The sequence below is a fragment of the Caballeronia udeis genome (assembly GCF_044909315.1).
Lineage (GTDB): Bacteria > Pseudomonadota > Gammaproteobacteria > Burkholderiales > Burkholderiaceae > Caballeronia > Caballeronia udeis_A.
Map to the genome: position 1 here is coordinate 112,351 of NZ_JBIYEB010000020.1, position 56,827 is coordinate 169,177.

The 56,827-nt window shown below is 60.2% G+C and carries 54 protein-coding genes and 3 tRNA genes (2 of these 57 running past the window's edge); 39 read left to right on the plus strand and 18 right to left on the minus strand.

What is annotated here, in order from left to right; all coding sequences use genetic code 11:
- A protein-coding gene (locus ABH944_RS28375; RefSeq protein ID WP_404610554.1) for a nucleotidyl transferase AbiEii/AbiGii toxin family protein crosses the window boundary here: on the plus strand, window positions 1-92 show its 3' end. Its footprint begins 853 nt before the window's first position; the window shows 92 of its 945 coding nt (coding positions 854-945); the start codon falls outside the window, past its left edge; its stop codon occupies window positions 90-92.
- Between the two features lie 163 nt (window positions 93-255).
- On the opposite strand, the gene ABH944_RS28380 is transcribed toward ABH944_RS28375, so the two are convergent.
- The 4 genes from ABH944_RS28380 to ABH944_RS28395 form a co-directional block, all read right to left on the minus strand.
- Window positions 256-330, minus strand: a tRNA-Val gene (locus ABH944_RS28380).
- An 83-nt stretch (window positions 331-413) separates the two neighbouring features.
- A complete protein-coding gene (gene dnaQ, locus ABH944_RS28385; protein ID WP_404610553.1) occupies window positions 414-1,151 on the minus strand; it encodes a DNA polymerase III subunit epsilon in 738 nt (245 codons plus the stop codon).
- 11 nt (window positions 1,152-1,162) lie between these two features.
- Window positions 1,163-1,621, minus strand: a complete 459-nt coding sequence (rnhA, locus tag ABH944_RS28390; protein WP_404610552.1) for a ribonuclease HI — start codon at window positions 1,619-1,621, stop codon at window positions 1,163-1,165.
- A complete protein-coding gene (locus ABH944_RS28395) occupies window positions 1,621-2,466 on the minus strand; it encodes a class I SAM-dependent methyltransferase (RefSeq protein ID WP_062084659.1) in 846 nt (281 codons plus the stop codon). The genes rnhA and ABH944_RS28395 overlap by 1 nt, the downstream gene beginning before the upstream one ends.
- Window positions 2,467-2,484: 18 nt before the next feature.
- Between ABH944_RS28395 and gloB the strand changes: the two genes are divergently transcribed.
- The 7 genes from gloB (at window position 2,485) to ABH944_RS28430 (ending at window position 12,425) form a co-directional block, all read left to right on the plus strand.
- Complete coding sequence (gene gloB / locus ABH944_RS28400) at window positions 2,485-3,288, plus strand: hydroxyacylglutathione hydrolase (protein ID WP_404610551.1); 804 nt, start codon at window positions 2,485-2,487, stop codon at window positions 3,286-3,288.
- 157 nt (window positions 3,289-3,445) lie between these two features.
- Window positions 3,446-5,110: a transglycosylase SLT domain-containing protein gene (locus ABH944_RS28405; RefSeq protein ID WP_404610550.1), complete on the plus strand. Its 1,665-nt coding sequence runs from the start codon at window positions 3,446-3,448 to the stop codon at window positions 5,108-5,110.
- A 104-nt stretch (window positions 5,111-5,214) separates the two neighbouring features.
- Window positions 5,215-6,450, plus strand: coding sequence for an MFS transporter (locus ABH944_RS28410; protein WP_404610549.1), 1,236 nt, complete (start codon window positions 5,215-5,217; stop codon window positions 6,448-6,450).
- Between the two features lie 364 nt (window positions 6,451-6,814).
- Complete coding sequence (gene carA, locus ABH944_RS28415) at window positions 6,815-7,963, plus strand: glutamine-hydrolyzing carbamoyl-phosphate synthase small subunit (protein WP_404610548.1); 1,149 nt, start codon at window positions 6,815-6,817, stop codon at window positions 7,961-7,963.
- A gap of 56 nt (window positions 7,964-8,019) precedes the next feature.
- Complete coding sequence (gene carB / locus ABH944_RS28420; RefSeq protein ID WP_404610547.1) at window positions 8,020-11,274, plus strand: carbamoyl-phosphate synthase large subunit; 3,255 nt, start codon at window positions 8,020-8,022, stop codon at window positions 11,272-11,274.
- A 153-nt stretch (window positions 11,275-11,427) separates the two neighbouring features.
- The gene (gene greA, locus ABH944_RS28425; RefSeq protein ID WP_165092140.1) at window positions 11,428-11,904 is read left to right on the plus strand and encodes a transcription elongation factor GreA; all 477 of its coding nucleotides are present in this window, start codon (window positions 11,428-11,430) and stop codon (window positions 11,902-11,904) included.
- On the plus strand, window positions 11,904-12,425 hold the full coding sequence (locus ABH944_RS28430; protein ID WP_404610546.1) for a DUF4149 domain-containing protein: 522 nt from the start codon (window positions 11,904-11,906) through the stop codon (window positions 12,423-12,425). The genes greA and ABH944_RS28430 overlap by 1 nt, the downstream gene beginning before the upstream one ends.
- Before the next feature lie 68 nt (window positions 12,426-12,493).
- Here the strand turns inward: ABH944_RS28430 and ABH944_RS28435 are convergent, their stop codons facing one another.
- Entirely contained in the window at window positions 12,494-13,051 is a 558-nt protein-coding gene (locus tag ABH944_RS28435) for a YhbY family RNA-binding protein (RefSeq protein WP_404610545.1), read from the minus strand.
- A gap of 416 nt (window positions 13,052-13,467) precedes the next feature.
- Between ABH944_RS28435 and ABH944_RS28440 the strand changes: the two genes are divergently transcribed.
- The 11 genes from ABH944_RS28440 to phoR all read left to right on the plus strand — a co-directional run bounded on the left by ABH944_RS28440 (window position 13,468) and on the right by phoR (window position 25,944).
- Window positions 13,468-14,130 (plus strand): RlmE family RNA methyltransferase, encoded by a 663-nt coding sequence (locus ABH944_RS28440; protein WP_062084651.1) that lies wholly within the window; start codon window positions 13,468-13,470, stop codon window positions 14,128-14,130.
- Window positions 14,131-14,327: 197 nt separating this feature from the next.
- Complete coding sequence (gene ftsH / locus ABH944_RS28445) at window positions 14,328-16,223, plus strand: ATP-dependent zinc metalloprotease FtsH (protein WP_062084650.1); 1,896 nt, start codon at window positions 14,328-14,330, stop codon at window positions 16,221-16,223.
- Between the two features lie 197 nt (window positions 16,224-16,420).
- A complete protein-coding gene (folP, locus tag ABH944_RS28450; RefSeq protein ID WP_404610544.1) occupies window positions 16,421-17,323 on the plus strand; it encodes a dihydropteroate synthase in 903 nt (300 codons plus the stop codon).
- 74 nt (window positions 17,324-17,397) lie between these two features.
- Window positions 17,398-18,756 carry a phosphoglucosamine mutase gene (gene glmM, locus ABH944_RS28455; RefSeq protein WP_404610543.1) on the plus strand — a complete coding sequence of 453 codons (1,359 nt, stop codon included), beginning with the start codon at window positions 17,398-17,400 and terminating at the stop codon, window positions 18,754-18,756.
- A gap of 374 nt (window positions 18,757-19,130) precedes the next feature.
- Entirely contained in the window at window positions 19,131-20,162 is a 1,032-nt protein-coding gene (gene pstS / locus ABH944_RS28460) for a phosphate ABC transporter substrate-binding protein PstS (RefSeq protein WP_404610542.1), read from the plus strand.
- 92 nt (window positions 20,163-20,254) lie between these two features.
- Window positions 20,255-21,238: a phosphate ABC transporter permease PstC gene (gene pstC / locus ABH944_RS28465; RefSeq protein WP_404610541.1), complete on the plus strand. Its 984-nt coding sequence runs from the start codon at window positions 20,255-20,257 to the stop codon at window positions 21,236-21,238.
- Between the two features lie 8 nt (window positions 21,239-21,246).
- Window positions 21,247-22,131 carry a phosphate ABC transporter permease PstA gene (gene pstA, locus ABH944_RS28470; RefSeq protein ID WP_404610540.1) on the plus strand — a complete coding sequence of 295 codons (885 nt, stop codon included), beginning with the start codon at window positions 21,247-21,249 and terminating at the stop codon, window positions 22,129-22,131.
- Window positions 22,132-22,277: 146 nt separating this feature from the next.
- Window positions 22,278-23,033, plus strand: a complete 756-nt coding sequence (gene pstB, locus ABH944_RS28475; protein ID WP_179841341.1) for a phosphate ABC transporter ATP-binding protein PstB — start codon at window positions 22,278-22,280, stop codon at window positions 23,031-23,033.
- A 61-nt stretch (window positions 23,034-23,094) separates the two neighbouring features.
- Window positions 23,095-23,799, plus strand: coding sequence for a phosphate signaling complex protein PhoU (gene phoU / locus ABH944_RS28480; RefSeq protein WP_050382498.1), 705 nt, complete (start codon window positions 23,095-23,097; stop codon window positions 23,797-23,799).
- Window positions 23,800-23,859: 60 nt separating this feature from the next.
- Window positions 23,860-24,567 (plus strand): phosphate regulon transcriptional regulator PhoB, encoded by a 708-nt coding sequence (gene phoB / locus ABH944_RS28485; protein WP_097264268.1) that lies wholly within the window; start codon window positions 23,860-23,862, stop codon window positions 24,565-24,567.
- Between the two features lie 63 nt (window positions 24,568-24,630).
- Entirely contained in the window at window positions 24,631-25,944 is a 1,314-nt protein-coding gene (gene phoR / locus ABH944_RS28490; protein ID WP_404610539.1) for a phosphate regulon sensor histidine kinase PhoR, read from the plus strand.
- A 78-nt stretch (window positions 25,945-26,022) separates the two neighbouring features.
- Here the strand turns inward: phoR and ppk1 are convergent, their stop codons facing one another.
- On the minus strand, window positions 26,023-28,086 hold the full coding sequence (ppk1, locus tag ABH944_RS28495) for a polyphosphate kinase 1 (RefSeq protein ID WP_404610538.1): 2,064 nt from the start codon (window positions 28,084-28,086) through the stop codon (window positions 26,023-26,025).
- A 325-nt stretch (window positions 28,087-28,411) separates the two neighbouring features.
- Here ppk1 and ppx point away from each other — a divergent pair, with 325 nt between their 5' ends.
- Complete coding sequence (gene ppx / locus ABH944_RS28500; RefSeq protein WP_404610537.1) at window positions 28,412-29,929, plus strand: exopolyphosphatase; 1,518 nt, start codon at window positions 28,412-28,414, stop codon at window positions 29,927-29,929.
- A 230-nt stretch (window positions 29,930-30,159) separates the two neighbouring features.
- Here the strand turns inward: ppx and ABH944_RS28505 are convergent, their stop codons facing one another.
- Window positions 30,160-31,002, minus strand: a complete 843-nt coding sequence (locus tag ABH944_RS28505; RefSeq protein ID WP_404610536.1) for a GNAT family N-acetyltransferase — start codon at window positions 31,000-31,002, stop codon at window positions 30,160-30,162.
- 162 nt (window positions 31,003-31,164) lie between these two features.
- Entirely contained in the window at window positions 31,165-31,623 is a 459-nt protein-coding gene (gene sixA / locus ABH944_RS28510) for a phosphohistidine phosphatase SixA (protein ID WP_404610535.1), read from the minus strand.
- Window positions 31,624-31,785: 162 nt separating this feature from the next.
- On the opposite strand from sixA, the gene ABH944_RS28515 reads away from it, so the two are divergent.
- The 3 genes from ABH944_RS28515 (at window position 31,786) to ABH944_RS28525 (ending at window position 32,815) form a co-directional block, all read left to right on the plus strand.
- Window positions 31,786-31,862 (plus strand) — tRNA-Pro (locus ABH944_RS28515).
- A gap of 187 nt (window positions 31,863-32,049) precedes the next feature.
- Window positions 32,050-32,223, plus strand: a complete 174-nt coding sequence (locus ABH944_RS28520; RefSeq protein WP_404610534.1) for a hypothetical protein — start codon at window positions 32,050-32,052, stop codon at window positions 32,221-32,223.
- 58 nt (window positions 32,224-32,281) lie between these two features.
- Window positions 32,282-32,815: a Fur family transcriptional regulator gene (locus tag ABH944_RS28525; protein WP_404610533.1), complete on the plus strand. Its 534-nt coding sequence runs from the start codon at window positions 32,282-32,284 to the stop codon at window positions 32,813-32,815.
- Window positions 32,816-33,494: 679 nt separating this feature from the next.
- Here ABH944_RS28525 and ABH944_RS28530 read toward each other — a convergent pair.
- The 3 genes from ABH944_RS28530 to ABH944_RS28540 all read right to left on the minus strand — a co-directional run bounded on the left by ABH944_RS28530 (window position 33,495) and on the right by ABH944_RS28540 (window position 35,646).
- Entirely contained in the window at window positions 33,495-33,770 is a 276-nt protein-coding gene (locus tag ABH944_RS28530; protein ID WP_404610649.1) for a hypothetical protein, read from the minus strand.
- Window positions 33,771-33,879: 109 nt separating this feature from the next.
- Window positions 33,880-34,578: a peptidoglycan DD-metalloendopeptidase family protein gene (locus tag ABH944_RS28535; RefSeq protein ID WP_404610532.1), complete on the minus strand. Its 699-nt coding sequence runs from the start codon at window positions 34,576-34,578 to the stop codon at window positions 33,880-33,882.
- Between the two features lie 162 nt (window positions 34,579-34,740).
- Entirely contained in the window at window positions 34,741-35,646 is a 906-nt protein-coding gene (locus ABH944_RS28540; protein ID WP_404610531.1) for an aldose epimerase family protein, read from the minus strand.
- Between ABH944_RS28540 and ABH944_RS28545 the strand changes: the two genes are divergently transcribed.
- The 3 genes from ABH944_RS28545 (at window position 35,647) to ABH944_RS28555 (ending at window position 37,205) form a co-directional block, all read left to right on the plus strand.
- Window positions 35,647-35,994, plus strand: a complete 348-nt coding sequence (locus tag ABH944_RS28545) for a hypothetical protein (protein WP_404610530.1) — start codon at window positions 35,647-35,649, stop codon at window positions 35,992-35,994. It begins immediately after the preceding gene.
- A gap of 225 nt (window positions 35,995-36,219) precedes the next feature.
- The gene (locus ABH944_RS28550) at window positions 36,220-37,050 is read left to right on the plus strand and encodes an undecaprenyl-diphosphate phosphatase (RefSeq protein ID WP_062084686.1); all 831 of its coding nucleotides are present in this window, start codon (window positions 36,220-36,222) and stop codon (window positions 37,048-37,050) included.
- Window positions 37,051-37,128: 78 nt separating this feature from the next.
- Window positions 37,129-37,205 (plus strand) — tRNA-Arg (locus ABH944_RS28555).
- A gap of 72 nt (window positions 37,206-37,277) precedes the next feature.
- Here the strand turns inward: ABH944_RS28555 and ABH944_RS28560 are convergent.
- Together ABH944_RS28560 and ABH944_RS28565 are read right to left on the minus strand one after the other, a co-directional pair.
- Entirely contained in the window at window positions 37,278-38,264 is a 987-nt protein-coding gene (locus ABH944_RS28560) for a sulfonate ABC transporter substrate-binding protein (RefSeq protein ID WP_404610529.1), read from the minus strand.
- 174 nt (window positions 38,265-38,438) lie between these two features.
- Window positions 38,439-38,723, minus strand: a complete 285-nt coding sequence (locus ABH944_RS28565; RefSeq protein WP_404610528.1) for a hypothetical protein — start codon at window positions 38,721-38,723, stop codon at window positions 38,439-38,441.
- A gap of 314 nt (window positions 38,724-39,037) precedes the next feature.
- On the opposite strand from ABH944_RS28565, the gene ABH944_RS28570 reads away from it, so the two are divergent.
- Together ABH944_RS28570 and ABH944_RS28575 are read left to right on the plus strand one after the other, a co-directional pair.
- Window positions 39,038-39,433 carry an RT0821/Lpp0805 family surface protein gene (locus tag ABH944_RS28570; RefSeq protein ID WP_404610527.1) on the plus strand — a complete coding sequence of 132 codons (396 nt, stop codon included), beginning with the start codon at window positions 39,038-39,040 and terminating at the stop codon, window positions 39,431-39,433.
- Between the two features lie 62 nt (window positions 39,434-39,495).
- Complete coding sequence (locus tag ABH944_RS28575) at window positions 39,496-39,948, plus strand: NUDIX domain-containing protein (RefSeq protein WP_404610526.1); 453 nt, start codon at window positions 39,496-39,498, stop codon at window positions 39,946-39,948.
- A 24-nt stretch (window positions 39,949-39,972) separates the two neighbouring features.
- Here the strand turns inward: ABH944_RS28575 and ABH944_RS28580 are convergent, their stop codons facing one another.
- Both ABH944_RS28580 and ABH944_RS28585 read right to left on the minus strand, forming a co-directional pair.
- The gene (locus ABH944_RS28580) at window positions 39,973-40,881 is read right to left on the minus strand and encodes a transporter substrate-binding domain-containing protein (RefSeq protein ID WP_404610648.1); all 909 of its coding nucleotides are present in this window, start codon (window positions 40,879-40,881) and stop codon (window positions 39,973-39,975) included.
- Window positions 40,882-40,993: 112 nt separating this feature from the next.
- Window positions 40,994-42,703 (minus strand): glutamine--tRNA ligase/YqeY domain fusion protein, encoded by a 1,710-nt coding sequence (locus ABH944_RS28585; RefSeq protein WP_404610525.1) that lies wholly within the window; start codon window positions 42,701-42,703, stop codon window positions 40,994-40,996.
- Between the two features lie 337 nt (window positions 42,704-43,040).
- Between ABH944_RS28585 and ABH944_RS28590 the strand changes: the two genes are divergently transcribed.
- From ABH944_RS28590 to ABH944_RS28640, 11 genes are all read left to right on the plus strand, one after another.
- Window positions 43,041-43,259, plus strand: coding sequence for an ornithine acetyltransferase (locus ABH944_RS28590; protein ID WP_404610524.1), 219 nt, complete (start codon window positions 43,041-43,043; stop codon window positions 43,257-43,259).
- A 206-nt stretch (window positions 43,260-43,465) separates the two neighbouring features.
- Window positions 43,466-46,090, plus strand: coding sequence for an alanine--tRNA ligase (gene alaS, locus ABH944_RS28595; protein WP_404610523.1), 2,625 nt, complete (start codon window positions 43,466-43,468; stop codon window positions 46,088-46,090).
- Window positions 46,091-46,336: 246 nt separating this feature from the next.
- The gene (locus tag ABH944_RS28600) at window positions 46,337-46,573 is read left to right on the plus strand and encodes a hypothetical protein (RefSeq protein WP_404610522.1); all 237 of its coding nucleotides are present in this window, start codon (window positions 46,337-46,339) and stop codon (window positions 46,571-46,573) included.
- Window positions 46,574-46,691: 118 nt separating this feature from the next.
- Window positions 46,692-47,726 (plus strand): threonine aldolase family protein, encoded by a 1,035-nt coding sequence (locus ABH944_RS28605; protein ID WP_404610521.1) that lies wholly within the window; start codon window positions 46,692-46,694, stop codon window positions 47,724-47,726.
- A 28-nt stretch (window positions 47,727-47,754) separates the two neighbouring features.
- Entirely contained in the window at window positions 47,755-48,285 is a 531-nt protein-coding gene (locus ABH944_RS28610; protein ID WP_404610520.1) for an NUDIX domain-containing protein, read from the plus strand.
- 110 nt (window positions 48,286-48,395) lie between these two features.
- Window positions 48,396-49,550 carry an iron-containing alcohol dehydrogenase gene (locus tag ABH944_RS28615; RefSeq protein WP_404610519.1) on the plus strand — a complete coding sequence of 385 codons (1,155 nt, stop codon included), beginning with the start codon at window positions 48,396-48,398 and terminating at the stop codon, window positions 49,548-49,550.
- Window positions 49,551-49,553: 3 nt separating this feature from the next.
- Window positions 49,554-50,000 carry an acyl-CoA thioesterase gene (locus tag ABH944_RS28620; RefSeq protein WP_404610518.1) on the plus strand — a complete coding sequence of 149 codons (447 nt, stop codon included), beginning with the start codon at window positions 49,554-49,556 and terminating at the stop codon, window positions 49,998-50,000.
- 80 nt (window positions 50,001-50,080) lie between these two features.
- Complete coding sequence (locus ABH944_RS28625) at window positions 50,081-50,965, plus strand: branched-chain amino acid ABC transporter permease (protein WP_404610647.1); 885 nt, start codon at window positions 50,081-50,083, stop codon at window positions 50,963-50,965.
- Entirely contained in the window at window positions 50,958-52,145 is a 1,188-nt protein-coding gene (locus ABH944_RS28630) for a branched-chain amino acid ABC transporter permease (protein WP_404610517.1), read from the plus strand. The genes ABH944_RS28625 and ABH944_RS28630 overlap by 8 nt, the downstream gene beginning before the upstream one ends.
- Window positions 52,142-52,882 (plus strand): ABC transporter ATP-binding protein, encoded by a 741-nt coding sequence (locus ABH944_RS28635; protein WP_404610516.1) that lies wholly within the window; start codon window positions 52,142-52,144, stop codon window positions 52,880-52,882. The genes ABH944_RS28630 and ABH944_RS28635 overlap by 4 nt, the downstream gene beginning before the upstream one ends.
- Window positions 52,879-53,592, plus strand: coding sequence for an ABC transporter ATP-binding protein (locus tag ABH944_RS28640; protein WP_404610515.1), 714 nt, complete (start codon window positions 52,879-52,881; stop codon window positions 53,590-53,592). The genes ABH944_RS28635 and ABH944_RS28640 overlap by 4 nt, the downstream gene beginning before the upstream one ends.
- Before the next feature lies 1 nt (window position 53,593).
- Here ABH944_RS28640 and iolB read toward each other — a convergent pair whose 3' ends face one another.
- The 3 genes in view from iolB to iolD are tightly spaced (at most 3 nt apart) and all read right to left on the minus strand, a layout consistent with a single transcriptional unit that may run on beyond the window.
- Complete coding sequence (iolB, locus tag ABH944_RS28645; RefSeq protein ID WP_404610514.1) at window positions 53,594-54,403, minus strand: 5-deoxy-glucuronate isomerase; 810 nt, start codon at window positions 54,401-54,403, stop codon at window positions 53,594-53,596.
- Window positions 54,400-55,305, minus strand: a complete 906-nt coding sequence (gene iolE, locus ABH944_RS28650; protein ID WP_404610513.1) for a myo-inosose-2 dehydratase — start codon at window positions 55,303-55,305, stop codon at window positions 54,400-54,402. Before iolE ends, iolB begins: the two co-directional genes overlap by 4 nt.
- Before the next feature lie 3 nt (window positions 55,306-55,308).
- Window positions 55,309-56,827: the 3' portion of a 3D-(3,5/4)-trihydroxycyclohexane-1,2-dione acylhydrolase (decyclizing) gene (gene iolD, locus ABH944_RS28655; protein ID WP_404610512.1), read on the minus strand. Its footprint extends 344 nt past the window's final position; only the last 1,519 of its 1,863 coding nucleotides appear in the window; its start codon lies beyond the right edge, outside the window; the stop codon is at window positions 55,309-55,311.

Consider the following 56,827-nt stretch of genomic DNA (forward strand, 5'->3'; position numbering starts at 1 on the left):
AGTATCGCAAGACGCGAGCGCTATACCACCAGGGACAGCTGGAGTTCGATACTCTGATAGAGCGAATCCATCAGCATATTGACGTCATGTAAGGAGTGCGTCAGGTAAGTACCTAGGGTCCCTTATCTTGCACGATTTTTTCAATGCACTGCCTTGATGGGACAGTGCTCGAATTTTTGGGTGTAAAAACAACAAAGGGTTACGCGATTGTTCGCGTAACCCTTTGATTTTCTTCGGGAATAAACCCATGAATTCTGGTGGGTGGTACAGGGATTGAACCTGTGACCCCTGCCGTGTGAAGGCAGTGCTCTACCGCTGAGCTAACCACCCGAAGAGCTCTGAATTATGTCAGAGCTCTTCGATTTCGTAAAGCGAATCTTTGAGCACTTCAATAATCACGTTAGCTGGATAGATCAGGACCCCGCAGGCACTTCGACCGCGATCACCGTCTCGATCCGCCACACGCTGGTCCCCTTGACCGCCTTGTCGAGGTCGTCGAGAACCGCGAGATGTGCGCTCAGTTCTTCCTCCGATGCCACCAGCACCGGCAACTGCAAATCATCCAGCGCAATACGTGGCGCGTGGCCAACGCCCGTCGACTGCGCTTCACCGAGCATATCGATCACGAGGCTTTCCTGGCCGCGCGTCATCGCCAGATAAACTTCTGCCAGCAATTCCGAGTCGAGCAGGGCGCCATGCAACGTCCGATGCGCGTTGCTGATGCCAAACCGGTCGCACAACGCATCGAGTGAATTGCGCTTGCCGGGGAACATCTGCTTCGCCTGCACGAGCGTGTCGATCACACCGCCGCACACTTCCTTCACGCAAGGCATGCCGACCAGAGCGAACTCCACGTCCATGAAGCCGACGTCGAACGGCGCGTTATGGATGATCAGTTCCGCACCCGCCACGAAGTCACGCAGCTCGGCGGCGATATCGGCGAATTTGGGTTTGTCGCTGAGAAATTCCGTCGTCAGGCCGTGCACCGCGAGCGCGCCCGGATCGCTGTCGCGTCCCGGATTCACGTAGAAGTGCAGGTTATTGCCGGTGAGCCGTCGATTCACAAGCTCGACGCAGCCGATTTCGATAATACGATCGCCCGTGCGGGCGTTGAGGCCGGTGGTTTCGGTATCGAGTACGAGTTGGCGCATAGAAATAAAAATTAACCTTCGGCGAGTGAAGTGACGCCGCGATTCGCAAGCGCGTCAGCGCGTTCATTTTCCGGGTGGCCCGAATGGCCTTTCACCCAGCGCCATTCGATCTGGTGCTGACCCACCAGCGCATCGAGCCGTTTCCATAGATCCGCATTCTTGACGGGCGTTTTCGCCGCCGTCGTCCAGTTCTTCTTTTTCCAGCCGTGGATCCATTCGCTGATGCCCTTCTGGACATATTGCGAGTCGGTGTGAATGACTACGCGACACGGCCGCTTGAGCGCCTCGAGCGCCGAAATCACGCCCATGAGCTCCATGCGGTTGTTGGTCGTCGGCGTTTCGCCGCCGAACAGTTCCTTTTCCTGATCGCCGAAGCGCAGGAGTGCGCCCCAGCCGCCGGGGCCAGGATTGCCTTTGCAGGCGCCGTCAGTATAAATGTCGATTACTTTGTCGGTGGTGTCTAAGGTCATCAATGCTCGTTGCGTGTATGCGGCGTAGCGACCGGGGCGAGTCCCGGTGCGAGGGCAGGTTTTTTCAGCTTGCGCGGCCCGATCAGGCGCATGCCGCGCACGCGCTTGATGGCCGTAATCATGTAGGCGGCGCCGAAAATGGGCCACCAGCGGTCGCCGGCGGCTTCCATGAACTGATAGCGCGCCAGCCACTGTTCGGTCAGGAGAGGCGGACGATAGCAGCCGAAGCGCCCGCGTTCAAGGTCGAATCCGAGCAGCTTGATCCAGTCCTTGATCCGCGTGAACGCGATCATTTCGTGCGCCGACGGGACAAACGGCTTGCCCGCAACCTTGCCGAGCGATTGCCGCGCACCCCACAGGCTCAGGGAATTAAAGCCCAGGATGATCAACTGCCCTTCAGGCATCAGCACACGTTCAGCTTCTCTGAGCAGCCGATGCGGGTCGCTCGTGAACTCCAGCGTATGCGGCATGACCAGCAGGTCGACACTTTGCGCCTCGAACGGCAAATCGAGGAGATCGCACCACACGGTGCTGCGTCCTTCAGGCGCGTGCAGGCCGCGGCTTGCCGATGGCAGCGACGTCACGCCCGGCCGCGCGTCGGCCGAAACCGCCGGCGGTAGCGTGAACGGCGCACTGGCAGCGCTGGCGGTATCGAGCACGAGGCCGCGATACGGCATGCGATTCTCGCGCAACGCGTCAAGCCCGGGCAGGCCGAGTTGCAGCGCGTGATAGCCGAAAATATCCGACACCACGCGATCGAGCTGCGCCTGTTCCCACTCGAGCACATAGCGGCCAGGCGCGGAAAGTGTCCAGGCGGGCCAGTCTATAATTGTTCGCTCTGACATGTTCGGGTGAGTCGCCTTATGAAAACGCTTGAGTACGTGCCGGTTCCGGCGTTCGAAGACAACTACATCTGGCTGGTGTCGGACGGTCACAATGCCGTCGTGGTCGATCCTGGCGACGCCGCGCCCGTCGAAGCCTATCTGACGAAACGCGGTTGGCGGCTGACTGCTATTTTACTCACGCACCACCATCACGACCACGTCGGCGGCGTCGCAAAACTGCTTGTTAGCCAATCAGCCGATGGAGATATCCCGGTGATCGGCCCGGCTGGCGAGGCTATCGAGCATCTGACACGGCGCGTGAAACAGGGCGATCACGTCAGTATCGCGAGTCCGGCACTGGAATGCTCGGTTATCGACGTACCGGGGCATACCGCCGGACATATAGCGTACTTCCAGCCGGGCGATCCCCAAGGCACGCCGCATCTCTTTTGCGGCGACACCCTGTTCGCGAGCGGCTGCGGCCGTCTGTTCGAAGGTACGCCGCAACAAATGCTGAATTCGCTCGACGCGCTCGCCGCACTTCCCGACGCCACGCTCGTTCACTGCGCTCACGAATATACGCTGTCGAACATCCGTTTCGCTCGCGCAGCCGAGCCGGGCAATGCAGCGCTGGCCGACTGGCAGAAGGAAGCCGAGAGCCTGCGCGCGCGCAATCAGCCGACCATTCCAACCACGCTCCAGCACGAACGAAATGCAAACCCGTTCCTGCGCGTGGGTGAAAAGAGCGTGCAGGCCACGCTTGCCGCGCAGTTCGAGCGCCCGGTGCGCGACCGGCTCGACGCGTTCACGCTGCTGCGCGGCTGGAAGGACAAATTTCGCTAACCCGTAGAGGCCTGCGGTTATCTTCATCTGAAACGTTGAAAACCATTGCAGACCTCGGATTTTGCTGTGTTTTTTGCATTTATATTGACGTGATGAGTGCGCTTCCGTACTATCGGGTCCAAATTTCCAAGCACATTTTTTGGAATCCGAGACGTTCATGCGATTGATTTTAAGCGCGCTCCTCGTCCTGACATTGGCTGCTTGTGCCAGCCAGGGCCCGACAGCGACCAACTCCCTTTCTTCCCTCCCTTCAGCGCAAAATCAGCAAGCCGTAGCAGACGCAATCCGCAAGAACGCCACCGCCAAGGAAACGATCAACGTCGACAAGACGTCGCTCGATTCACTTAGCGGACCTGATGGTGATTTGTGGGGCCGTATCCGCCGGGGTTTCCAGATTCCCGACTTGCAAAGCGACCTGGTCGACATGCAGGTCAACTGGTACGCGCAACGCCCGGATTACGTCGAGCGTATGACGGGGCGGTCGCAAAAATACCTGTATCACATTGTCGAAGAGCTCGAGCAGCGGCACATGCCGACCGAACTCGCGTTGCTGCCCTTTATTGAATCGGCCTATAACCCGCAGGCGCTATCGGTCGCGAAGGCCGCGGGCATGTGGCAGTTCGTGCCGGGCACGGGCCGCGACTACAACCTGAAGCAGAACATGTTTCAGGATGAGCGCCGCGACGTGCTCGCCTCCACCAGCGCTGCGCTCGACTATCTTTCGCGCCTTCACGACATGTTCGGCGACTGGGATCTGGCACTAGCCGCCTACAACTGGGGCGAGGGCAATGTGCAGAAGGCGATCGCCAAGAATGAGGCAATGGGCCTGCCGACGGACTACCAAAGCCTGCGGATGCCGAACGAGACCCGCAACTACGTCCCGAAGCTGCAAGCAGTGAAGAACATCGTCGCCAATCCGCAAATGTACGGGCTGACGCTTCCGGACATTCCAAATCACCCGTATTTCGTGACGGTCACCACATCGCGCGACATGGACGTGACCATGGCCGCCAAGCTCGCGGGCATGACGGTCGAGGAGTTTCGCTCGCTGAATCCGTCGTTTGCGAAGCCGGTGATTCTCGGCGCAACGAACCCGCAAATCTTGCTCCCCTTCGATAACGCCAGCGCCTTCCAGAAGAATCTGAAGTCGTATTCGGGCCAGTTGTCGTCGTGGACCACTTATACGGTGAGCGAACGAGCAACACCTGCGGTCATCGCGCAGAAGATTGGCGTGGACGCGGATACGCTGATGTCGGTGAACCGTATTCCAGCCGGCATGCGGCTAAAAGCGGGCTCGACCATCGTGGTGCCGCGCAGTGACGACGACGACGAGGACATCAGCGCCGACGTTGCCGAAAGCGCGATGCTCGCTGTGGAGCCGGACGTTCCCGATACCCGCAAGATGCTGATTCGCGTTCGCCGTGCGCAAACCATGTCGACCTTCGCCGATCGCTATAACGTGTCGATCGCGCAGGTCAAGAGCTGGAACCGTACGCGCCGCGATTCGGTGTTGCCCGGCCAGTTGATCGTGCTGCACGTGCCGGTTGGGCGTGCTGTCCCAGCTGAACCCGGCCCGGTGCGCGTGGAAACGGTGTCTGCGTCGAGCCGCACCAAGGGCGGCGTGACGAAGATCGGCACGCACGTGCCGGAATCGAAGAGCACGGCGCGTGGCGGCAAGACCAGTGCTCCGGCCAAGGTGACGCGCGTAACCGAAAAATTCAGTGCACCGTCCAAAGCGGTCAAATCGGCTGCGGTCAAACCCGAGGCGGTTTCCAAAAGCACGAAATCAATCAAGTCGACAGATAAAAAGAAGAAGCAATAACCTGTCTGCGCGGTCAAGTATCCACGCCGTCACCAAGGTGACGGCGTTTTCATTTGCGCGTGCGCGTTAAACTGCCGCTTCATATAAAAACCACTGCGCCGCACATGACGTCCTCCGTTCGGCTTCGCGTCTTTTTCCTGTTTTCTGCCGGATATTTCGTCTCGTACGTGTTCCGCGGGGTCAATCTTGGCTTCGCGCCTTACATTACGCACGACCTGGGTTTGTCCGGCGCCGATCTCGGCCTGCTCACGTCGCTGTATTTCCTTGGCTTCGCGGCGGCGCAAATTCCCGTAGGCATGTTGCTCGACCGCTTTGGCCCGCGCCGGGTCACAGCAGGCATGCTGTTGTTCGCGGCGCTCGGAATTGGCGTATTCGGGGCGGCGCACGGCATCGGCGCAATGATGCTGGGGCGGCTGTTGATTGGCGTGGGCGTGTCTGTCTGCATGAGCGCAGCGTTCAAGGCGCTCGCGCAGATCCTTCCCGTCGCACAACTTCCGATGGTCAACGGCCTCGTCATGGCGGTAGGCGGCCTTGGCGGTGTGGTGGTCGGCTCGCCGCTCGCCATCCTGCTCGGCGTGACTGACTGGCGCAACGTCTGCTACGGTCTCGTCGCGATGACCCTCGCGGTCGCGGCGGCCATTTTCGTGTTTGCGCCGGAACATCGTGACGGCGTCCATCGAAATGCCGATATGCTCACCCAGTTCAAGGGCACATGGCGCATCCTCGGCAGCGGTGCGTTCTGGAAGATCGCGTCGTTTTCGGTCGTCACGCAAGGCGTTTTCTACGCGATGCAGTCGCTCTGGATAAGGCCCTATCTCCTCGATGTCATGGGTCTCAGCGCTCAATACGCGGCAGTGCTGGTGTCGGTGCTCGGTATCGCGATGATGATCGGTTGCGTCGGGTTTGGCGTGGCAGCGCGCGGCCTGCAGAAGCGCGGCGTCACGGTCTACGCGTTCTGTGGCTTCGGCATGGCGCTTTTCGTACTTGTTCAGGTGCTCATGCTCATGCGCGCGCCCATTGCGCCGGCGTTGCTGATTGCGTGTTACGGCGTTTTCGGAGGAACCGGCATCCTGAGTTACGCGGTGATGGCCGAGTATTTCCCGACGCACATGATCGGCCGGGCACACAGCACACTCACGCTCGTACTGTTCATCCTGATCTTTGGCTTGCAGGTGGGCATAGGCGCGATGCTATCGCGCTGGCCGGCCCAAGGTGGCCACTATCCCGCCGCGGCGCACTTAAGCGCGTGGGGCGTGCTGATCGCACTGCAAATTGCCAGCGCCATCTGGTATTTCCTGCCCAGCAGCGTTCTCGAAAAGCGCGGCGGCGTGGCTTCATGATCGCCACATGCCCACTGCATAAGGCCCGCAGCACCTGACCTGGAACGCGTCTTGCATGTTGCGCGTCTCAAATTTGGAAGGAGGGGCGTTTTCGGGCTATAATTCGAAGGTTTGAGCAAATCAACCTACACCCTAGCGCCTACCTCCCACTCACCGCTCATCCGCCGCGCCTTGCAGCACGCGCGCAACTCGCCTGACGCCTGATTCGCGCGCCCAGTCATTGGTGCTCTATCGGCGAAACCGGCGAGTCTTGCGCCCGACGCAATCGAACGCGATGCGGGTCTGTGCGCGCCAATTCACGGCCGCGCGCGACTCCACGGTCGGATGACAGGTCGGCAAACAGGGTGTTCCAAAGGAGCCTCCCGTGTTGCCGTCATTCTCTCCCGCAATCCTCGCACTCGCCGACGGCACGGTCTTTCGTGGTCACTCGATCGGCGCGTCCGGTCACACGATCGGCGAAGTGGTGTTCAACACCGCTATCACCGGTTATCAGGAAATCCTGACGGACCCGAGCTACGCCCAGCAAATCGTCACCCTGACGTATCCGCACATCGGCAATGTCGGTGTGAACGCTGAAGACGTCGAATCCACCAAAGTCCATGCCGCCGGCCTGATCATTCGAGATCTGCCGGTGCTCGCCTCGAATTTCCGCTCCGAACAATCCCTCGCCGACTATCTGAAAGCGGAAAACGTGGTCGCCATTTCGAACATCGATACACGCAAACTCACGCGAATCCTACGCGACAAGGGTGCGCAAAACGGCTGCATTCTCGCCGGAGAGGGTGCTGACGCTGAAGCAAAAGCGTTGGAACTCGCCCGCTCGTTTCCGGGTTTGTCGGGAATGGACCTCGCCAAGGTCATCTCCACCAAGGAAAAGTACGAGTGGAAACAGTCCGAATGGCGCCTGGAAAGCGGCTACGGCGAGCAGAAGGCGCCGCAGTATCGCGTGGTCGCGTTCGACTACGGCGTGAAGTACAACATCCTGCGCATGCTGACCGAGCGCGGTTGCCATGTCACCGTGTTGCCGGCTGAGTCGACCGCTGCCGACGCCCTCGCGCTGAACCCCGACGGTATTTTCCTCTCGAACGGTCCCGGCGATCCGGAGCCGTGCGACTACGCGATTGCAGCCACGCGCGAATTCATCAAACGCGGCATTCCGACTTTCGGCATTTGCCTTGGTCACCAGATCATGGGCCTGGCTGTGGGCGCGAAGACCATGAAGATGAAAACGGGCCATCACGGCGCGAATCATCCGGTGAAGGATCTCGAGAACGGCCGCGTGGTGATCACGTCGCAGAACCACGGTTTTGCTGTCGATGCCGCCACGCTGCCGGCCAACGCCCGGGTCACGCATACGTCGCTGTTCGATGGCACGCTGCAGGGCTTTGCGCTTACCGACAAACCCGCGTTCTGCTTCCAGGGTCACCCTGAAGCGTCGCCGGGACCGAACGATATTGCGTACTTGTTCGATCGATTCGTCGGCCTGATGGAAGCGCAAAAAGTCGCAGCTTAAATAGTCACGCAGACACGCAAAGACAGAACACAGCAACACAATCATTGAGAGCAGTTATGCCGAAGCGGACAGACATCAAGAGCATCCTCATCATCGGCGCGGGACCGATCATCATCGGCCAGGCGTGCGAGTTCGATTATTCGGGCGCGCAGGCTTGCAAGGCGCTGCGCGAGGAAGGCTACAAAGTCATTCTCGTCAACAGCAATCCCGCGACGATCATGACCGACCCGAACACGGCCGACGTCACGTATATCGAGCCGATCACATGGGAAGTCGTCGAGCGCATTATCGACAAAGAACGCCCCGACGCCATCCTGCCGACCATGGGCGGACAAACCGCGCTGAACTGCGCGCTGGATTTGTTCCATCACGGCGTGCTGGAAAAGTACAAGGTCGAGCTGATCGGCGCGTCGCCGGAAGCCATCGATAAAGCCGAAGACCGCCAGAAGTTCAAGGAAGCAATGACCAAGATTGGCCTGGGTTCGGCCAAGTCGGGCATCGCGCATTCCATGGAAGAGGCGCTGCTGGTGCAGGCGGATATCGCCGCGCAGACCGGCAGCGGCGGGTATCCGACCGTGATTCGTCCTTCGTTCACGCTGGGCGGATCGGGCGGCGGGATTGCGTACAACAAGGAAGAGTTCGAAGAGATTTGCAAGCGCGGACTGGATCTGTCGCCCACGCGCGAATTGCTGATCGAAGAGTCGCTGCTGGGCTGGAAGGAGTTCGAGATGGAAGTGGTCCGCGATACCAAGGACAACTGCATCATCGTGTGCTCGATCGAAAACCTGGACCCGATGGGCGTGCATACCGGCGACTCCATCACGGTCGCGCCCGCCCAGACGCTCACCGACAAGGAATACCAGATCCTGCGTAACGCATCGCTCGCCGTGCTGCGCGAGATTGGCGTGGACACGGGCGGCTCGAACGTGCAGTTCGCGATCAACCCGAAAGACGGCCGCATGGTCGTGATCGAGATGAATCCGCGTGTGTCGCGTTCGTCTGCGCTGGCTTCGAAGGCGACGGGTTTTCCGATCGCCAAGGTCGCGGCGAAGTTGGCCGTTGGCTATACGCTCGATGAGCTGAAGAACGAGATCACGGGCGGTCAGACGCCGGCATCGTTCGAACCGACCATCGACTATGTGGTCACGAAGATTCCACGTTTTGCGTTCGAAAAATTCCGCGAAGCCGATGCACGGCTGACGACGCAGATGAAGTCGGTCGGCGAAGTGATGGCCATTGGCCGCACGTTCCAGGAATCGTTCCAGAAGGCGTTGCGCGGGCTGGAAGTGGGTGTCGATGGACTCGATGAAAAGACCACCAGCCGCGACGAGGTGATTCGCGAAATTGGTGAGCCGGGTCCGGACCGGATCTGGTTCCTGGGCGACGCGTTCCGTCTTGGCCTGACCGCGGAAGAAATCTTTGAAGAGACGGCGATCGACCCATGGTTCCTCGCACAGATAGAACAGATCATCCAGAAGGAAAAGGCGCTCGGCGGCCGTACGATCGAGAGCCTGACCAAAGAGGAAATGCTATATCTGAAGCAGAGCGGGTTCTCGGATCGGCGCCTCGCCAAGTTGCTTGGCTCGGATCAAACGGCTGTGCGCAAGCATCGCCATGCGCTGAAGGTGCGTCCGGTCTACAAACGCGTGGACACGTGCGCGGCTGAGTTCGCGACGAAGACGGCCTACATGTACTCGACCTACGAGGAAGAGTGCGAAGCGAATCCGACCGATAAAAAGAAGATCATGGTGCTGGGCGGCGGCCCGAACCGGATCGGGCAGGGCATCGAGTTCGACTACTGTTGTGTGCATGCAGCGCTCGCGATGCGCGAAGACGGCTATGAAACGATCATGGTCAACTGCAATCCCGAGACCGTTTCCACCGACTATGACACCTCTGATCGTCTGTACTTCGAATCGCTGACGCTGGAAGATGTGCTCGAAATCGTCGAACTGGAAAAGCCGGTTGGCGTGATCGTGCAATACGGCGGTCAGACGCCGTTGAAGCTCGCGCTGGACCTCGAGGCGAATGGTGTGCCGATCATTGGCACGTCGCCGGACATGATCGATGCCGCCGAAGACCGCGAGCGCTTCCAGAAGCTGCTGCAGGACCTGAACCTGCGTCAACCGCCAAACCGCACGGCACGCGCCGAAGACGAAGCGTTGCGCCTGGCCGAAGAAATCGGCTATCCGCTGGTCGTGCGTCCGTCGTACGTGCTGGGTGGCCGCGCGATGGAAATCGTGCACGAGCCGCGCGACCTCGAACGCTACATGCGCGAAGCCGTGAAGGTGTCGCACGATTCACCGGTACTGCTGGACCGCTTCCTCAACGACGCAATCGAATGCGACGTGGACTGTATTTCTGATGGCGAAGCGGTGTTTATCGGCGGTGTGATGGAGCACATCGAGCAGGCGGGCGTGCATTCCGGCGACTCCGCTTGTTCGCTGCCGCCGTATTCGCTGTCGCAGGAAACCGTCGATGAACTCAAGCGCCAGACCGGCGCCATGGCGCGCGCGCTGAACGTGATCGGCCTGATGAACGTGCAGTTCGCGATCCAGCAGGTGCCGCGTGAAGACGGCACGAAGCAGGACGTGATCTACGTGCTCGAAGTGAATCCGCGTGCTTCGCGGACGGTGCCGTATGTATCGAAGGCGACGGGTTTGCCTTTGGCCAAGATCGCCGCTCGCGCAATGGTGGGCCAGAAGCTCGCTGACCAAGGCATTACGAAGGAAGTGATCCCGCCGTATTTCAGCGTCAAGGAAGCGGTGTTCCCGTTCGTGAAGTTCCCGGCGGTCGATCCAGTGCTCGGACCTGAAATGCGCTCGACGGGCGAAGTGATGGGCGTGGGCCGGACGTTCGGCGAAGCGCTGTTCAAGTCGCAACTCGCGGCAGGTTCGCGCCTTCCGGAAAGCGGCACGGTTCTCCTGACGGTGATGGATGCCGACAAGCAGAAGGCCGTGGAAGTCGCGACCATGCTGCATGAGCTTGGCTACCCGATCGTGGCAACCAAGGGCACCGCGTCGGCCATCCAGGCAGCGGGCGTGCCGGTAAAAGTGGTCAACAAGGTGAAGGACGGACGGCCACACATTGTGGACATGATCAAGAACGGCGAAATCGCGCTGGTTTTCACCACTGTCGACGAAACCCGTGCCGCCATTGCCGATTCCCGCTCGATCCGCATGAGCGCACAAGCCAACAAGGTCACGTACTATACGACCATGTCGGGCGCGCGCGCGGCGGTCGAAGGGCTGCGATATCTGAGGGACCTGGAAGTCTATGATTTACAAGGACTGCATGCTCGCCTAAACTAAGGCTTCTGATTCGAGTCTCAGCAGTATCAGCAGTCTCCAAACGAAGTCTAAGCATCAAGGGCCGCGGTTAAGCGGCGTCTTCCTTTTTTACCGGGAGATGCACTTAACCGCGGTAATTTTTTTACGTCTGCATTTTTGCGTAATGAGTTGTTTATGAGCACAGTTCCTTTGACTAAACGCGGCGCGGCATTGCTGCGCGACGAATTGCAACGCCTCAAATCCGTGGAGCGTCCGGCTGTCGTGAATTCGATCGCCGAAGCCCGCGCACAGGGCGATCTGTCGGAAAACGCCGAATACGACGCGGCCAAGGAGAAGCAGGGCTTTATCGAGGGCCGCATTGCCGAGATCGAGTCGAAGCTGGCCGGCGCGCAAGTGATCGACCCGACGGCTGTGGAAGCCGACGGCCGCGTGATCTTCGGCGCAACGGTCGAGCTGGAAGAGACGGCCACGGGCGACATGGTCACATACCAGATCGTCGGCGACGACGAAGCGGACATCGACCACGGACTGATCTCCATCAGCTCGCCCATCGCGCGTGCGCTGATCGGCAAGACCGAGGGTGACGTGGCGTCGGTGCAGGCGCCGAGCGGTGCGCGTGAGTACGAAATCATCGCGGTCAAGTACGTCTGATGGCTCATCGATTCTTTCGGATCATCGCCATGATCTGGGTCGGCAGCGTGCTGACGCTCGGCTACGTGGCGGCGCCGGTACTGTTCAGCATGCTGGATCGAACATCGGCGGGATCGGTTGCGGCGCAGCTGTTTCGCATCGAGGGATTCCTCGGCGTGATCTGCGCGCTGCTGCTGCTGGTATTGGCTAACCGCTTCGTTCGGACGGGTTTCGCCGAATACAAACGGACCCGCTGGGTCATAGCGGGCATGCTGCTGTGCGTGCTGATCGGTTATTTCGGCCTGCAACCGTTCATGAGCGCGCTGCGGGTGGCGGCTCAGGAAGGCGGAATGGAACTCGCGCAATCACCCTATGCAAGCCGCTTCGGCATGCTGCACGGGGTGTCCAGTGCGTTCTATCTGGTGGAGAGCGTGCTGGGACTGGTGTTGTTCTGGCGCCTGCCGCCTGGGCAGTTTCCGGCGCAATCGGTCATTCCGAAGGGAAAGACAGCCAGCGTCGCGGCACGTCGCGCGCGCGGTTAAAAAAGCCGGCCAGCCCGAGAGTATCGGGTATGGCCGGCTTTTTGCCTTCCGGACAAGCCTGGAAAGGCTTATTTCGACGATTGATGGTGACGCTTGGCGCTGGGCAGACGCTTCTTTGCGCGCTTGACGTTGCCGCCGGCCGTCACACGTTCGTTGCCGCGAACCAACAGTTTTTGCTTCTTCGGCTTGCGGACCACAGGCGCGTCACGCGTGATCTTGACGACCTTGACCACACGCGGCGCACGTCCCTTCGACGAGGTTTCGGCAGCGGCTTCGCCGGCGCTCGGAGGCGCTATGCGGTTGGCGCCGCGGACACCGGCAGCGCGTGAAGGCTTGGCCGCCGCTTCGTCGCTTTCCGGACGCCACACCACGAGCAACTTGCCGATCTGCTGGATCGGCGCCGCGCCCAGCCGGTCGCAGATTTCGACATAGGCTGCGGTGCGGGCTTCGCGGTCGTCGCCAAACACGCGGATCTTGATGAGCTGATGTGCAGCAAGGTGCACCTCGATCTCGGCCAGCACGGCCTCGGTCAGCCCTTCGCCGCCAACGAGTACGACGGGCTTGAGCGCGTGAGCCTGGGAGCGCAGGTCGGCGCGTTGGGCAGGAGAAAGTTTGAGAGCTGGCATGAGAAGTAACGGACTCGACTAAAATGAGAGGCGCCGTAGCGTAAAAACGGCTGAACGGTCGCGATTGCAAAACAAAGACGGGCAGGGCGGGACGCCTTGCTCAAGAAAATGACGGACGGCGCGAGGCGGTGCGGCGAGCAACGGACTTGATTTTAACGAATCTTTAATCGCCGGAGCTCGGATGCCACCCGTTGCCAGGCAAGCCCGAAGCACGTAATTCTCCTCGGGCATTTGGCAACACCGCTGACAAACACAGGACGCAACGGCGCCGGTATTGGCTGGCCACTTCGGTTGTCCACATCGACGAAGGCTGCTTCTTATTGGCCAAATGAGTGCCCAGCAAATGAGCAGCAGCCCGAATTAGACGCGTATTATCCGCTAAAAGCACAGCTTCACGCAGCAAGAGTTCATTCTTAATGGCAAAAAATCGCTTCAATTACTCGTGGCTGCACGACCACATCAACGATCCGTACGTGAAACTCGCGCAGCGCGAGGGCTATCGGGCGCGCGCCGCGTACAAGCTCAAGGAGATCGACGAGCAGGACAAGTTGATCAAACCGGGCCAGATCATCGTCGACCTGGGTTCGGCCCCGGGAAGCTGGAGCCAGTACGCGCGCAACCAGTTGGCTAAAGGCGCCAAGCGCGGTGAAACGCGCGAAGGCGGGATCGATGGCAAGATCATCGCGCTCGACCTGCTGCCCATGGAGCCGATTGCCGATGTGATCTTCATCCAGGGCGACTTCCGCGAAGACCTGGTACTGGACCAACTGAAGGAAATCGTCGGAGATCATCAAGTCGATCTTGTAATCTCGGACATGGCCCCCAACCTCTCAGGTGTTGCCAGTGCGGATGCAGCACGAATGGAACATCTGTGCGATCTGGCGCTCGACTTCTCGCAGAACCATCTGAAGCCGGAAGGCGCTTTATTGGTCAAATGTTTTCATGGCAGCGGCTATAGTCAAATAGTGGAAAAGTTCAAGCATCAATTCAAAATCGTCGCGCCGCGCAAGCCAAAGGCGTCGCGCGACAAATCGTCCGAAACGTTTATTTTGGGCAGGCAACTCAAGCATCCGGATTGAGAGTTGCGGGTGGAAACGCCGCTGGGGACCGGGTGTCCTGGCGGGCATTTTTGCCGGATATGCCCAAAAATCGGGTCCTGGCCGCTATCTTCGTGCTAGTTAAAGGCTATAGCAGGGGTTTGCGGTCTGGATTAGAATGCTTTCGTGGTGCCGCAAGGCGAATGTAGGCGCCCGTCTATGAGTGAAGGAGTGGTGCTTTGAACAACAATATGTTCTCTAAGGCAGCGGTGTGGCTGGTTATCGCACTGGTGCTGTTCACGGTGTTCAAGCAGTTCGACAAGCCCCGCGTCCAGGAAGGTGTTTCGTATTCGCAATTCATGGACGACGCGAAGTCCGGTAAGGTCAAGACCGTTACCGTTCAGGGCCGTAATCTCACCGTTACTCCCGCAGACGGTCAGAAATATCAAATCGTGTCGCCTGGCGATATCTGGATGGTCGGCGACTTGATGAAGTATGGCGTCCAGGTCAGCGGCAAGGCCGACGACGAACCGAACGCGCTGGTTTCCGCGCTGTATTACCTCGGACCGACGATCCTGATCATCGGTTTCTGGTTCTTCATGATGCGGCAGATGCAGGGTGGCGGGAAAGGCGGAGCATTTTCGTTCGGCAAGTCGCGAGCGCGGCTGATTGACGAAAACAATAACGCGATCAATTTTACCGATGTCGCAGGCTGTGACGAGGCGAAGGAGGAGGTCTCCGAACTCGTCGACTTCCTGCGCGATCCGCAGAAATTCCAGAAGCTGGGTGGCCGGATTCCCCGCGGTGTGCTGCTGGTCGGCCCTCCGGGTACGGGTAAGACGCTGCTGGCACGCGCCATTGCGGGCGAAGCGAAGGTACCGTTCTTCAGCATCTCGGGTTCGGACTTCGTTGAAATGTTCGTGGGTGTGGGTGCAGCGCGGGTGCGCGACATGTTCGAGCAGGCCAAGAAGCATGCTCCGTGTATCGTGTTTATCGACGAAATCGATGCTGTGGGCCGTCATCGCGGCGCCGGCATGGGCGGCGGTAACGACGAACGCGAACAGACGCTGAACCAGATGCTTGTGGAAATGGACGGCTTCGAGGCGAATTCCGGCGTGATCGTGATCGCCGCGACCAACCGCTCGGACGTGCTGGACAAAGCGTTGCTGCGTCCGGGCCGTTTCGACCGTCAGGTGTACGTGGGCCTGCCGGATATCCGCGGTCGCGAACACATCATGAAGGTCCACCTGCGCAAGGTGCCTATTTCGAATGACGTCGACGCTTCGGTGATTGCACGGGGTACGCCAGGTTTTTCGGGCGCTGATTTGGCGAACCTTGTGAACGAAGCAGCGCTGTTTGCGGCTCGTCGCGGTAAGCGGATCGTCGAAATGGCGGACTTCGAAGATGCGAAAGACAAGATCTTCATGGGTCCGGAACGTAAGTCTGCCGTGATGCGTGAAGAAGAGCGTCGCAATACGGCATATCACGAGTCGGGTCACGCGGTGGTGGCGAAGCTGCTGCCGCATGCCGATCCGGTCCACAAGGTCACCATCATGCCGCGCGGCTGGGCATTGGGCGTCACGTGGCAGTTGCCCGAACATGATCGCGTGAACTTGTATCGCGACAAGATGCTCGAGGAAATCGCCATTCTGTTTGGTGGCCGGGCGTCGGAAGAAGTGTTCCTGAACTCCATGTCAACGGGTGCATCGAACGACTTCGAGCGCGCAACGAAAATGGCGCGCGACATGGTGACGCGCTACGGCATGTCGGATGTGCTCGGCACCATGGTGTATGTCGACACTGAACAGGACGGCATGTTTGGCAAGATGGCGTCGAAGACGGTATCCGAAGCCACGCAGCAAAAGGTCGATGCCGAAATTCGCCGGATTCTCGACGAACAATACGGTCTTGCCCGCAAGCTGCTGGAAGATAACCGCGACAAGGTCGAAGCCATGACGAAGGCGCTGCTGGAATGGGAAACCATCGACGCAGACCAGATCAGCGACATCATGGGCGGTCGTCCGCCGCGTCCGCCGAAGAATCTGCCGCCGCCGTCGGGTGATCCGTCGTCGGGTGGCGGAAACACCGGCGCGGAAGTCAAACCGGGTAACGCCACGGCTCCTGCTTCAGCCTGACGCGATCCTGAGGCAATTCAGAAGGGGCTGGTGTGTTTTCACACCAGCCCTTTTCCGTTGTGTAGCCCGCTTTTCGATGGCGCCCGGGTGGGGTCGCCGGTTTGGGCCGGCGATTGCCAAGCACCGCCGTATGCGATTCGAATGGCGGACCGATCGGCGTTAAAACATAGCTAATTCATCAGGCCTGCTGGACCACTATGCTGTCTTCGCCTTCGCTGAACTACCCTCACGCTGAAGCTCAACCGCTTCAATGCGGCCGGTTCACGCTGACCTTCGAGCGGCCGCTGATCATGGGCATTCTCAACGTCACGCCGGACTCGTTCTCTGATGGCGGTCGTTTTGTTGCACGCGAGGCGGCGCTCGCACAAGCCGCCGAGATGATTCGTGACGGCGCCGATATGATTGACATTGGCGGTGAGTCGACCCGCCCGGGCGCGCCGCCTGTGCCGCTCGACGAGGAGCTCGAACGTGTGATCCCCGTGATTGAAGCGTTGCGCTCGGCGGGGGTACCGCTTTCCATCGATACCTACAAACCCGCAGTCATGCGTGCAGCGCTGAACGCAGGCGCGGACATGATCAACGACATCTGGGGCCTGCGCCGTGAAGGCGCACTCGATGCCGTCAGGAACAGCGCGTGCGGGATCTGCGTCATGCACATGCTCGGTGAGCCGCAGACCATGCAGATGCATGAGCCTGTGTATAGCGACGTTGTGATGGAGGTGCGGGAATTTTTCGAGGAACGGCTTCGCACACTGACGGGCGGAGGAATAAGCGCAGAGCGGATCTGCCTCGATCCCGGCTTTGGGTTCGGCAAATCCGTGATCGATCATAATTACGCCTTGCTGGCGCATTTCGCCGAGACGCGGCCCACGAATTCGCGTGTCCCGCTCTTGGCCGGAATGTCACGCAAGTCGATGCTTGGCGCGGTGACCGGGCGAACGCAGCCGGTCGAGCGCGTGGCGGCGAGCGTGGCGGCGGCGGTGTGCGCGGCCGAGCGAGGCGCGGCGATTGTGCGTGTGCACGACGTCGCGGCTACATCGGATGCTTTGAAGGTATGGCAGGCGGTACGTGCCGCTGCCCATCCTGTTTTGACAACATAGACTCCGCGAACGCATCGCGAGTGTTGGAATTCACAGTTCGCGCTTAATTTTTGCGCAAGGATAAAAACGGAACAATGGCACGTCGATATTTTGGAACGGATGGCATTCGAGGCAAGGTCGGTGACGCGCCGATCACGCCCGATTTTGTGTTGCGGCTGGGTTATGCAGCAGGGAAAGTGCTGGCGGGAGCAGACCGGTGGGCGCAGCGCGGCAGCCGCCCGACCGTGCTGATTGGCAAGGACACGCGGGTGTCGGGGTACATGCTGGAAGCGGCACTGGAGTCCGGCTTTTCGGCGGCGGGGGTTGACGTGATGCTGGCCGGCCCTATGCCGACACCGGGCGTTGCCTATCTGACGCGGGCATTGCGCCTGGCGGCGGGCGTGGTGATCAGCGCGTCGCATAATCCGTACTACGACAACGGCATCAAGTTTTTTTCCGCCGACGGCAACAAGCTCCCGGACGAAGTCGAGTTGCAGATTGAAGCGCAACTTGACGAACCCATGTCCTGTGCGCCGTCCGAATTGCTGGGCAAGGCACGCCGGCTGGACGACGCACGCGGACGCTACATCGAATTCTGCAAGAGTACCTTCCCGGCCAGTTTTGACCTGCACGGTCTCAAGCTGGTGGTCGACTGCGCTCACGGTGCGGCGTACGACGTCGCGCCGCAGGTATTCCACGAGCTTGGTGCGGAAGTGGTGACGATCGGCGTGTCGCCGAACGGCTTCAACATCAACGACGGTTTTGGCGCCACCGCGCCCGACGCGCTCGTGCGCGCGGTGAAAGAGCATCGTGCCGATATCGGCATTGCGCTTGATGGCGATGCGGACCGCCTGCAGGTCGTCGATGCCTCGGGCCGGCTCTACAACGGCGACGAGTTGCTGTACGTGCTCGTGAAGGATCGCATTGCGACGGACGGGCATGTGGACGGGGCGGTCGGCACGCTGATGACGAACATGGCCGTGGAGGTCGCGCTGAAGCAGGCGGGCGTGCAGTTCGTGCGCGCGGCCGTGGGCGATCGCTACGTGCTCGAGAAGCTGCGCGAGAACAACTGGATACTGGGTGCTGAGGGGTCGGGACATATCCTGTCGCTTGACCGGCATTCCACGGGCGATGGCATTGTTTCGGCGCTGCTCGTGCTTGCGGCAATCAAGCGCGGTGGCAAGGCGCTTGCCGACTTGCTTCAGGGCGTGACGTTATTCCCGCAGAAGCTGATCAACGTGCGGATGAGTCCGGACGCCGACTGGAAGAGCAGCGATGCCATCAAGCGGGCGATTGCGGAAGCCGAGGCCGCGCTGGAATCGCATGGCCGGGTGTTGATTCGCGCGTCGGGCACGGAGCCCGTCTTGCGCGTGATGGTGGAGGCGGCGTCGGAAGCGGACGCGGTCGCGTATGCCGAAAGCATAGCGAAGGTCGTGAAGGACGCGACAACCTGAGCATAGCGAAGGCGCCGGGACTAATAACGCCACGGCTTGCGCCGTGGCGTTTTCACATGGGAGTGCATGCGAGCCACAGCCGCCGTCGATTGCAGGTATCGAAGTATTTAAAAAGAACGATCATCTCCAAAAAATTGCAGCATCCAGGTCTCGACATAACAAGGCTCTGTTAAGCCAGGAAATGTTTGAAAGCAATCTGTTGAAATCGCCTCTATGGCTTTGCCGTCAAGGCTCCGCAGCCAAACCACCACACCATAAACTTTCGTAATCGTAAGCTCGTTGTCACGCTGGTTTCATCAATAGTCATCGGACTGTCACATTGAGCCCCTATCCTTCGCGGTGTCGAGCCACTTGCTCACAACCCTGGAGATCACATGAAATTGATGCACACCGCGCTCGCAGGCATCGTCGGCGCAATGTTTGCGATGTCGGCTCAAGCTGCGGACATCACCGGCGCGGGCAGTACCTTCGCTGCACCGATTTACACGAAATGGGCCGATACGTACCAGAAGTCGGGCGGCGGCAAGGTTAACTACCAAGGTATCGGTTCCTCGGGCGGCATCAAGCAAATCATCGCGAAGACGGTGGATTTCGCTGGCTCGGACGCACCGCTGAAGGACGACGAACTGGCAAAGCAGGGGCTTTTCCAGTTTCCGACAGTGGTTGGCGGCGTAGTTCCGGCGATCAACGTGCCGGGCATCAAGGCGGGCGAGATGACGCTGTCGGGTGAAGTTCTCGGCGACATCTACCTCGGCAAGATCAAGAAGTGGAACGACCCGGCTATCGTCGCGCTGAATCCGAAGGTGAAGCTGCCGGATACGGACATTGCTGTCGTGCGCCGCGCTGACGGTTCGGGCACGAGCTTCATCTGGACGAACTATTTGTCCAAGGTGAACCCGGAATGGAAGAGCAAGGTGGGCGAAGGTTCGACGGTCAACTGGCCGACTGGCACGGGCGGCAAGGGCAACGACGGCGTCGCCGCGTTCGTTCAGCGTCTGCCGGGTGCTATCGGTTACGTGGAATGGGCGTACGCTAAGCAAAACAAGATGACCTACGTCGACATGAAGAATTCGTCGGGCGCCGTGGTCGAGCCGAAGACGGAAACGTTCAAGGCAGCGGCAGCGGGCGCAGACTGGTCGAAGTCGTTCTACCAGATCCTGACGGACGAGCCGGGCAAGGACGCATGGCCGATCGTGGGCGCGACCTTCGTACTGCTGCACACGACGCAGGACAAGGAAGCGCAAGGCGCGGAAACGCTGAAGTTCTTCGGCTGGGCATTCAAGAACGGCACGCAAGCAGCAAACGAACTCGACTACATTTCGCTGCCTGATTCGGTGATCGCCGAAATCGAAACGCAGTGGAAAGCAAAGGTGAAGGACGCGTCGGGCAAGGCAGTCGTGCAGTAAGCCGCATTTAGTACGCGGTAAGCAACAAGCATCTGGCTTCTTGGCCTGTATTGCCGCGCGGCATCCGCCGCGCGGCCCTTCCGAAGGTTCCCATGTCGGACATCAACCTCGCATCGACTCCGCCAGCCAGCCGCGCTCAACGCGCTCCGAGCCGTGTCGGTGATATCGTTTTCGGTGGGCTTACACGGCTTTCCGCCGTCGTCACGCTGCTGCTGCTGGGCGGCATTATCGTGTCGCTGGTGGTAGCTTCGCTGCCTACACTTCAAAAATTTGGCCTCAGTTTCCTCTGGCGCGCCGAGTGGGATCCGCAGACCGATAGTTTCGGCGCGCTCGTTCCTATCTACGGCACCATCGCAACGTCCATCATCGCGCTGATCATCGCCGTGCCGGTGAGCTTCGGCATTGCGCTGTTCCTGACCGAGCTCGCGCCCGCGTGGCTGCGCCGGCCGCTCGGCGTGGCAATTGAACTGCTCGCCGCGATTCCGTCGATTGTCTATGGCATGTGGGGCCTGCTGGTCTTCTCGCCCATTTTCGCGACGTATTTCGAAAAACCGCTGGGCAGCCTGCTCGGCAATGTCTGGTTGATCGGCCGCTTTTTCCAGGGGCCGCCTATCGGTATCGGCATCCTGTGTGCCGGCGTGATCCTGGCGATCATGATCATCCCGTACATCGCTGCCGTGATGCGCGACGTGTTCGAAGTCACGCCGGTCTTGCTGAAGGAATCGGCGTACGGCATTGGCTGCACGACCTGGGAAGTGATGTGGAAGATCGTGCTGCCGTTCACGCGAACCGGTGTTATCGGCGGCGTGATGCTTGGCCTCGGCCGGGCACTCGGCGAAACGATGGCGGTGACGTTCGTGATCGGCAATACCAACCTGCTCGACAACGTCTCGCTGTTTTCCCCGGGCAACAGCATTACCTCGGCGCTTGCCAACGAATTCGCCGAAGCGAGTCCGGGCCTGCACACGTCGGCGCTGATGGAGCTCGGCCTGATCCTGTTCCTGATTACGTTCATCGTGCTTTCGCTCTCCAAACTCATGCTGCTGCGCCTTGAAAAAGGGGAGGGTGGCAAGTGAACCAGCCCATGACTCAATTCCCCGGCTCCGGCAATCCGGAGCGGGAAGAAGCCACGCGCATCAAGTTGCAGCGCCGCCGCCGCGGCAAGAATGTGGTCGCGTTGGTGTTGTCGCTGGCTGCGATGGCGTTCGGCTTGTTGTGGCTCGTGTGGATTCTGTTCACCACGGTCAAGCTGGGCATTGGCGGGTTGTCGATCGACCTGTTCACGCAGAACACCCCCCCGCCTAATACCGATGGCGGTGGTTTGCTGAACGCGATTGTCGGCAGCCTGATGCTTGTGCTGCTCGCGACGTTCGTTGGCACGCCGCTCGGGATTCTTGCGGGCGTGTATCTCGCCGAATATGGCGACAAGCGCTGGCTCGCAAGCGTGACGCGTTTCATCAACGACATCCTGTTGTCGGCGCCGTCGATCGTGATCGGCTTGTTCGTGTATGCGCTGGTGGTCGCGCAAATGGGGCGCTTCAGCGGCTGGGCCGGCGTGATCGCGCTGGCTTTGCTGCAGATCCCGATTGTGATCCGCACGACCGAGAACATGCTGCGTCTGGTACCGAACGCGCTGCGTGAAGCAGCTTTCGCACTCGGCACACCGAAGTGGAAAATGATTGTCTCGATCACGCTGAAGGCGTCGGTGAGCGGCATCGTAACGGGCGTCCTGCTGGCTGTTGCACGTATTACCGGGGAAACCGCGCCGCTGCTCTTCACGGCGCTGTCCAACCAGTTCTTCTCGTGGGACATGAATCAACCGGTGGCCAACCTGCCCGTCACGATCTACAAGTTCGCGATGAGCCCGTTCCCACAATGGCAAGCGCTCGCGTGGGCTGGCGTGTTCCTGATCACGCTGGGCGTGCTCGGCCTGAACATCCTTGCACGCACGATCTTCTCGAAAAAATAAGGCGGAATCATTCCATGAACACAGTCGCAAGCGATGTGAGCGCCCGGAGCGCTAATCCGGCCGCCGGCGGTGACACCTCCCCGGTCGAGCGCGGTGCCGCGCCCGGCAGCTTCAAGCCGGCCCATCACGCGCCGCCGGCCGGCTCCATGAAACCGAAGATCGAGGTGAACAACCTCAACTTCTTCTACAACAAGTTTCATGCGCTGAAGAACATTAACCTGCGGATTCCTGAACATAAGGTGACGGCGTTCATCGGTCCGTCAGGGTGTGGCAAGTCCACGCTGCTGCGCACGTTCAACAAGATGTACGCGCTGTATCCGGAGCAACGTGCGGAAGGCGAGATCCTGATGGACGGCAACAACCTGCTCGATACCCGCCGCGATATCTCGCTGCTGCGCGCGCGCGTGGGCATGGTGTTCCAGAAGCCGACGCCGTTCCCGATGTCGATCTACGACAACATTGCATTCGGCGTAAAGATGTTCGAGCAACTGTCGCGCTCGGAGATGGACGACCGCGTGGAATGGGCGCTGACGAAAGCGGCGCTCTGGAACGAAGTGAAGGACAAGCTGCAGCAAAGCGGCTATGGCCTGTCCGGTGGACAACAGCAGCGCCTGTGCATTGCACGGGGCATTGCAATTCGCCCGGAAGTGCTGCTGCTCGACGAACCGTGTTCCGCGCTCGACCCGATTTCGACGGGCCGCATTGAAGAATTGATCGCCGAACTGAAGGACGATTACACGGTGGTGATCGTCACGCACAACATGCAGCAGGCGGCGCGTTGTTCGGACTACACTGCTTATATGTATCTGGGCGAATTGATTGAATTCGGCGATACGGAAAAGATCTTCATCAAGCCGTCCCGCAAGGAAACGGAAGACTACATTACCGGCCGGTTTGGTTGAGTGGCGCGGGCTGAGCCTGTCGCCAGGTCATACAGGCTAAAAAAGGACTTCAGGAGCACATATGTCCGATAAACATTTGTCGAGCCAGTTCGACGCCGATCTGAATGCGGTGTCGTCGAAGGTGCTGGAAATGGGCGGTCTGGTCGAGTCCCAGATCATCAACGCCATGCAGGCGCTCAATACGTTCGACATGGATATTGTCGAGGCCGTGATTCAAGCCGAGACGCGCCTCAACACCATGGAAGTCGAGATCGACGAGGAGTGCAGCAACATCATCGCGCGCCGTCAGCCCGCCGCGCGTGACCTGCGTTTGTTGATGGCAATCTCGAAAACGATCACGAATCTCGAGCGCGCCGGCGACGAAGCCGAAAAGATCGCCAAGCGTGTGAAGCGCATCAACGAAGATGGCATGGGGCGTAACGTCAACATCGCGGAAATCAAGTTGTCCGGCGAAATGGCGGTCACTATCCTGCGCCGCGCGCTAGATGCATTCGCGCGCCTGGATACCGTCGCCGCCGCGCAAATTGTTCGCGACGACAAAGCCATCGACGAAGAATTCCGCGCGTTCGTGCGCAAGCTGGTCACGTACATGATGGAAGACCCGCGCATGATTTCAGCAGGCCTCGACTACCTGTTCATCGCCAAGGCGGTTGAACGGATTGGCGATCATGCGAAGAACATTGCCGAATTCATTATTTATATTGTGAAGGGAACGGATGTCCGTCATGTGTCGCGCGATCAACTCGAACGTGAAGCACTGAGCTGATTCTTTTGTGATCCAGATGTTGGTTATTTAACTTACGCGAAGAAGGTTACAGAGGTGCCGATGCCCAGCAGCATTCTCGTTATAGAAGACGAACCCGCGATATCCGAATTGATTTCGGTGAATCTGCAACACGCGGGCCATTGCCCCATTCGTGCTTATAACGCGGAACAGGCGCAAAACCTGATCAGCGACGTCTTGCCCGACCTGGTGCTTCTCGACTGGATGCTGCCGGGTAAATCCGGCATCGCCTTTGCGCGGGAATTACGGGGCAATGAACGCACGAAACATATTCCGATCATCATGCTCACCGCCCGCGGCGACGAGCAGGACAAGGTGCTCGGCCTTGAAATTGGTGCGGATGACTATGTGACGAAGCCGTTTTCGCCCAAGGAGTTGATGGCGCGGATCAAGGCGGTATTGCGCCGGCGCGCGCCGCAACTGACCGAAGACGTGGTCGCTATCAATGGCCTGCGTCTCGATCCGGCAACTCATAGGGTGGCGGCGCATTCGAACGGCCATGCCGACGATATCAAGCTCGATCTCGGACCGACCGAGTTCCGCTTGCTGCATTTTTTCATGACGCACCCTGAACGCGTGCATAGCCGCACGCAATTGCTGGATCAGGTGTGGGGCGATCATGTATTTGTGGAAGAGCGGACGGTGGACGTGCATATCAAGCGTCTGCGCGCAGCATTAAAGCCGGCGGGTTGTGATGCTATGATTGAAACGGTTCGTGGCAGTGGGTACCGGCTAGCCAAGAGTGCTTGATAAGAGCGAATGAAGCCCGAGACCAATCGTGGTCACGTGGCAATAATCTCGATCCGCTAATTCATGAATATCATCTGGACGCGTTCCCTCGTGTCCCTCGCGTTGCTCGCGGTATTGAGCGGGATCGTCGGCGCGCTGTTCGGAGTGCGCGTCGCGCTCTGTTTTGCGCTTTTCATGCTGGTTCTGCAAACTTTTTTCACTACCTTTCATACGCAACGCCTCTGGCGTTTGCTCGACGCGCCCGTGTATGGCGAAGTGCCAAGCGCGCCGGGCGTATGGGGCGAGATTTATTATCGGCTGCATAAGCTTGCAAAACGCTGGCATGCGCAGGTGCGTCAGGTCGAGCAACAGCATTCACGGTTTATCCAGGGTATCCAGGCGTCGCCGAATGGCGTGGCCATGCTCGACGACAGCGACCAGATAGAGTGGTGCAACGCTATTGCTGAGACCCATTTCGGGCTGGACGCCAAGCGCGATCTGCGCCAGCACATCACGCATCTTGTGCGTCAGCCGGACTTCGTTCGTTACCTCGCTTCACAGCATTACGAGTCGGTGCTGGTGATGCGAGGAATGGGGCTGAACCGGCAGCATGTGTTGTCGGTGCAAATATTCCCCTACGGTGAAAACCGGAAACTGATCCTGACTCAGGACATCACGGAACTGGAACGAACCGATTCCATGCGCCGCGATTTTGTCGCGAACGTTTCGCACGAGTTGAAGACGCCATTGACCGTGCTGTCGGGCTTTCTTGAAACCATGCGCGAGTTGCCGCTGAACGAATCCGACCGCGCGCGTTATCTGGAGATGATGGAGCAGCAGTCGTCACGCATGCAGAACATCGTTCGCGATCTGCTCGTGCTCGCGAACCTGGAAGGCGATGTCAAACCACCCAGCGAAGACGTTCTCGATATGCGCGCGGTGCTGCGCCATCTTCATGAGGACGCCGATAATCTTTCGAATGGCCGGCATCGAATTACGTTCGATGCTGATGAAGCGTTAACCGTGTCAGGTTCGGAAACGGAGATTGTCAGTGCGCTCGCGAATCTGGTGACGAATGCGATTCGCTATACGCCGGATGGCGGAACTATCGACGTATCCTGGCAGCGCATTCGCGACCGGGCTGTGTTTTCAGTGCGCGATAGCGGGCTCGGCATTCCGGCGGAACATATTCCGCGTTTGACTGAGCGGTTTTATCGTGTCGACAGAAGCCGCTCGCGCGATACCGGCGGCACGGGCCTTGGGCTTGCGATCGTGAAGCATGTATTGCAACGGCATCTCGCCGACCTCGAAGTCAAGAGTGAGGAAGGACGGGGAAGCACCTTCTCGGTCAAGTTTTCGGCCGCGCGTACGGTGTTGAGAAAGTCGATCGCCGCTTGAGGGGATTTGAAGCGGAACGTGAAGCGGCTTGAAGTGCCTGGAAACAGTGCGTCTTCAAGCCGCCGATACATCAAGACATCAAGAGCAGAACTTCGCGAGCAGGCCCAGTTGCGCATTGCGCATCGACTTGCCGGGGCGCCGCCGCTTGTAATGCCCGTCGCTTTGCATGAGCCATGCCGACTGGTTATCACCGAGAAATGCTGACAGTCCTTCGGCAATGACGCGCCGTTTCAGACGCCGGTCATTCACCGGAAACGCCACTTCCACGCGCCGGAAGAAGTTGCGGTCCATCCAGTCCGCGCTTGACAGGTACACCTTCTCTTCTCCACCCGCATAAAAATAAAAGATGCGGTGGTGTTCGAGAAAACGTCCGACGATGGAGCGCACCGTGATGTTCTCGGACAGGTCTTCCACGCCGGGTTTCAACGCGCAGACGCCACGCACGATCAGGTCGATTTTCACGCCCGCCTGAGACGCCTCATACAACGCGATGATGACGGTCGGTTCGAGCAATGCATTCATCTTGGCGACAATTCGCGCTTTCTTTCCTGCACGCGCATTGTCGGCTTCGGCACGAATGGCTTCGATCAGATTCGGGCACAGCGTAAAAGGTGCTTGCCATAGCTGATGCAGGCGCAGCTCACCCCCAATACCGGTGAGTTGCTGAAACACGTGATGCACGTCTTCACAGACTTCCTGATCCGACGTCATCACCGCGAAATCGGTATAAAGCCGCGCGGTACGGGGGTGATAGTTACCCGTGCCCAGATGCACATAACGCCTGAGCATCATCTTGCCGTTCTTCGAAACCCGCCGCACGATCAGCATCATTTTCGCGTGGCATTTGTGGCCAACGACGCCGTACACCACGTGAGCGCCGACGGCTTCGAGTTGCGACGCCCAGTTGATATTCGTCTCTTCGTCGAAGCGGGCGAGCAACTCCACCACCACGGTGACTTCCTTGCCGTTGCGCGCGGCTTGCATCAGCGCGTCCATCAGCGGCGAGTCGGTGCCGGTCCGATAGATGGTTTGCTTGATCGCGACCACTTGCGGGTCCTTGGCTGCCTGCAGCAGCAACTCGAGCACTGGTTGAAAACTCTCGTACGGATGGTGCAGGAGGATGTCGCCCTGATCGATGGCATCGAACATATTCGAGGCAGCGGCAATAGCCTTCGGCACCGCGGGAATATGCGGCACGAACTTCAGGTCCGGCCGGTCGACCATCTCGGGCAACTGCATCAGGCGCACGAGATTGACCGGCCCGTTCACACGATAACAATCGCGGTCGTTCAGTTCGCTCTCGTCAAGCAGGCGCCGGATCATGTGCGGTGGCGTCTCGGCGGACACTTCCAGGCGCACCGCGTTACCCAGGTGACGCGCGGGCAGTTCGCCCTGCAGCGCCACGCGCAAGTTGGTGATTTCGTCTTCATCGACGAACAATTCGCTGTTGCGGGTGATGCGGAACTGGTTGCAACTGCGCACGACCAGATGCGGAAACAGCGCGTCGACAAAACGCTGCATCAGCGAGCTCAGCAGCACAAAGCCATGCGGATAGCCCGACAGCGCCTCGGGCATGCGCACGAGCCGCGGCAGTGCACGTGGTGCCTGCACAATGCCCATCATCGCCTGGCGGCCGAACGCGTCCTTGCCTTCTAGCTCGACCACGAAGTTCAGGCTCTTGTTCAGCACGCGTGGAAATGGATGCGCGGGATCAAGGCCGATTGGCGTCAGCACCGGCAGCAACTCGTTCTGAAAATAATCGCGAGCCCAATCTGTCTGGGCTTCGCTCCACGATTCCACGCCGTGAAAGTAGATTCCTTCGCTTTCCAGCGCGGGAAACACGGTGTTCTGAAGCATGGCGTATTGCTGATGGACCAGCCGATGGGCGCGTTCGACCACGAGGTCGTACACATGTTGCAGCGACATGCCGTCGGGCGAGAGCGAGCCCGGGTTGTCGCGCATTTGTTCCTGCATGCCCGCCATGCGGACTTCGAAAAATTCGTCCAGGTTGCTGCTGGTAATACAGATGAAGCGGAGCCGTTCGAGCAGCGGAACGGCGGTATCGGCGGCTTGCGACAATACACGTTCGTTAAAACCCAGAATGCCCAGTTCGCGATTGAGAAGGGGATAGCGTAAGGACATCGATAGTGTTGGCAGTCAAAAAAACAGAATGTGCAAGGATCGCTCGGAACGCACCACAATATGATGACGTTTTTGTGAAATCATGGTGTCATAAATCTAACGCAGGCCTCCGGTAAGGTTGATTCTGGCAAGATTCGCCTTGTTCCGTCTATTAATCGAATCATCGGCGCACTTTGCTGCATTGGATTATTTGCCAGACCAGCACAGTCGTCCGCTTGGACTTAAAATTGGCGCGCTGCTGCGGCTCGGCGTGTTCAAATGCTGCCCGCACCGCTTGGAGTTGTAAGGCGCTAGCGGGCACAACCCTACGGAACCTGGAAAATCGATGGTCAACCCCCCTCATCTTTTGGCAGCCGTAGATCTCGGATCGAACAGCTTCAGGCTGATCGTCGGACGCGTCGAGGAGACGCCTTCCGGCAGCCCGATCTATCAGGTCGACGCGCTGCGTGAACCCGTGCGGCTTGCTGCGGGTCTGTCACGGGACAAATTTCTCGATCGCGCTTCGCAACTGCGTGGTTGGGACGCCTTGAAGCGGTTCGGCGAACGGTTGCGGGACTTTCACCCTGATCACGTGCGGGCGGTCGCGACCAACACGTTGCGCGTGGCTAAAAACGCTGACGAATTCCTCGCTGAAGCGCAGAACGCGCTCGGCTTTCCGATTGAAGTGATTGCCGGGCGGGAAGAAGCTCGCCTGATTTATGCGGGCGCGGCGCATTCGGTCCCGGCCAGCGCGGGAAAGCGGCTGGTGGTGGATATCGGTGGAGGCTCGACGGAATTTATTATCGGCTCGCACTATACGCCTATTCATATGGAGAGTCTGTATATAGGCTGCGTGAGTCATAGCCGGCAGTTTTTTGCCGCCGGTAATGTCGATGAATATTCAATGCGGCAAGCCGAACTCGCCGCCAAGCGCGAAATCGAGATTATCTCGAGCGAATACAAACAGACGGGCTGGGATCAGGCAATTGGGTCATCGGGTACGGCGCGCGCGCTGGCCGAGCTGATCGAAGCAAACGGTTTCAACGATCCCGGTATCACTCACGGCATTTCGCGCGGCGGGCTGGAGCGGCTGAAGAGGGCGCTGATCAAGGCCGAGAACGTGAACCGGCTGAAGCTGATCGCGCTGAAGGCCGACCGGATTCCGGTGCTGGCGGGCGGCTTGTCGATCATGCTCGGCGTGTTCGAGGAACTGGGCATTGAATACGTCGATACGACCGACGGCGCGTTGCGGCTGGGCGTGCTCTACGACCTGCTGGGACGCACGCAGCATCAGGACATGCGCACGGTGACGGTGGAAGGTTTCAAGCGGCGCTATTCGGTGGACGGCGAGCAGTCGGACCGCATTGCCGGGCTGGCAATCAGCTTCTATGAACAGCTGGAAGCCCGCGACGTCGATGCTGAACGGCGGATTGAAAATCAAATGTTCCTGGGGTGGGCGGCTGCATTGCACGAGATAGGACTGTCCATCTCGCACAGCGCCTATCACAAGCATTCTGCGTATATCGCGAGTCATGCGGACATGCCCGGGTTCTCGCGGACCGATCAGGCCCGGTTAGCCGGTCTGGTGCTGGGGCATGTCGGGAAGTTGGGCAAGCTTTCGCAGGCCCGGGATGTCGACTGGACCCTGCTGTTCTGCCTGCGGCTTGCGGCGCTGCTTTGCCGGCGGCGGGCGGATGTCGGGCTTCCGGCCATTCAGGTCGCTCTGGCCAACGGCGGGTTCGATGTGCGTTTGCCCAACGACTGGGTGGCGCTCAATCCGCTGACCGACTACAGCCTCGTTCAGGAAGCGGCCGAGTGGGAGAAGATCGGCAAGCCGTATCGGGTGGTTTACACGGGCGTTTGAGAATCGCAGCAGGGGCGTGGCTTCGCGCAGGCCTCGCTCCTCGCTTCCTATGTCGCGATGCGAAAGTAGTACGGACTTCGAACTTATCCTTGCGCTTGAATGAATTGCCCTTCACACGTTGTTGATGCGGCGTCACGGTGCATCGCAGTTCGTCGCGCCGGCGGTGTTGATCTGATCGTTATTGCCGGCGCGCTGTGTCTCTTGCGTTTTTCTATTGCTCGATAGCGTTTTCAGTCGGCCATGAAGTGGCGCGCGTAACGATCACCTATCTCCGATATACGCAGCAACGTCAGGAAGTCTGCCGTATTGAAATCGGGGTCCCACGCCGGCGCGCCGCAGATTTTCGCACCCAGACGCAAATAGCCCTTCAACAAGGGCGGCGGTGCTACCGTGGCACCCGTTCGCAGTTCCTGCACCGGCAACGGCGTATGCGCAAACGCCCGGTATTCCGGCGACGTCAGCGCTTCTTTTTCCAGCCCCTCGTACAGGTCCGCGGCGTAGTGGCCTCCGTCGGCCATTGCAACGCTCGCGCAGCCCAGCATGGTTTCATAGCCGTTCTGTTTCATGTACGCCGCGAGGCCGCCCCACAACGACATGATCACGCCGCCGCTGCGGTAGTCCGCATGCACGCACGAGCGGCCGAGTTCCACCAGCTTCGGGCGCAGATGCGCGAGACGGGACACATCGAATTCGCTCTCGGCGTACAGGCGTCCGGCTCGCGCCGCCTGATGGGGCGGTAGCACACGATACGTTCCCACCACCTTCAATGTGTTCAGGTCGCGAACCAGCAAATGGTCGCAAAAGGCATCGAATGCATCGACGTCCAGGCCCGCCGGGCCCTTCAGTTGTGCGCCCATCTCGTCGGCGAACACGCGGTAGCGAAGGCGCTGTGCTTCGCGCAACTCCGCTTCGGAATGCGCCCACGATACGCGCAGCCGATGTTGCTCCGTCACGGTCTCTGCCGCATTCGGCAAGCGCCTGCGGAAGTCGCGGAGGTCGGTCACGTTCGAGCCACCCGACCCGCTCAGTCCATTCGATGTGCCCAATAGGGCGAGCGTCGTCGATTTCTGCATTGGCAACCCCCAAGTGGATTTGGCTGACGTATTAATGTCAGCCAATGTAAGTATTCCGAATGACGCTCGCATGGCGCGAGCATGACGATTCAATGAAGCGTCACCGCGAAGCCACGGTTTTGCCGCCTTGGGGGGCGTTTTGTCTCTTGCTGCAGTCTTTTGCTACAGTAAATCAGGACTGGTGACCGCGCGCAGCACGACCTGGTCGTCGCCGGCGCGGGAGCGTTGCTGGAACCACCAGATACCGCCTTTCTTCAGGGTCCATTCGGCTTCATGGCCGGTCATCAGCGAAGCTGCAACGCGCCCGAGCGTCGGCTGATGTCCTACCACCACGACTGTCTCCGCGATGCCGCGCGGCCATTGCACGGCATCGAGCACCGCTTGGGCGCTGGCGCCCGGCGCCAGTTCCTTCACGACGCGATACCCGTCGCCAAACGCTTCCATCGTCTGGATCGTGCGCGTGGCCGGGCTGACGAGAAACACCGTATCGTCGTCTAACCGGCTCTTCAGCCACTTCGCCGCTCCCTGAGCCTGCTTGACGCCGCGCGGGGTCAGTTGGCGTACGAGATCGCTCGCTGCCTGGTCTTCTGCTTCGGCGTGGCGCCAGAGAATGAGGTTCATTGAATGTCTCCTTTGGTGATGCGCGAGGTTTTCACGCGGTCTTCGCGCGGTTTGCAATTTGGACCGGCGAAGGCCGCGAACGTGCTACGGCGTCGGGATCGACTCAAGCCAGATAGTTTCGATTGCGCGGGTATCCGTAAAACGCTATCATCTCGTTCTTGTCGGAGCGTAGCGCAGCCTGGTAGCGCATCTGATTTGGGATCAGAGGGTCGAAGGTTCGAATCCTTTCGCTCCGACCACGTTACAAATGAAGGGGTCACGAGTTTAACTCGCGACCCCTTTGCCATTTGTGGCGCTGTTCCATTCACACGGCGCTTGCCGCCACAGCCGTCCCGCGTTTCCGGTTCTCTCGCAAATCCTCAATATCGTTTAATCTTCTGCGTTCACTCTTCGTATTCGTATCTGAACTTCATTTCCGGGCCGTCCATGCCGCGTTTCGCCGCTTTGTTTATCTGCTCCCTGATCCTTTCCGCGTGTGCCGACGCTACCGTGCCTCATCACACACCGCCGCAAGACCCGCCTGACTACAAGGGCGTGCCCACCGATACCACGCCGCCCGTCATGATCATCGCGCCGGCCAAACCCGATCAGCCCGAATGACAGCCGTGACGCCGCGCGCCCGGAGCCTGGCCCTTATGGCGCAGCGTATAATCCGCCTATGAACACGCCCGCCAACGACGCCCAGTCTCACACCGACTCGTCCGCCGACGCACTCCAGGCGGCCGTCACGATGGCCGACGACTATTGTCGCGAGCGTGGCCAGAAACTCACGCCTATTCGCCGCACCGTGCTCGAGTTGCTGTTGGCCTCGGGCCGCGCGACCAAGGCCTATACGCTGCTCGATGAAATGCGGGCAATGCATCCGAACGCGTCGCCGCCCACGGTGTATCGGGCGCTGGATTTCTTGCTGTCGGCGGGGCTGATACATCGGATCGAATCAATCAACGCGTTCACCGTCTGCCACGACCTCACCCATTGCCAGCACGGGGTGCTGATTGTTTGCCAGCAATGCGGCCGCGTGACCGAGTTGCAGCAGCAAAAGCAATTGCGCCAGAGCCTGATGTCGCAAGTCGAGGCGAGCGGGTACAGACTGGCCGGCGACGACATCGAATTGAAGGGTATATGTCCCGCATGTCAGGCCGCTGAAGACCCCAGCGCGCATAAGCACGATCACGACCACGCGTCTCACTGAGCTTCGCGCACACCGTATAAAAGCGCAGCTCGCGCAAAAAGGCCGTTTCCGACACCAGTCCGAAACGGCCTTTTGTATTTTTGTATTCCTAGATGGCTTGGAACGCCGCTCTGCCGGTTCCGCATTGCTCAGGCGTCGTGTCCCCCGGGCAGAAATCAGGCGCCGCGCGCTGACGCTAAAACTGACGGATCAAACGGGGCGAAACCCCGATGCGGGCACACCGGGGTTTCTGACCCGCGAGGACTGTTCGCGCAGAGAATCGCGGGCTGAACCCATTCTAGGGTGCATCAACCGGGCTGATTGTGATCACTTGTATCAACGCGTAACCCAATGTGCACGGACGTTTTCGGCACTTAAGCCTGCCTGGTCAACGAAGGCCGTGGCACGTAATTACTACGGTCAAAGAGCGGGCATGACGGGCGTGTTATGCGAGTTTCTTGCTGAAAAGGTATCATCAGTCCTCCTTGAAGCCGATTTCCGATAATGACCTCGTTGTGGATTTTCCTCTCCATTTGTCCGATCGCACTGGGTTCGTTGCTCGTGTTCGCCTCGCATATCGACCCATTGTCTGGTCGCTGGCGCGGCGCACAGTTGCTCGGCTCACTGGGGCCGCGGGCAAATCAGGTGGCGGGTGACCGGATTGCGCGCCTCGGCACCTCGATCAGCAAATACGCTAGCGCTATTGCTTGCAGCGAATCACCATCGATCGGTTCTTGACGTTCGCGCCAAAAATTCCCGCCACCGTTCCCCCCGACGTCGCACCGTTGTCGACATCTTTCGACACCACGTCGTAGCCGTACGAGCCACACATCTCGCCCGCCTTCTTATAGCATTCCGCCCAGCTCGTACTCGCGTCGCCGCCGCTGCAATTGATTGCAAAACCGGTGTCGCCGGACGGCAGATAGGTCATCTTCGCCGAGTTGGCGCAGCCCGCGAGTGCCAGCGCAGCCGTCATTACAGCGACCGTTGCGGCTGCCTTTCCAAGCGTCGTGGTGCAAACTTGCAACTTCATTGATTCTTCCCTGTGTTTGATTAAGTACGCCCGCCTTTCATTGAGCGGTGCGTTATCGTGCCGGCAGATAGCGCGACGGATCGATCGAACTACCTTTGTAGCGCAATTCGAAGTGCAGCATCACGCGATTCGTGTCGGTGTCGCCCATTTCCGCGATGGGTTGACCCTGCGTGACACTCTGGCCCTCTTTCACGAGCAACGCGCGGTTATGCGCGTAGGCGGTCAGATAGTCGGCATTGTGCTTCACAATCAGCAGGTTACCGTAACCGCGCAACCCATTTCCTGCATAGACTACCGTTCCGGCGGCCGCTGCCACGATTTGCGTTCCGGAGGCGCCGGCAATGTCGATACCCTTCGAATTCTTGCCGTCGAAACCGCGAATCACGCTGCCTTGCGTTGGCCAGATAAGCGAAATGCTGGTGGCCGGAGTGATCAATGCAGACGATGACGGCGCCGAATCCGATGTATCCCCGCTGCTGGTGCGAGGGGGCGGCGCAGAAGACGTGGCCGCCGTCACGCTGCCCGCCGGCGGCGCCACCCGCAGCACCTGGCCGACTTCGATTGCATTGGGGTCGGTGAGGTTGTTCCAGCGCACGATGTTCTGCACCGATGTCCGGTTCGCACGCGCGACTTTAGACACCGTATCGCCCCGTTCAACTCGATAAAACCCTGGTCCGACCGGCGCTGAGCCGCACGCGGCGAGCACTGCAATCAATGACGCGCAGGTCAGCCGTCGAATTATTTTTCCCAAATCCAAAACCTCGCAAAGCGCCGCAGAAACCGAACCCGCTGCGGCAAACAAAACAGACCGCGTAACGGCGAAATGTCTGATTTTACCGTCCCGGCACCGCAGCCCTCAGAAGCGGCCGGCGTCGCCGCTCGCTACCGCTTGCTGCCGCTACGGTTTGTCTCCTCATGCAGCCGGCGAAACGGTCAGCCGCAGTGCCGCTGTTTCGGTCTTTCCCGGGGCGAGCCAGCGCAGTCCGTGGCCGTTGTGAATGGCATCGGGAAGTCCGACCCACGGCTCAATGCAGTAGAAATCCGACGTAGGCGCTTCGGTCCAGGTCGTCACCGCGTACCAGGGCACCGAGTCAGGGCGTTGCAGGTCGAAATTCACGGCGCGCTTCAAACCGGGCGTGACAAGCCGCACCGGGTGGTCGGAGGGGCCGGTGAAGCAGTGGAATCTATCCAGGATGTTGGCGTTGTCCAGCGCGTAGCGCGCCGCGCCCGCTTGCGGGTCGGTGATTGATCCGTCATCGAGTTGCCGGCGGGTTTCCGTGCGCGGCAATTCCAGGCTGCTGATGCCGCGCTGATCGTGCGGCAGCACGAAGTAGAAATGATGGCCCGAGTAGTAGGGTAGCGGCACTTCGCCGGGGTTCGACGTGGTGAGCTGAACATCGAGCGTCACGGCATCGACCAGCCTGTACGCCGCTTCGAAGCGAAATGCGAACGGATAACCCTGGCGCGTGAAATCATTGTCCACGAGCGTCATTCGCACGCCGTGGCCGTCCGCGTCCTTGCGATGTTCGAACGGCAGGTTGCGCGCGAAACCGTGCATGGGGAGTTCGTGCACGACGCCTTCCGGATCGCGCCATTTGCCGATCTCGCCATCGACGAAATGGCGGCCGAGAAACGGAAACAACAACGGATTGCCGCCTCGGATCTTGACGAAGTTGGACCAGTCCGGCGCGGCCGGCCAGAAGATGACGGGCTCGCCACCGACGCGCCACGTCATCAGTCGCCCGCCCGCGCGCGGCGCGAGTTCGAGAGCGGCGTCGTCGAACATGATTTCCAGGATGTCTTCAGGCTGGGATGACATGTGGGTGGTCTCCTTGATCAATGGGCAAACTGCGGTGGTCAAGTTGCGGGTTCGAACCAGGTGTTCGAACCAGCAACGAACAAAGGGTGCGGCGCAACGGGCGGCTCAATTCTACGGGGAAACCCTTTTCGGGAAATTGCGACTGACACAGTCACTTTCATTGCGCTGATAATGCAAACGCGATGTAACGCGTATGAAACATTTTTCGACCTTGACGATCTCACATCGATCAAGCTGGTCCTGCCGAACGACGAGGATGATATGGATCTGGCGATGATGTTTGGAGTGTTCATTTTTGGCACGTTCGGCGCTGGCACGCTGCTGTTTTTATACAAGCTGCGGCCATGACGCTGGTGTGACGCAAGCATACAAAAAGCCCGTTCTTACAACGGGCTTTTTTATTTATTACAAAATAATAGTATTAAGCAAACGATCTGCTTTCGATATCGAAAGGCATCACGCAAATGCTTGGCGCTGCTTTTCGTGACCGGCATAATCGGCCCGGTTTGCTTGGCCATTTGCTGCACCGCCGCGGCTATGTGTCTGTCGCCAATAACGAAAGAGGATCGAAGCGTGACTTTGTGGTTTCTGATTTTTCTAAGCGTACTCCAGGGTGTGACTGAATTGTTCCCGGTCAGCAGCCTTGGACATACGCTCCTGGTGCCCGGCCTGATCGGGATGCACATCGACAAACACGCGCCGCAGTTGTTGCCGTTCCTGGTCGCGTTGCACCTGGGTACGGCGCTCGCACTGCTGTGGTATTTCCGTAAGCGGTGGGTTGCGCTGATCAAGGGGTTTATCGGCTCACTGGGCGGCCGCAAGAACGCTGATGGCCACATGATGTGGGCGCTGATCATCGGCACGATTCCGACGGGTATCGTCGGGCTGGTGCTTGAAAAGCGTCTTGAAGCCTTGTTCCACGACCTGCGGATCGTCGCGGCCGCGCTGATGGTGAACGGCGTGCTGCTGTGGTTTGGCGACCGGCTGACGCGTGCGCGTGCCGAGCGTGCGCCCGAGGATCTCACGTTCAGGCAGGCGTTCCTCGTGGGGCTTGCGCAGATTGGCGCGCTGATTCCGGGCTTTTCGCGCAGCGGCCTGACGATTATTGCGGGCGTTGGCGCCGGGATGAGTTCCGAGAAGGCGGCGGAGTTCTCGTTCCTGCTGGGTACGCCGATCATCTTCGCGGCAGGCGTGCTTGAGTTGCCGAAGCTGTTCCACGCACCCGATCAACTGTTCGATGCCGTTCTCGGTGGCGTGCTGACGGGAATCGCGGCGTACTTGAGCGTGCGTTTCCTGATGCGTTACTTCGAAGGCCGCGGCCGGCTGGCAGCTTTTGGCTTGTATTGCGTGCTCGCGGGCGCGTTCTGTCTTGGCTGGTTCATGTTGCATCCGCAACCGGTTTAAAGCGCATTGAAGCATGCGAGGTCCCGGAATGAGGCCTCGCATCCTTTCGATGAGGTAAAATCCTGGATTACCTGCGACGCGGCAGTAGCTCAGCTGGATAGAGCATCGGCCTTCTAAGCCGAGGGGCGGGGGTTCGAGTCCCTCCTGCCGTGCCAGAACATCGGGTTCATCTCAACGTCTCCGGCGTGTGCCTGACGGAACCCGACATCTCTCGAATGGACGTTCGCCTACCGCGCAGTCAGCGCGTCCTGGTCCCGCCACACGTTGTCCTTCACCGTCACCGCCTTCGGAATCAGCTTCGCGCGATAGAACATATCGGCAACGTTCTGCTGGGTCGTGACAATCTTTTCGTCGATCGGCGTAGCGCCATACGGCACGCGGCGTACCCAGGTTTCCACCAGCCCCGCATCAAGTCCGATTTTCGGCGCGAGCAACGCCGCCGTGTCTGCGGGGTGCTGCATGACCCATGCACCGGTTGTCCGCAACTGCTCGATCACGGCACGCACCGCCTGCGGATTTTGTGTGGCGAAACTGCGCGTGGCCTCGTAGAAGCTGAACGGCTTCGACAAGCCCGTGTAGTCCGCAAGCGTGCGCACGCTCAACGCCTTCTGTGCGGCGGCGTAATACGGGTCCCAGACGATCCATGCATCGACATCGCCGTTTTCGAAGGCGGCACGGGCGTCGGCGGGCGCGAGATAAACCGGCTGGATATCGTCGAGTTTCAAGCCTGCTTTCTGCAGTACCGCAAGCAGCAGGAAGTTCGAACTTGAGCCCTTTTGCAACGCGATGCGCCGGCCTTTTAGCTCGGCCGGAGAGTGAATCGGCGAATTGGCTTTGACGAACAATGCCTCGTTGGTTTCGCCGCCCGGCTCGGCGCCGACATAAACGAAGTTCACGCCCGCAGCTTGCGCAAAAATGGGCGGCGGTGCGCCCGTATAGCCGAAATCTATATTGCTTGTATTGAGTGCTTCGAGTAATTGCGGCCCGGCGGGAAACTCATACCAACTGACGGTATAGCCGAGCGGTTTGAGCTTTTGTTCGAGCGAACCCTGGGCCTTGAGCACGGCCAGCAGGCCGGCCTTCTGAAAACCGATCCGCAATTGCTTGGCGGGCGCGTTCGCCGGATCTTGTGCCGACGCAGACAACGGCAACAACATGAATGCGGCAGTGACCCATGACAGTAATGAAGATAACGACAAGCCCGGTTTTTTCATGGCGATTTCCGTGGGAGAAGAGATATCGCTGACCATAACGGCGATGGGTTTGCGCGTCGAATAAGCGATGCTTCGAAGCTAATGACGGAATACGCGAAACGGAAAGGCGAAAGCATTCGACGATAAAAAAGGGCAGCCGAAGCTGCCCTTGATTCACGACGGGTTGCGACCAGTCTAAGGTGCGAGTTGCCGGCATAACAACACCAATGTGAGCAACGCGGCAATCCAGAATGCACCGCCGATAGCAGTCATGACGCGCGGCCAGATTGACGGCTGCGTTGTGTCCTGCGCGTGAGGGATATAAGACCGTCCTGAGCGCTCCGAGCGTTCAGGACGTCTCGCCAGCATCCGGTCCATGACGATCAAGCCTTTGGGCGTCGCCATTGCGCACGCGATAATGGCGATGCATAGCCACTGGTAGAGCGTAGGTGTCCGGGTGGTAGCGAGAAGGGTGTCCATGATCGGTTGTGAAGCGGAGTCGGCAAGTTTCTGATATTAGTTTTCTGTCGCCAATGGTCCTATGAGACATTTCTGAGATAACCCTGGATGACACTGAAAATCACGTTACAGGGTCATTTGGCGGTCATTGGACGCTTGCAAAGTCCTGATGTCCTCATGCTATCCTCGACGCCAAATGAGGGTTAATGATCAGCAGACGCGGCCTGTTTCTGACACGCGACGCCGGCAATTGCCGCGAATAATCGTGTAGCGCGAATGCTGCTGATACCGCCGAAATCCAATTCAATACCAATACCAACGAGGGAGAGTGTTTCATGTCATACCCATCTCGCGCGCTCAAGCGCGTCTCTGTGCAACTGATAGCAAGCTGTGTTGTGCTTGCCAGCGGCGCGGCACACGCGGCTAACCTCGGGTTTCTCACCAACACGCCGATCACGTACATGAAGCAGCGCGACTTGCAGGCGCTCAATACAGCGGCGCACTCGGCGCTCGACACCAGGCAGGACGGCGAGTCGCTCGACTGGAACAACGAAGGCGCGGGCAATCCGGTCGCAATCAACGGCACGATCACGCCGTCGGATACGAAGAAGGATGGTGACCGCACGTGCCGCAAGCTCACCATGGTGGCTTATGCCAAGGGTCAGACGCAGAGCTGGGCGCCGACCGTCTGCAAGACGGACGGCGGTAAATGGGCATTGTTGAAACAGTGACCTGTTTGAAGCAGCCGGAGGTTGCCCGTCACGCGGTATCGCGAATCCGGAGGGCCGGTTAAATGGCTGACCGGACGATTTCATGCGGGGTCGTGATCCTTAACACGCAAGGGGACGTGCTGCTGTGCCACGCGACCGAGACGTCACACTGGGATATCCCGAAAGGTCAGGGCGAGGCGGACGAACAACCCGTGGAAGCGGCGTTGCGGGAGCTCGTGGAAGAGACGGGGATTGTGCTGAAGGCGGAGCGTCTGAAGGATCTGGGTCGGTTCGTTTATCGCCGCGACAAGGATCTGCATCTGTTCGCGGTACGCGTGACCGACGACGAAGTGAAGCTTGAAGAGTGCGTCTGCGAATCGTATTTTCCGCGTCGCCGCGACGGCACGATGATCCCCGAAATGGATGCGTACCGATGGGTCACGCCGGTAGACATCGATCAGTACGCAAGCCGCAGCCTCGCGCGGCTGTTCCAGACCACGCTGTCGCTGACCGAGTTGCACCAGACGCTCGCCTGAGCCCAGCGCCGGCCGGTCTACGTGCTAGTCATCGGAGGCCCGGTCGTTCGGATTGGCGAACAAGGACTTCATTTCTGGCGAAAGGGGAAAACGCAAGTTGATGTTGTCGGGTGGAATGGGCTGCGTGAACCACCGGTTGTAGAGCTGTTCAGCTTCGCCTGAGCGCTCCATGCCGGCAATCACGTCGTCGGCCAATTTCTTGAAGACCGGGTCGCCCTTGCGCATCATGCATGCGTAGGATTCGTGCGCGAGCGGGTCACCGGTGACCATGTACTCGTCTTGAGCCGGACCTTCCTGGGCGATCTTTCCGTACAGCAACGGATCATCCATCACGAACGCCACGGCACGGCCGCTCTTTAGCGCATCGAAACCTTCTGCATGGTCTTTCGCGCTGATGATGCGCAGATTGAGTTTCCGGCTCATCGACAGCTCCCGCAGTAGCTGTTCGTCGGACGTGCCGGCGGTTGTCGAAACCGTTTTGCCGGCGAGATCGGCGTAGTTGTGAATGCCGGATTTGCGCTTCACCACCATCCGGATGCCGTAGGCGAAGAAGCTGTTCGAGAACGAGACCAGTTGCTCCCGGTCGCGAATATGACCGGTCGACCCGCACTCCAGGTCGATCTGGTGATTCACCACATACGACATTCGATTCGCCGATGTGACCACCACCGTGCTCACGGCGAGCCGCGGGGTTTGCAAGCGGAGCCGGACCTCGTCGACAATCTTGAGCGCAATGGTCTGCGAATAGCCGATCGACTGTCTGTTCGCGTCGAGATAGGAGAAGGGGACCGACGACTCCCGCACGCCGAGGACGATGGTGTCGTTCTCGGCGATCTTGCGCAAAGTGGGCGAGGAAAGCTCGGGTGTGCCTGCGAAAGCCGTCTGCGCCGCGATCAGCAGCGCAAACGTGCACGACGTGTACGACACGCGCAACCTGCGCGACACCCGTGACGCGTGCAACGCGTGGACGAACGACCTTGGCAAGGTGCGTTGCAAAGCATCCCCCACAACAGGTGCGAGCGTCCGGCGGGACGCGCCTATGGCTTTAAGCCGGCTTGGTCCAGCTATCGCGCAGGCTGACGATGCGATTGAACACCGGCTGGCCGGGTTTCGAATCGATACGGTCGGCGACGAAATACCCGTGGCGTTCAAACTGGTAGCGATCTTCGGCGTTGGCTTGGCGCGCGCCCGGTTCGAGATAAGCACGCACGATGCGCTTCGAGTCCGGATTCAGTGCGTCGAGAAATTCCGCGCCGCCCGCGCCGGGTTGCGGTTCTTTGAAGAGGCGGTCGTAGAGGCGTACTTCGGCTTCATATGCGCCTTGTGCGCTGACCCAGTGAATGGTGCCTTTGACCTTGTAGCCGTTTGCGCCTTCCGTGCCGGATTTGCTGTCGGGGAAATAGGTGCAATGCACAGCGGTGATATTGCCGTGCTCGTCCTTGTCCGCGCCCGTGCATTCCACCACGAAGCCGTACTTCAGCCGCACCTTGTTGCCCGGGAACAAGCGGAAATAGCCTTTCTTCGGGACTTCCTGGAAGTCCTCGCGCTCGATCCACAACTCCCGCGAAAACGGAAATTCGCGGGTGCCGCGCTCAGGGTGATGCGGATGGACCGGCGCGTTGCACGTTTCGCTCGTGCCTTCCGGATAGTTGTCGATAATCAGTTTCAGCGGGTCAAGCACCGCGATTGCCCGCGGCGCCTTTTCGTCGAGGTCGTCGCGCAATGCGCCTTCCAGCACACTCATGTCGATCCAGGAGTCGACCTTCGTCACCGCCACACGGTCACACATGAGGCGGATGCTTTCCGGCGTGAAACCCCGGCGCCGAACGCCCACAATAGTCGGCATGCGGGGGTCGTCCCAGCCGTCGACATGATTTTCCGTCACCAGTTGCAACAGCTTGCGCTTGCTGGTGATGGCGTAGGTCAGGTTCAGGCGTGAGAACTCGATTTGCTGCGGCAGCGGGCGGGTGAACTTGCCGTCGTCGGCGAGTTGGTTCAGGAACCAGTCGTACAGCGGACGGTGATCTTCAAACTCGAGCGTACACAGCGAATGCGTGATGTTCTCGAGCGCGTCCGACACACAGTGCGTGTAGTCGTACATGGGATAGATGCACCACGTGTCGCCGGTCCGGTAATGATGCGCAAAACGAATCCGGTAGATGACGGGGTCGCGCAGGTTGAAATTCGGCGACGCCATGTCGATCTTCGCGCGCAGCACGTGCTCGCCTTCCTTGAACTCGCCCGCTTTCATGCGGCGGAACAGGTCCAGGTTCTCTTCCGGTGTGCGGTCGCGGAACGGTGAATTCTTCCCGGGCTCCTGGGCCGAGCCGCGCGTGAGGCGCATTTCTTCGGCCGACTGGCTGTCGACATAAGCCTGGCCGCGTTCGATCAGCAGCTCGGCGAATTCGTAGAGCTTGTCGTAGTAATCGCTTGCGAAGTACAGGTGTTCGGTGCCGTCCTTGTTCCAGTCGAAGCCGAGCCACTTGACGGCGTCGATGATGGAATCGACATATTCGACGCTTTCCTTTTCCGGGTTCGTGTCGTCGAAACGAAGGTGACAGACGCCGTCGTAATCACGCGCGATGCCGAAATTGACGCAAATGCTCTTCGCATGGCCAATGTGCAGATAGCCGTTCGGCTCGGGCGGAAAACGTGTTTCGACCCGCTGCGACCATTTGTCGTTGCGATTGTCTTCGTCAATGATATTGCGAATGAAATTGTTTACCGCCGGGGCGTCGTTGCGATCGGTGTTCATGCGAGAAAGAGAGAGCGGACGAGGGCGCTAGCGTTGAAGACTTGCAGCTTGCGTTCGGTAAGACTTATCTGGTCTTTCGATTCTACCTTAGCGTGAGGGTCAGGACAGTGCAGGCCAGGATTTTGCCGCGATGTGCGGCGTAGCTGCGACATCGGGGCGCCTGTGCGGTTGTAACGAGGCCGGACCGTTTCCTATACCGGATGTATCCGGCGTAACGGGACGTAAATCGAATTGTCGCCAATGATGGGAGGATTTTAAGATAGCCTCGCATTCCGGAATAATGAAATTGTAAGGTTGGAATGTGAGCGGTATCGACGATAAAAAGGACAGTCTCATCATGAACAAGATCACGCGGGTTTCTTTTCAGGCTGCACGGGTTGCGGCAATTGGCGTGTTTATCGCTTCGCTGTCGGCATGTGCGATGAACCGTACGCAGGCGCACGCGGGTATTGGCGCGGCGGCCGGCGGGGCGTTGGGTTACGTGCTGACCGGCGGTCCGCTCGGGACGGTGGCGGGAGCGGCAGCGGGCGGGTTGATCGGGGCAGGGGTGCGGTAAGCGGGGGTTATTACCGCGGCGGCAGAAGGGATTGCGGGAAGGCGGGAGTTGTGGGCGGTGTCGGCGCCAGCAAAATCCCGCTTCAAACCCCGTATAATCGACAATCCCATTTTGGCACCCGGCGTCCGGCCCTCGCGCGCGAGCGACAAAAATCAGAAGCTCCGCCCCAAGCGCCGCCGCCGTACAAAACAGCAGACCCGCACGCCATGAAAGCCGCCGACATCCGCGAGAAATTCCTCAAGTTCTTTGAATCGAAGGGCCACACGATCGTGCGCTCGTCCAGCCTTGTGCCCGGCAACGATCCCACGCTGCTCTTCGTGAACTCGGGCATGGTCCAGTTCAAGGACGTCTTCCTGGGAACCGAGAGCCGGCCGTATTCGCGCGCCACGACCTCGCAACGCAGCGTCCGCGCGGGCGGCAAGCACAACGACCTCGAAAACGTCGGCTACACGGCCCGCCATCACACGTTCTTCGAAATGCTGGGCAACTTCTCGTTCGGCGACTATTTCAAGCGCGATGCCATCCACTATTGCTGGGAGCTGCTGACCAAGGTCTACGGCCTGCCGCCGGAAAAGCTCACCGTCACGGTCTACCAGGAAGACGACGAAGCGTTCGCCATCTGGGAAAACGAAATCGGCGTGCCGAAAGAGCGGATCATCCGCATTGGCGACAACAAGGGTGCACGCTACGCATCGGATAACTTCTGGACCATGGGCGACACTGGCCCGTGCGGCCCGTGTTCGGAAGTGTTCTACGACCACGGCCCGGAAGTGTGGGGCGGCCCGCCGGGATCACCGGAAGAGGACGGCGACCGCTTCATCGAGATCTGGAATCTCGTGTTCATGCAGTTCAACCGCGACGTGCAGGGCAACATGACGAAGCTGCCCAAGCAGAGCGTGGACACCGGCATGGGCCTCGAACGCCTCGCCGCCGTGCTCCAGCATGTGCACAGCAACTACGAGATCGACCTGTTCCAGGCGCTGATCAAGGCCGCGGCCCGTGAAACGGACACGCAAGACCTCACCAACAACTCGCTGAAGGTGATTGCGGACCATATCCGCGCGTGCTCGTTCCTCATTGTCGACGGCGTGATTCCCGGCAACGAAGGCCGCGGTTATGTGCTGCGCCGGATCGTGCGCCGCGCCATTCGCCACGGCTACAAACTCGGCCGCAAGGGTGCGTTTTTCCATAAGCTCGTGGCCGATCTGGTCGAGGAAATGGGCGCGGCATACCCGGAACTCAAGGACGCGCAAACGCGCGTCACGGACGTTTTGCGGCAGGAAGAAGAACGTTTCTTCGAAACCATCGACCACGGTATGTCGATGCTCGAAACTGCGCTCGCCGAACTCGATGCAAAGGGCTCGAAGCAACTGGACGGCGAACTCGCGTTCAAGCTGCACGACACGTTCGGCTTCCCGCTGGATCTGACCGCGGACGTTTGCCGCGAGCGCGGCATCACGGTGGACGAAGTCGCGTTCGACGAAGCCATGGCACGTCAGCGCGAACAGGCGCGTTCAGCGGGCAAGTTCAAGTCGGCGCAAGGTCTGGACTACGCTGGGGCCAAAACCACGTTCCACGGCTACGAAGACGAAATCTTCGACGACGCCAAAGTGGTTGCGCTCTACGTTGACGGTGCGCCGGTGGAAGAGGCGCACGTGGGCCAGCAGGCCGTCGTCGTGCTCGATCACACGCCGTTCTATGCCGAATCGGGTGGCCAGGCGGGCGATCACGGTGTGCTCGCGAATGCGGCGGTGCGCTTCGCCGTCGTCGATACCCTCAAGGTCCAGTCCGACGTCGTTGGCCATCACGGCACGGTCGAGCAGGGCACGCTGAAAGTTGGCGACGTGGTGAAGGCGGAAATCGATACGGTTCGCCGTCTTCGCACCGCCCGCAATCACTCGGCCACGCACCTGATGCACAAGGCGCTGCGCGAAGTGCTCGGCGGCCACGTGCAGCAGAAAGGCTCGCTCGTCGACCCGGACAAGACTCGCTTTGACTTCGCGCACAACGCGCCCATGACCGACGAGCAGATTCGTCGCGTGGAAGAAATCGTCAACGCCGAAGTGCTGGCAAATGCGCCGGGTATCGTGCGTGTCATGCCGTACGACGAAGCCGTGAAGGGCGGCGCAATGGCGCTGTTCGGCGAAAAGTACGGCGACGAAGTACGCGTGCTCGACCTCGGTTTCTCGCGCGAACTGTGCGGCGGTACGCATGTGCAGCGTACGGGCGATATCGGCTTGTTCAAGATCGTGATGGAAGGCGGCGTGGCGGCAGGAATTCGGCGCGTGGAAGCGATCACGGGCGACAACGCCGTGCGTTTCGTGCAGGAACTCGACGCGCGAATCAACGCGGCATCGGCGGCACTGAAGGCACAACCGTCCGAGCTCACGCAGCGCATCACGCAAGTCCAGGATCACGTGAAGGCGCTGGAAAAGGAACTCGGTGCGCTGAAGTCGAAACTTGCTTCCAGCCAGGGCGACGAACTCGTGTCGCAGGCGGTCGAGATTGGCGGCGTGTTCGTGTTGGCCGCGCAATTGCCGGGTGCGGATGGCAAGACGCTGCGCGAAACCGTCGATAAATTGAAGGACAAGCTGAAGAACGCAGCCATTGTTCTGGCAGCCGTCGATGGCAACAAGGTCAGCCTGATTGCAGGCGTGACGGAGGAGGCATCGAAGAAGGTGAAAGCCGGTGATCTGGTGAACTTCGTTGCGCAGCAAGTCGGCGGCAAGGGCGGTGGACGGCCCGACATGGCGCAGGCGGGCGGTACCGAGCCGGAGAACCTGGCGGCGGCGCTGGCCGGCGTCAATGACTGGGTGAAGGGCAAGCTTTAAGCAGTCAGCTTTTCAGGGCCTCAGGCCCCCAGGCGTTTCAACCGTTTCAAAAAGCCCGCTCTGTTGCAGCTACAGAACGGGCTTTTTTTCGTTTGCGAGTGACGTGGTTCCTACGCGGCCTCGAATGCGAATATCGCCGCAAACGGCCATGGAAACTGAAAGCAAATTGACAGGTATGGGGCTTGCCCTTCCTTGATCAGCGCAGGCAAGAGGCCTTGCGCGTCGACTACAAAAGGAACCTGTCTCATGAATCGAAAACTCGTCACACTCGTCGCCGCTTCCTCGCTGTTTTTCGCCACGGGTTCCGTCTATGCCAAAGGATGTCTGGAAGGTGCGGCAGTCGGCGGCGTGGCGGGCCATATGGCGGGCAAGCATGGAGCGGTGGGCGCAGCCGGCGGTTGCGCGATCGGTCATCACGAAGCGAACAAGAAGGACAAGAAAGCGCAGCAGGCTGCGCAAGGCAATCAACCCGCCGGAAAATGACCCGGTAGAAGCGGTCAGCGGACAGGCATGAATGGCGTGGCGAGGGCGGTGCCCGCGCGCTCGCGCGCGACCCGCTAAAATAACGGCCACGCCCACTATCGCCCCGGCCCCTGACCGCATGCAACATTTTGCCTCCGACAACTACGCCGGCATCTGCCCCGAAGCGCTCGCCGCGCTGATCGAAGCCAACAACAGCGGCCACGAGCCAGCCTATGGCGACGACTCCTGGACCCAGGGCGTGTGCGACCGCATCCGCGACCTGTTCCAGACCGACTGCGAAGTCTTCTTCGTCTTCAACGGCACGGCGGCCAATTCGCTGGCGCTCGCGTCACTCTGCCAGTCGTATCACTCGGTTATCTGTCACGAACTTGCGCACATCGAAACCGATGAATGCGGCGGCCCTGAATTTTTCTCCGGCGGCTCGAAGTTGCTGACGGCGCCGGGTATGGACGGGAAGCTCACGCCCGATGCTATCGAAGCCATCGTCACGCGCCGCGCCGACATTCACTACCCGAAGCCCAAGGTCGTCACGCTCACGCAATCCACCGAAGTGGGTACGGTCTACACCGTGGAAGAAATTCGCGCCATCGCGGCGATCGCGAAACGCCGCCATCTGAAGGTGCACATGGACGGTGCGCGGTTTGCGAACGCGGTCGCTTCGCTGAATGTGCATCCGTCGGAGATCACGTGGCGCGCGGGCGTCGACGTGCTGTGTTTCGGCGGCACGAAGAACGGCCTGCCCGTTGGCGAGGCGGTGATTTTCTTCGATAAGGCGCTGGCCGTCGACTTTGCGTATCGGCTGAAACAGGCGGGGCAACTGGCGTCGAAGATGCGTTTTATTTCGGCGCCGTGGCTCGGGTTGCTCAATAACGATGTCTGGCTGCGCAACGCGCGCCATGCAAACGGCATGGCGCAATTGATGGCCGAGCGGCTGGAGGGCATAGAAGGCGTGAGGGTGATGTTCAGGCCGCAGGGAAATGCGGTGTTCGCCGAGTTGCCGCCGGCGGTTGCGCAGGCGCTGCGCAACAAGGGCTGGAAGTTTTATCAGTTCATCGGCTCGGGCGGCTGCCGGCTGATGTGTGCGTGGGACACGCTGCCGGAAACGGTGGAACAGTTCGCCGGCGAGGTCCGCGCACTGTGCGCTGCCCACTGACTTTTCTTAGATCCCCTGACCCCAGACCATGATCGAATACCATTTCTGTCCACGCGATGCCAACAAGCTCGTCGAACGCGCCGATCCAAGCCACGAAGGCGGCCGTGTGCGACTCGCGTGTCCGGACCCGGAATGCGGTTTCGTGCACTGGAATAACCCGCTGCCGGTGGTCGCGGCGATCGTGGAGTACGAGGGCAAGATCCTGCTCGCGCGCAATGCAGCATGGCCCGAGGGCATGTTCGCGCTGATCACGGGTTTTCTCGAGAACGGCGAGACGCCCGAAGAGGGCATCGCCCGCGAAGTGCACGAGGAAACGTCGCTGGTCGCGGAATCGGTGGAACTGGTCGGCGTGTATGAATTCATGCGCAAGAACGAACTGATCATCGCGTATCACGTGAAGGCGAACGGGACCATCAACCTGTCGCCGGAACTGCTTGAATATCGTCTGGTCGAGCCCGCGAAGCTCAGACCCTGGCGCGCGGGAACCGGCCACGCCGTGGCGGAGTGGATGCGCCGCCGCGGTCTGGCCGTGGAATACGTGGACCGGCCGGGACAGTAAAACGCGTAACACTCGCACGATCCATGGCGTCCGCGCGGATTGACGGACTCCCGTGCGACTCCTAACATGCCAGACGCCTCACTTAACTGCGTCAACCGCGGACACTCGTCATGGCCTTCATCTTCTACGTCACCCACATCCACCTCGGTTACGACGCGCTCGCCATGCTCGACAGCGAATGCGCGCGCGTCGGCATCAGGCGGCCACTGATCATCACGGACAAAGGTGTACTGGCCGCGGGGCTCGTGTCGCAGACCGTCCAGGCGCTGGACCTGGATGCGGGCGCTGTTCCCATCTTCGATGAAACCCCGTCGAACCCGACCGAAGCCATGGTGATGAAAGCTGCCGCGCTCTACAAAAGCGAAGGCTGCGATGGCCTGATCGCCGTGGGCGGCGGATCGTCCATTGACCTGGCCAAGGGTGTCGCGATCATGGCGACCCATCCGGGGACGTTGACTGAGTACGCGACCATCGAAGGCGGCAGCAACAAGATCACCGCTCAGGCCGCACCGCTGATCGCCGTGCCGACCACCTCGGGCACCGGCAGCGAAGTAGCGCGCGGGGCGATCATCATTCTCGACGACGGCCGCAAGCTCGGCTTTCACTCGTGGCATATCCTGCCCAAGTCCGCAGTCTGCGATCCGTCGCTGACGCTGGGCTTGCCGCCCATGCTCACCGCTGCAACCGGCATGGACGCGATCGCGCATTGCATCGAAACATTTCTTGCACCGGCATTCAATCCGCCTGCGGATGGCATCGCGCTGGATGGGCTCGAGCGCGCGTGGGCGTCCATCGAACGGGCGACGCATGACGGTCAGGAGCGCGATGCGCGCCTGAACATGATGAGCGCGTCCATGCAGGGCGCCATGGCGTTCCAGAAGGGTCTGGGCTGCGTGCATTCGCTGTCGCATCCGCTGGGCGGTCTGGTCGTGAACGGCCGCACCGGACTGCATCACGGCACGCTGAACGCGGTGGTTCTACCCGCCGTGCTGCGCTTCAACGAAAGCGCGCCGAGCGTGGTAGCCGACAAGCGTTTCGCACGGATGCGCCGCGTGATGAATCTCGCCGCCGACGCCGATATCGCTCAAGCTGTCCATGACATGACCGAGCGCCTTGGCCTGCCAACGCGTCTGTCCCAAATGGGTGTTGAGCAGAGCATGTTCGACAAGGTGATCAAGGGCGCGCTTGCCGATCATTGCCACAAGACCAACCCGCGCGAAGCGAGTGCGGAGGATTATCGGCGGATGCTGCAGGAGTCGTTCTGATCCATGAGCCGCCCTGTACCCACGACGCGCGCGGATTATCCGCATTTCCTGTCGATCAATACGCGCTGGTCCGATAACGATCTCTACGGCCACGTGAACAACGTGGTGTATTACAGCTACTTCGATACGGTCGTGAACGAGTATCTGATCCGGCACGGCGCGCTCGACCTTGAAGCTGGCAAGACGATCGGGCTCGTGGCAGAAACGCATTGCAGCTACTTCGCTTCGCTGGCGTTTCCGGAATGTATCGATGCCGGTCTGCGCGTAACGCGGCTCGGGTCCACGAGCGTGCGTTACGAAGTGGGCATCTTCAGCGCGGGGTCGGAACAACCTGCGGCGCAAGGGTATTTCGTGCACGTGTATGTCGATCGCGATACGCGCCGTCCGGTGCCGCTGCCCGACACGCTCGTCGCAGCGCTCAAGCCGCTCGTCAGCATGGTCACCGGGTAGGTTCGCGTAACGTGACCTCGTTCGTTCAGTGGTTCGCGATCAACCTTCTGAATGGAGTGAGCGTCGGGTTGCTGCTGTTCATGCTGTCGGCGGGACTGACGCTGATCTTCAGCATGATGGGCGTTCTCAACTTCGCGCATGCGAGCTTTTATATGCTCGGCGCCTATGTGGGTTACGCGCTTGCGGCCGTTGGGGGTTTCTGGTTTGCGCTGGTCATTTCTCCTTTGCTCGTTGGCGCGCTCGGCGGTTTGTTCGAGCGGTTTTTATTACGCCGGATTGAAACGCGCGGCGCGCTTGCCGAGCTACTGCTGACGTTCGGCGCGGCCTATCTGATCGCTGAAGTCGTAAAGCTGGTCTGGGGTCTTGCGCCTATCAACGCGGTTGTTCCTTCAGGCCTCGATGGCCCGTTGTTCACGCTCTACGGCGCCGCTTTCCCGCGTTATCGCGCATTCATGATGGGTGTATCGCTGGCCATGCTGCTGGCTTTGTATGCCGTGCTGCGGGTCTCGCGAATAGGGCTTGTAGTGAGGGCCGCGCTCACCCATGCCGCGACCGTCGAGACGCTTGGGCACAACGTTCCCCGTGTGTTTACGCTGGTGTTCGCGACCGGCACCGCGCTCGCTGCGCTGGCGGGCGTGATCGGCGCGCCGTTGTTCGTGATCGAACCTTCTATGGCCGAGAACATCGGCCCCATCGTGTTTGTTGTCGTAGTCGTCGGTGGCCTGGGGTCGGTGGGCGGAGCGCTGGTGGCGTCGCTTCTGATCGGATGCGTGCAGACGTTTGCAGTCGGGACTACGTTGTCGCTCGGGAGCGTCGCCCAGTTTGCCGGCGTTGCGTTGCCGCCTGCCTGGGCTGCATTGAGCGTCGCGCAGATCGCGCCCGTGCTGCCGTATGTGCTGTTGGTCGCGATGCTCGCGCTGCGCCCGCGTGGACTCTTCGGCCAGCGTGGCGACGACGATGCTTAACGTCCTCACCCAATCCCGTACCGCTCTGCGTCAGGCGCTTCCGTGGCTGCTGCTCGTGGCCGGTCTTGCGTTGCCGCCGCTCTTCACCTCGCAGAGCTGGCTGCTCGCCTATCTCGGGCAAACCGCGACCATGATCGTGTTCGCACTCTCATTCAACTTGCTGCTCGGGGAAGCAGGGTTGCTGTCGTTCGGGCACGCCGTGTATGCCGGGCTCGGAGCGTTCGCCGCCGCGCAAATCTTCAATCGATACCCCGTGCCGTTGCCCCTTTTGCCGTTGATCGGCGGCGTGTCGGCGGCGCTCGTCGCGGTCGTGTCCGGCTTCTTTTCAACGCGTCGCGCCGGTACGACATTCGCGATGATCACGCTTGGTATCGGCGAACTGGTCGCGGCGGGTGTGTGGCTTGTGCCGGGATGGTTCGGCGGCGAGGGCGGCGTTCCTATCGATCGGGCGAGCGGCCCTGTCATCTTCGGCTTGAACTTCGGGCCTTCGATTCAGGCCTATGCCCTGATCGCCGGATGGTGCGTGCTGGCGTGCATCGCGATGTTCGTGTTCTCGCGCACGCCGTTCGTGCGGGTGGCAAATGCGGTTCGCGATAACCCCGTGCGTGCGGCAGCTATCGGCTTCGATCCGCGCCGCGTGCGCTTTGCGATGGTGATCGTCGCGGCGTTTTTCGCGGGCGTGGCGGGCGGGCTGGGGCTGATCAATGTGGAGCTGGCATCGGCGGAAGGGGTAGGCCTCGCGCGCTCGGGAAGCGTGCTGATCGCAGCGGTGATCGGTGGGACTGCAGAATTCTTTGGGCCGGTGCTGGGCGCCGTGGTGCTGACGTTTTTCAGCCTGGTGGTGGGGAGTGTATCGGTGGCGTGGGTGGCCTATCTTGGGCTGTTTTTTGTGTGGGTTGTGGTGGTGGCGCCCAAGGGTTTGGTGGGCTTTATTGCTGCACGATCACGCGACGGTTACGTGGCTATCGCGTTTGCGTTGTGCGCCGCTGGCGCGTGGCTGCTGGCAATCGTCATCGCTATGGAACTCGCCTACGCGCTGCAATTCGATAGTCATGGCGACGGCCTTGCGCACATCGCGGGTTTCCTTCTCGATGGCCGGCACGCCGCTCCCTGGTGCGTCGCGTTTTTCAGCGCCGTGATTGCGGTTCTATTTACACGGCAAGCTCGGAGCGCACCATGAACACCGCGCTCGAACTGAAGGAGATCACTAAGCGTTTCGGTGCGACGCAGGTTCTTCGCGGCGTCGATCTGAGCATTCGCGAAGGCGAGCGTCATGCGTTGATCGGTCCCAACGGTGCAGGCAAGTCCACTTTGTTCGACCTGATCGCGGGGCGCACGCAACCCACGAGTGGCCGCATTGCGTTGAACGGTACCGACGTGACGGGGATGCCGGCTCATCGGCTGGGACGCAAGGGCCTCGCGCGCAGCTTCCAGACCACAAGCGTGTTCACGGGTCTCACCGTGCGCGACAACGTCTGTTGCGCGGTGCTCGGCTCTGGCGTAACGACCTGGAAGGATCGATGGCTCCGCTCGAGCGTGATCGATGAGGAGACGCATCGCGTGATAGCGGCTATCGGTCTTGCCGATCACAGCGATGCACTCGCGACCAGCCTCAGTTATGCCGAGTTACGCGCGCTTGATCTGGGCCTCGCGCTGGCCACCGGCGCGTCCGTGCTGTTGCTCGATGAACCCACCGCCGGTATGAATCGCGCGGAAGCCGCGCGTGCGCTCGCATTGATTCGCGAGACGACGCAGGGCAAGACGCTGTTGATCGTGGAGCACGATATGGAAGCGGTGTTTGCGCTCGCCGATCGCATTTCGGTGCTTGTGCAAGGTCGCGTGATTGCAACGGGGACGCCCGCTGAAATTGCAGCGAACCCGGCGGTTCGCACGGCCTACCTCGGCGAAATACCATGACAAGGCTGCTCGAAATCGATGGCCTGAACGCGGGATATGGCGCAAGTCATGTGCTGCATGACGTGAGCCTGCGCATAGGCGAGGGCGAGATCGTCGCCCTGGCGGGACGCAACGGGTCGGGACGCTCGACGCTCGCCAAAGCGCTGATGGGGCTCGTACACGCCGAAGGGGTAGCAAACTTTCGCGGGGTATCGATGATCGGAAAACGGCCTCACGTCATTGCGCGGATGGGCGTGGGCTACGTGCCTGAACAGCGTGATGTCTTCCCGACGTTAAGCGTGCGCGAAAACCTGCAACTCGGCATCAAGCGGGGTGGGTCGCGTTTCAGCAGTTTTACGATCAACGACGCGGAGCAACTGTTCCCCGTGTTGCAGGAACGTGCGGCCGTGAAGGCGGGGATGTTGTCAGGAGGCGAGCAGCAAATGCTCGCGCTTGCCCGGACGTTGATGGGCGATCCGTCGTTCGTGATCGTCGATGAGCCTACAGAGGGGCTCGCGCCACAAGTCGTCGAGCAAGTCTCTTCATGCCTGAAGAACCTGCGGGAGCGTGGCGTGGCGATTCTCCTGATCGAACAACGCATGAGCATTGCGCGTGAGCTCGCCACGCGGGTTGCCGTGATGGGTCACGGCAAAATCGTCTTCGACGACACGCCCGCCGCGCTTGCTGCCAACGAGCGTGTGATCAACGAATGGCTCTCGGTCGGCGGCTAAGCTACGAAGCCTTGCTATCCCTCTCCACGATCCACTCGTGCTTCGGATCGTTCTTGAAGTGCCAGGTTCGTTTGTCGCCGGCCATGACGTTCAGGTAGTAGTTGTCGTAACCATACGGCACCACGACCGGATGATAACCACGCGGCACCATGACCACGTCATGATCCTCAACGGCCATGGTTTCATCCAGATCGCGTTCGTCGGTGTAGACGCGCTGGAACGCAAACCCTTGCGGCGGATTCAGCCGATGATAATAAGTCTCTTCAAGCGAACTCTCCACCGGCACATTGTCCTTGTCGTGCTTGTGCGGAGGGTAGCTCGATGCATGGCCGCCGGGCGTTTTGACTTCGACTACGAGCAAGCCTTCGGCGGGTTCGGTTTGTGGAAGAATATCGCAGACGTAGCGCGTATTCGCACCTTTGCCACGGGTTGAACGTTTCATCTGCGACGGCTCGATCAACCGCGCCGGGTACTTGCCCGTAGCGGGCGCACTCGCCACGCCGACTTCCGCATCGCGGTCGGCGCGAATAGTCGCGGCGAGCTTGGGCGGCAGATACACGGCGTAGGGCGCGGTGTCCTCAAACACGCTGTCGCGCGAGCCGAGTTTCTCCCATTTGTGCTCACCGGCTTCTATGCTCACTGTTCCCGACAACACCACAATGCAGACCTCGCGCTGTGCCTCATGCACATGCACGATGTCCCCGGTTTCCAGCCGATAAGCAGCGAAACCTACGTGTTTCCACAACGCCGTTTCCGGCGTGACGCGCGCGATAGTCTGGCCTTCGCGCGATGCCTTGACGAGCAGGCTCATGCTGCCTCCTGAAGGTTTTGGTCTACGAGCGCACGCAGCGTCTTGTAGCCTTTTTCGGCGTACGCATAGCTGGTGGCAATGACCGGATCTTGCTCCGCTTCAACCACGAGCCAGCCGCGATAACCGTGCTGCTTCAATCGGGCGATGATCGATGGAAAATCCACGGCGCCGTCACCCGGAACGGTGAACGCGCCGTTGATCACTGCTTCCAGGAAACTCCAGTTCCGGTTCCGGGCAAGCTTGGTAATTTCCGGCCGCACATCCTTGCAATGCACATGGCAAACGCGCGCGATGTGCTTGTTGAGAACCGTCAGCGGATCGCCGCCGGCGAACGTAATGTGTCCGGCGTCGAAGAGCAGGCCCACGGCATCGTTCGTGAGGCTCATCAGCCGGTCGACATCTGCAGGCGTCTCCACATACGCGCCCATGTGATGGTGATACGCCACCCGGACGCCGCGCGAGAGCGTGTATTCAGCGAAGGTGTTCAGGCGTGTTGCGTACTCGTTCCAGCGGTCATCGGAGAAAAAACGCGGGCGCTGGTACAGCGGTCGCGGCGAGCCCTGGATCGAGTCGGATACTTCGCCGTACACCATGACCGTGGCGCCGTTCTTCGCTAGCAGGTCGAGATGCGGACCCACGGCCGCGATTTCGTCCTCGGCGCTGCGTTCCGCCAGCCTCCCGGAATACCATCCCGAGACGAGCGCGAGGTCGTATCCGGCAAGCAAGGTTTTCAGCGCTTGCGGTTCGCGCGGGAATTTGTTGCCGAGTTCAAACCCTTCATAGCCGATCTGCTTGCCTTCGGTCAGCGCCACGCTCAGCGGTGTCTCGCCGCCGAGGGAGGGCAGGTCGTCGTTCATCCATGACAGCGGGTTGATGCCGATTCGTACATCGAACGTGCTCATCGCTTATTCCTTCGTGCGCTTCGAACGCGCCGTGATTTCATGTTCATAGTTTGCGCGCGCCGAGCGCACCGCTTCGCGCGACGACACTTCCGGCACCGCGACTTCCCACCACCAGCCGCCTTCTTCAGTAGGACGTGCCGGATCGGTGTCGATGCTGATCAGATACGAGCGCGTGGATGCGCGTGCACGTTGCATCGCGGCTTCGAGTTCGTCGATATTAGCCACATGCTCAGCACTCGCTCCGAGCGAGCGTGCATGCATCGCGAAGTCGATTGCGGGTGCGCCTTCGGGACCCTGGCGGCAATCGTCGATCAGGTTGTTGAACGGAGCGCCGCCGCATGCTTGCTGCAGGCGGTTGATACAACCGTATCCGCGGTTGTCGAGCAGCACCACGATCAGTTTGGCCCCGAGCATGACGGATGTCGCCAGCTCGCTGTTCATCATCAGGTAGCTGCCGTCGCCGACTATCACGATCACTTCGCTTGCCGGCCGTGCGAGTTTCGCACCAAGACCGCCCGCGATTTCATAGCCCATGCACGAGTAGCCGTATTCGACGTGATAACCGCCGGGCGTGCTCGTGCGCCAGAGTTTCTGCAGATCGGCCGGTAGAGTGCCGGCCGCGCATACGACCACGTCATGCGCGGCTGACTGTGCGCTGGAACGCCGCACCGCACCGATCACATCGGCTTCGCGCGGCAATGTGTTGTCGTCTTGCGATGCGTTCGTCACCTGGTCGACGGTGGCGCGCCAGTTATCCGCAAGTTCATGCGCGCGTGCGGTCCACGGTGGCGACGCGCGCCAGTCGTCGAGTGCTGCGCTCAATGCATCGAGGGCAAGACGCGCATCCGCTTCTACCGATAAAGCGCCTTGTTTCAAGGCATCGAATGCGTTGGCATTGATACCAACCAGCCTGGCCTGCGTGAAGAGCGTGTTCGATCCGGTCGTGAAATCCTGCAGCCGCGTACCGACCGCGAGCACGCAATCCGCCTCGTGTGCGAGCTCGTTGGCAGCGTCCGATCCCGTCACCCCAATACCGCCAAGATTCAGCGGATGGTCCCACGCGAGCGCACTTTTACCCGCTTGTGTTTCGGCAACGGGAATGCCGTGACGCTCGGCGAAAGAACGCAGCGCGTCAGTCGCGAGGCCGTAGAGCACACCGCCGCCTGACACGAGCAAGGGCTTTTTAGCGGCGCGTAATGCAGCCGCGGCGTTCGCGATTTCTTCATCGATGGGCGAGGGCGTATGGAACGACGCCACGCGCGGCTCGAAGAACGACGCGGGGTAGTCGTAGGCCATCGCCTGCACGTCTTGCGGCAGCGCGAGCGTCACTGGCCCGCACAAGGCGGCGTCCGTCAGCACGCGCATGGCGCGCGGCAGCGCCGTCAGCAATTGCGCCGGATGCACGATACGGTCGAAGTAACGCGAGACGGGTTTCAACGCATCATTCGCGGAAATGCCGCCATCGGCGAAATCTTCCACTTGTTGCAAGACCGGATCGGGCGCGCGTGACACGAACACATCG

Bases quoted from the DNA above. Each gene is read 5' to 3' on its own strand.
- ABH944_RS28635 (WP_404610516.1), top strand. From the start codon at position 52,142: ATGAACACCGCGCTCGAACTGAAGGAGATCACTAAGCGTTTCGGTGCG.
- ABH944_RS28575 (WP_404610526.1), top strand. From the start codon at position 39,496: ATGGCTGACCGGACGATTTCATGCGGGGTCGTGATCCTTAACACGCAA.
- sixA (WP_404610535.1), bottom strand. From the start codon at position 31,623: ATGAACCTCATTCTCTGGCGCCACGCCGAAGCAGAAGACCAGGCAGCG.
- gloB (WP_404610551.1), top strand. From the start codon at position 2,485: ATGAAAACGCTTGAGTACGTGCCGGTTCCGGCGTTCGAAGACAACTAC.
- ABH944_RS28520 (WP_404610534.1), top strand. From the start codon at position 32,050: ATGCCGCGTTTCGCCGCTTTGTTTATCTGCTCCCTGATCCTTTCCGCG.
- ABH944_RS28570 (WP_404610527.1), top strand. From the start codon at position 39,038: ATGTCATACCCATCTCGCGCGCTCAAGCGCGTCTCTGTGCAACTGATA.
- alaS (WP_404610523.1), top strand. From the start codon at position 43,466: ATGAAAGCCGCCGACATCCGCGAGAAATTCCTCAAGTTCTTTGAATCG.
- iolB (WP_404610514.1), bottom strand. From the start codon at position 54,403: ATGAGCCTGCTCGTCAAGGCATCGCGCGAAGGCCAGACTATCGCGCGC.
- ABH944_RS28440 (WP_062084651.1), top strand. From the start codon at position 13,468: ATGGCAAAAAATCGCTTCAATTACTCGTGGCTGCACGACCACATCAAC.
- ABH944_RS28560 (WP_404610529.1), bottom strand. From the start codon at position 38,264: ATGAAAAAACCGGGCTTGTCGTTATCTTCATTACTGTCATGGGTCACT.
- ABH944_RS28600 (WP_404610522.1), top strand. From the start codon at position 46,337: ATGAATCGAAAACTCGTCACACTCGTCGCCGCTTCCTCGCTGTTTTTC.
- rnhA (WP_404610552.1), bottom strand. From the start codon at position 1,621: ATGACCTTAGACACCACCGACAAAGTAATCGACATTTATACTGACGGC.
- phoR (WP_404610539.1), top strand. From the start codon at position 24,631: ATGAATATCATCTGGACGCGTTCCCTCGTGTCCCTCGCGTTGCTCGCG.
- pstA (WP_404610540.1), top strand. From the start codon at position 21,247: ATGACTCAATTCCCCGGCTCCGGCAATCCGGAGCGGGAAGAAGCCACG.
- ABH944_RS28430 (WP_404610546.1), top strand. From the start codon at position 11,904: ATGGCTCATCGATTCTTTCGGATCATCGCCATGATCTGGGTCGGCAGC.
- ppk1 (WP_404610538.1), bottom strand. From the start codon at position 28,086: ATGTCCTTACGCTATCCCCTTCTCAATCGCGAACTGGGCATTCTGGGT.
- glmM (WP_404610543.1), top strand. From the start codon at position 17,398: ATGGCACGTCGATATTTTGGAACGGATGGCATTCGAGGCAAGGTCGGT.
- phoU (WP_050382498.1), top strand. From the start codon at position 23,095: ATGTCCGATAAACATTTGTCGAGCCAGTTCGACGCCGATCTGAATGCG.
- ABH944_RS28590 (WP_404610524.1), top strand. From the start codon at position 43,041: ATGAACAAGATCACGCGGGTTTCTTTTCAGGCTGCACGGGTTGCGGCA.
- ABH944_RS28625 (WP_404610647.1), top strand. From the start codon at position 50,081: ATGCTGTCGGCGGGACTGACGCTGATCTTCAGCATGATGGGCGTTCTC.
- carB (WP_404610547.1), top strand. From the start codon at position 8,020: ATGCCGAAGCGGACAGACATCAAGAGCATCCTCATCATCGGCGCGGGA.
- ABH944_RS28525 (WP_404610533.1), top strand. From the start codon at position 32,282: ATGAACACGCCCGCCAACGACGCCCAGTCTCACACCGACTCGTCCGCC.
- ABH944_RS28605 (WP_404610521.1), top strand. From the start codon at position 46,692: ATGCAACATTTTGCCTCCGACAACTACGCCGGCATCTGCCCCGAAGCG.
- ABH944_RS28585 (WP_404610525.1), bottom strand. From the start codon at position 42,703: ATGAACACCGATCGCAACGACGCCCCGGCGGTAAACAATTTCATTCGC.
- ABH944_RS28530 (WP_404610649.1), bottom strand. From the start codon at position 33,770: ATGACGGCTGCGCTGGCACTCGCGGGCTGCGCCAACTCGGCGAAGATG.
- dnaQ (WP_404610553.1), bottom strand. From the start codon at position 1,151: ATGCGCCAACTCGTACTCGATACCGAAACCACCGGCCTCAACGCCCGC.
- ABH944_RS28505 (WP_404610536.1), bottom strand. From the start codon at position 31,002: ATGCAGAAATCGACGACGCTCGCCCTATTGGGCACATCGAATGGACTG.
- phoB (WP_097264268.1), top strand. From the start codon at position 23,860: ATGCCCAGCAGCATTCTCGTTATAGAAGACGAACCCGCGATATCCGAA.
- pstB (WP_179841341.1), top strand. From the start codon at position 22,278: ATGAAACCGAAGATCGAGGTGAACAACCTCAACTTCTTCTACAACAAG.
- ABH944_RS28640 (WP_404610515.1), top strand. From the start codon at position 52,879: ATGACAAGGCTGCTCGAAATCGATGGCCTGAACGCGGGATATGGCGCA.
- ABH944_RS28630 (WP_404610517.1), top strand. From the start codon at position 50,958: ATGCTTAACGTCCTCACCCAATCCCGTACCGCTCTGCGTCAGGCGCTT.
- ABH944_RS28435 (WP_404610545.1), bottom strand. From the start codon at position 13,051: ATGCCAGCTCTCAAACTTTCTCCTGCCCAACGCGCCGACCTGCGCTCC.
- ABH944_RS28405 (WP_404610550.1), top strand. From the start codon at position 3,446: ATGCGATTGATTTTAAGCGCGCTCCTCGTCCTGACATTGGCTGCTTGT.
- ABH944_RS28395 (WP_062084659.1), bottom strand. From the start codon at position 2,466: ATGTCAGAGCGAACAATTATAGACTGGCCCGCCTGGACACTTTCCGCG.
- pstS (WP_404610542.1), top strand. From the start codon at position 19,131: ATGAAATTGATGCACACCGCGCTCGCAGGCATCGTCGGCGCAATGTTT.
- greA (WP_165092140.1), top strand. From the start codon at position 11,428: ATGAGCACAGTTCCTTTGACTAAACGCGGCGCGGCATTGCTGCGCGAC.
- folP (WP_404610544.1), top strand. From the start codon at position 16,421: ATGCTGTCTTCGCCTTCGCTGAACTACCCTCACGCTGAAGCTCAACCG.
- ppx (WP_404610537.1), top strand. From the start codon at position 28,412: ATGGTCAACCCCCCTCATCTTTTGGCAGCCGTAGATCTCGGATCGAAC.
- ABH944_RS28540 (WP_404610531.1), bottom strand. From the start codon at position 35,646: ATGTCATCCCAGCCTGAAGACATCCTGGAAATCATGTTCGACGACGCC.
- ABH944_RS28610 (WP_404610520.1), top strand. From the start codon at position 47,755: ATGATCGAATACCATTTCTGTCCACGCGATGCCAACAAGCTCGTCGAA.
- ABH944_RS28565 (WP_404610528.1), bottom strand. From the start codon at position 38,723: ATGGACACCCTTCTCGCTACCACCCGGACACCTACGCTCTACCAGTGG.
- ABH944_RS28620 (WP_404610518.1), top strand. From the start codon at position 49,554: ATGAGCCGCCCTGTACCCACGACGCGCGCGGATTATCCGCATTTCCTG.
- pstC (WP_404610541.1), top strand. From the start codon at position 20,255: ATGTCGGACATCAACCTCGCATCGACTCCGCCAGCCAGCCGCGCTCAA.
- iolE (WP_404610513.1), bottom strand. From the start codon at position 55,305: ATGAGCACGTTCGATGTACGAATCGGCATCAACCCGCTGTCATGGATG.
- ABH944_RS28615 (WP_404610519.1), top strand. From the start codon at position 48,396: ATGGCCTTCATCTTCTACGTCACCCACATCCACCTCGGTTACGACGCG.
- ABH944_RS28410 (WP_404610549.1), top strand. From the start codon at position 5,215: ATGACGTCCTCCGTTCGGCTTCGCGTCTTTTTCCTGTTTTCTGCCGGA.